This is a genomic window from Allocellulophaga tsushimaensis, assembly GCF_055383085.1.
The window spans coordinates 3402614-3460284 of the sequence record NZ_AP039451.1 but is presented as its reverse complement, the minus strand read 5'-3'; the positions used below and the strand labels follow the sequence as shown (position 1 = coordinate 3460284).

54 protein-coding genes and 1 tRNA gene (2 of these 55 running past the window's edge) are annotated in these 57671 nt (G+C 31.1%); 33 read left to right on the top strand and 22 right to left on the bottom strand.

Annotated features, from left to right (window positions below; translation table 11 throughout):
- A protein-coding gene (locus tag ACZ451_RS15015) for an HD domain-containing protein (protein WP_464213827.1) crosses the window boundary here: on the bottom strand, nt 1–833 show its 5' portion. Its footprint begins 397 nt before the window's first position; 833 of the gene's 1230 nt are visible here — the first part of the coding sequence; the start codon lies at nt 831–833; its stop codon lies off the left edge, out of view.
- Between the two features lie 147 nt (nt 834–980).
- Between ACZ451_RS15015 and porX the strand changes: the two genes are divergently transcribed.
- Complete coding sequence (gene porX, locus ACZ451_RS15010) at nt 981–2525, top strand: T9SS response regulator signal transducer PorX (protein WP_464213825.1); 1545 nt, start codon at nt 981–983, stop codon at nt 2523–2525.
- A 319-nt stretch (nt 2526–2844) separates the two neighbouring features.
- Nucleotides 2845–3234 (top strand): hypothetical protein, encoded by a 390-nt coding sequence (locus ACZ451_RS15005; protein WP_464213823.1) that lies wholly within the window; start codon nt 2845–2847, stop codon nt 3232–3234.
- Nucleotides 3235–3238: 4 nt separating this feature from the next.
- Here the strand turns inward: ACZ451_RS15005 and ACZ451_RS15000 are convergent, their stop codons facing one another.
- Complete coding sequence (locus ACZ451_RS15000; RefSeq protein WP_464213821.1) at nt 3239–4207, bottom strand: hypothetical protein; 969 nt, start codon at nt 4205–4207, stop codon at nt 3239–3241.
- 670 nt (nt 4208–4877) lie between these two features.
- On the opposite strand from ACZ451_RS15000, the gene ACZ451_RS14995 reads away from it, so the two are divergent.
- Both ACZ451_RS14995 and ACZ451_RS14990 read left to right on the top strand, forming a co-directional pair.
- Entirely contained in the window at nt 4878–6761 is a 1884-nt protein-coding gene (locus ACZ451_RS14995; RefSeq protein WP_464213819.1) for a hypothetical protein, read from the top strand.
- Nucleotides 6762–7091: 330 nt separating this feature from the next.
- On the top strand, nt 7092–7610 hold the full coding sequence (locus ACZ451_RS14990) for a DUF7935 family protein (protein WP_464213817.1): 519 nt from the start codon (nt 7092–7094) through the stop codon (nt 7608–7610).
- 19 nt (nt 7611–7629) lie between these two features.
- Here the strand turns inward: ACZ451_RS14990 and ACZ451_RS14985 are convergent, their stop codons facing one another.
- From ACZ451_RS14985 to ACZ451_RS14975, 3 genes are read right to left on the bottom strand one after another with little or no spacing between them, the layout of a single operon-like run.
- The gene (locus ACZ451_RS14985) at nt 7630–8535 is read right to left on the bottom strand and encodes a patatin-like phospholipase family protein (RefSeq protein ID WP_464213815.1); all 906 of its coding nucleotides are present in this window, start codon (nt 8533–8535) and stop codon (nt 7630–7632) included.
- 13 nt (nt 8536–8548) lie between these two features.
- Nucleotides 8549–9454, bottom strand: a complete 906-nt coding sequence (locus ACZ451_RS14980) for a patatin-like phospholipase family protein (RefSeq protein ID WP_464213813.1) — start codon at nt 9452–9454, stop codon at nt 8549–8551.
- On the bottom strand, nt 9451–11538 hold the full coding sequence (locus ACZ451_RS14975; RefSeq protein ID WP_464213811.1) for a M1 family metallopeptidase: 2088 nt from the start codon (nt 11536–11538) through the stop codon (nt 9451–9453). Before ACZ451_RS14975 ends, ACZ451_RS14980 begins: the two co-directional genes overlap by 4 nt.
- An 80-nt stretch (nt 11539–11618) precedes the next feature.
- On the opposite strand from ACZ451_RS14975, the gene recG reads away from it, so the two are divergent.
- Both recG and ACZ451_RS14965 read left to right on the top strand, forming a co-directional pair.
- The gene (gene recG, locus ACZ451_RS14970; protein ID WP_464213809.1) at nt 11619–13724 is read left to right on the top strand and encodes an ATP-dependent DNA helicase RecG; all 2106 of its coding nucleotides are present in this window, start codon (nt 11619–11621) and stop codon (nt 13722–13724) included.
- A 12-nt stretch (nt 13725–13736) separates the two neighbouring features.
- Nucleotides 13737–14180 carry a nucleoside deaminase gene (locus tag ACZ451_RS14965; protein ID WP_464213807.1) on the top strand — a complete coding sequence of 148 codons (444 nt, stop codon included), beginning with the start codon at nt 13737–13739 and terminating at the stop codon, nt 14178–14180.
- Nucleotides 14181–14290: 110 nt separating this feature from the next.
- On the opposite strand, the gene ACZ451_RS14960 is transcribed toward ACZ451_RS14965, so the two are convergent.
- Entirely contained in the window at nt 14291–14482 is a 192-nt protein-coding gene (locus tag ACZ451_RS14960) for a T9SS type A sorting domain-containing protein (protein ID WP_464216932.1), read from the bottom strand.
- Nucleotides 14483–14664: 182 nt separating this feature from the next.
- The gene (locus ACZ451_RS14955) at nt 14665–15897 is read right to left on the bottom strand and encodes a hypothetical protein (protein ID WP_464213804.1); all 1233 of its coding nucleotides are present in this window, start codon (nt 15895–15897) and stop codon (nt 14665–14667) included.
- A 56-nt stretch (nt 15898–15953) separates the two neighbouring features.
- On the opposite strand from ACZ451_RS14955, the gene tsaE reads away from it, so the two are divergent.
- From tsaE to ACZ451_RS14930, 5 genes are all read left to right on the top strand, one after another.
- On the top strand, nt 15954–16367 hold the full coding sequence (gene tsaE / locus ACZ451_RS14950) for a tRNA (adenosine(37)-N6)-threonylcarbamoyltransferase complex ATPase subunit type 1 TsaE (RefSeq protein ID WP_464213802.1): 414 nt from the start codon (nt 15954–15956) through the stop codon (nt 16365–16367).
- Nucleotides 16368–16673: 306 nt separating this feature from the next.
- On the top strand, nt 16674–16871 hold the full coding sequence (locus tag ACZ451_RS14945; protein WP_464213800.1) for a hypothetical protein: 198 nt from the start codon (nt 16674–16676) through the stop codon (nt 16869–16871).
- Between the two features lie 220 nt (nt 16872–17091).
- Nucleotides 17092–17517 (top strand): hypothetical protein, encoded by a 426-nt coding sequence (locus ACZ451_RS14940; protein ID WP_464213798.1) that lies wholly within the window; start codon nt 17092–17094, stop codon nt 17515–17517.
- A 72-nt stretch (nt 17518–17589) separates the two neighbouring features.
- Nucleotides 17590–18789 (top strand): alanine dehydrogenase, encoded by a 1200-nt coding sequence (locus ACZ451_RS14935; protein ID WP_464213796.1) that lies wholly within the window; start codon nt 17590–17592, stop codon nt 18787–18789.
- Between the two features lie 3 nt (nt 18790–18792).
- Nucleotides 18793–19173, top strand: coding sequence for a DUF4258 domain-containing protein (locus ACZ451_RS14930; protein ID WP_464213794.1), 381 nt, complete (start codon nt 18793–18795; stop codon nt 19171–19173).
- 231 nt (nt 19174–19404) lie between these two features.
- On the opposite strand, the gene ACZ451_RS14925 is transcribed toward ACZ451_RS14930, so the two are convergent.
- Nucleotides 19405–20253 (bottom strand): DUF2911 domain-containing protein, encoded by an 849-nt coding sequence (locus ACZ451_RS14925; protein WP_464213792.1) that lies wholly within the window; start codon nt 20251–20253, stop codon nt 19405–19407.
- 139 nt (nt 20254–20392) lie between these two features.
- Here ACZ451_RS14925 and ACZ451_RS14920 point away from each other — a divergent pair, with 139 nt between their 5' ends.
- The 4 genes from ACZ451_RS14920 (at nt 20393) to ACZ451_RS14905 (ending at nt 23578) form a co-directional block, all read left to right on the top strand.
- A complete protein-coding gene (locus tag ACZ451_RS14920) occupies nt 20393–20890 on the top strand; it encodes an SRPBCC family protein (protein ID WP_464213790.1) in 498 nt (165 codons plus the stop codon).
- Nucleotides 20891–21583 (top strand): SDR family NAD(P)-dependent oxidoreductase, encoded by a 693-nt coding sequence (locus ACZ451_RS14915; RefSeq protein WP_464213788.1) that lies wholly within the window; start codon nt 20891–20893, stop codon nt 21581–21583.
- 42 nt (nt 21584–21625) lie between these two features.
- Entirely contained in the window at nt 21626–22936 is a 1311-nt protein-coding gene (locus tag ACZ451_RS14910; RefSeq protein WP_464213786.1) for a cryptochrome/photolyase family protein, read from the top strand.
- Between the two features lie 189 nt (nt 22937–23125).
- Nucleotides 23126–23578, top strand: a complete 453-nt coding sequence (locus ACZ451_RS14905) for a VOC family protein (protein ID WP_464213784.1) — start codon at nt 23126–23128, stop codon at nt 23576–23578.
- 10 nt (nt 23579–23588) lie between these two features.
- Here ACZ451_RS14905 and ACZ451_RS14900 read toward each other — a convergent pair whose 3' ends face one another.
- On the bottom strand, nt 23589–24854 hold the full coding sequence (locus ACZ451_RS14900) for a POTRA domain-containing protein (protein WP_464213782.1): 1266 nt from the start codon (nt 24852–24854) through the stop codon (nt 23589–23591).
- Between the two features lie 150 nt (nt 24855–25004).
- Here ACZ451_RS14900 and ACZ451_RS14895 point away from each other — a divergent pair, with 150 nt between their 5' ends.
- Nucleotides 25005–26003, top strand: a complete 999-nt coding sequence (locus ACZ451_RS14895) for a pirin family protein (RefSeq protein ID WP_464213780.1) — start codon at nt 25005–25007, stop codon at nt 26001–26003.
- A 147-nt stretch (nt 26004–26150) separates the two neighbouring features.
- Here ACZ451_RS14895 and ACZ451_RS14890 read toward each other — a convergent pair whose 3' ends face one another.
- The 5 genes from ACZ451_RS14890 to ACZ451_RS14870 form a co-directional block, all read right to left on the bottom strand.
- Nucleotides 26151–27179 (bottom strand): transglutaminase domain-containing protein, encoded by a 1029-nt coding sequence (locus ACZ451_RS14890; protein WP_464213778.1) that lies wholly within the window; start codon nt 27177–27179, stop codon nt 26151–26153.
- Nucleotides 27180–27191: 12 nt separating this feature from the next.
- The gene (locus ACZ451_RS14885) at nt 27192–27683 is read right to left on the bottom strand and encodes a carboxypeptidase-like regulatory domain-containing protein (RefSeq protein WP_464213776.1); all 492 of its coding nucleotides are present in this window, start codon (nt 27681–27683) and stop codon (nt 27192–27194) included.
- A 215-nt stretch (nt 27684–27898) separates the two neighbouring features.
- Nucleotides 27899–29206 carry a UDP-N-acetylglucosamine 1-carboxyvinyltransferase gene (gene murA, locus ACZ451_RS14880; protein ID WP_464213774.1) on the bottom strand — a complete coding sequence of 436 codons (1308 nt, stop codon included), beginning with the start codon at nt 29204–29206 and terminating at the stop codon, nt 27899–27901.
- A 14-nt stretch (nt 29207–29220) separates the two neighbouring features.
- Entirely contained in the window at nt 29221–29901 is a 681-nt protein-coding gene (locus ACZ451_RS14875) for a DUF4290 domain-containing protein (RefSeq protein ID WP_464213772.1), read from the bottom strand.
- A gap of 79 nt (nt 29902–29980) precedes the next feature.
- Nucleotides 29981–30268, bottom strand: a complete 288-nt coding sequence (locus ACZ451_RS14870) for a DUF493 family protein (RefSeq protein ID WP_464213770.1) — start codon at nt 30266–30268, stop codon at nt 29981–29983.
- Between the two features lie 87 nt (nt 30269–30355).
- On the opposite strand from ACZ451_RS14870, the gene ACZ451_RS14865 reads away from it, so the two are divergent.
- From ACZ451_RS14865 to ACZ451_RS14845, 5 genes are all read left to right on the top strand, one after another.
- On the top strand, nt 30356–30898 hold the full coding sequence (locus ACZ451_RS14865; protein WP_464213768.1) for an AAA family ATPase: 543 nt from the start codon (nt 30356–30358) through the stop codon (nt 30896–30898).
- Nucleotides 30898–32802, top strand: coding sequence for a RecQ family ATP-dependent DNA helicase (locus ACZ451_RS14860; protein ID WP_464213766.1), 1905 nt, complete (start codon nt 30898–30900; stop codon nt 32800–32802). Before ACZ451_RS14865 ends, ACZ451_RS14860 begins: the two co-directional genes overlap by 1 nt.
- The gene (gene fmt, locus ACZ451_RS14855; RefSeq protein ID WP_464213764.1) at nt 32795–33739 is read left to right on the top strand and encodes a methionyl-tRNA formyltransferase; all 945 of its coding nucleotides are present in this window, start codon (nt 32795–32797) and stop codon (nt 33737–33739) included. Before ACZ451_RS14860 ends, fmt begins: the two co-directional genes overlap by 8 nt.
- Before the next feature lie 171 nt (nt 33740–33910).
- Nucleotides 33911–34183, top strand: a complete 273-nt coding sequence (locus ACZ451_RS14850) for an HU family DNA-binding protein (protein WP_464213762.1) — start codon at nt 33911–33913, stop codon at nt 34181–34183.
- 121 nt (nt 34184–34304) lie between these two features.
- The gene (locus ACZ451_RS14845; RefSeq protein WP_464213760.1) at nt 34305–34856 is read left to right on the top strand and encodes a YqgE/AlgH family protein; all 552 of its coding nucleotides are present in this window, start codon (nt 34305–34307) and stop codon (nt 34854–34856) included.
- Nucleotides 34857–34877: 21 nt separating this feature from the next.
- On the opposite strand, the gene ACZ451_RS14840 is transcribed toward ACZ451_RS14845, so the two are convergent.
- Together ACZ451_RS14840 and ACZ451_RS14835 are read right to left on the bottom strand one after the other, a co-directional pair.
- Nucleotides 34878–35723, bottom strand: a complete 846-nt coding sequence (locus ACZ451_RS14840) for an aminotransferase class IV (RefSeq protein ID WP_464213758.1) — start codon at nt 35721–35723, stop codon at nt 34878–34880.
- 56 nt (nt 35724–35779) lie between these two features.
- Nucleotides 35780–36166, bottom strand: a complete 387-nt coding sequence (locus tag ACZ451_RS14835) for an START-like domain-containing protein (protein WP_464213756.1) — start codon at nt 36164–36166, stop codon at nt 35780–35782.
- A gap of 139 nt (nt 36167–36305) precedes the next feature.
- Between ACZ451_RS14835 and ACZ451_RS14830 the strand changes: the two genes are divergently transcribed.
- Nucleotides 36306–36379: transfer RNA gene (locus tag ACZ451_RS14830), tRNA-Met, on the top strand.
- A 52-nt stretch (nt 36380–36431) separates the two neighbouring features.
- Here the strand turns inward: ACZ451_RS14830 and ACZ451_RS14825 are convergent.
- The 3 genes from ACZ451_RS14825 to ACZ451_RS14815 all read right to left on the bottom strand — a co-directional run bounded on the left by ACZ451_RS14825 (nt 36432) and on the right by ACZ451_RS14815 (nt 43483).
- Nucleotides 36432–37190, bottom strand: coding sequence for an XRE family transcriptional regulator (locus ACZ451_RS14825; RefSeq protein WP_464213754.1), 759 nt, complete (start codon nt 37188–37190; stop codon nt 36432–36434).
- Nucleotides 37191–37307: 117 nt separating this feature from the next.
- Complete coding sequence (locus ACZ451_RS14820; RefSeq protein WP_464213753.1) at nt 37308–38030, bottom strand: hypothetical protein; 723 nt, start codon at nt 38028–38030, stop codon at nt 37308–37310.
- On the bottom strand, nt 38027–43483 hold the full coding sequence (locus ACZ451_RS14815) for a BspA family leucine-rich repeat surface protein (protein ID WP_464213751.1): 5457 nt from the start codon (nt 43481–43483) through the stop codon (nt 38027–38029). The genes ACZ451_RS14820 and ACZ451_RS14815 overlap by 4 nt, the downstream gene beginning before the upstream one ends.
- 273 nt (nt 43484–43756) lie before the next feature.
- On the opposite strand from ACZ451_RS14815, the gene ACZ451_RS14810 reads away from it, so the two are divergent.
- From ACZ451_RS14810 to ACZ451_RS14780, 7 genes are all read left to right on the top strand, one after another.
- Nucleotides 43757–45019, top strand: coding sequence for a putative DNA modification/repair radical SAM protein (locus tag ACZ451_RS14810; RefSeq protein ID WP_464213749.1), 1263 nt, complete (start codon nt 43757–43759; stop codon nt 45017–45019).
- A 13-nt stretch (nt 45020–45032) separates the two neighbouring features.
- The gene (locus ACZ451_RS14805; RefSeq protein WP_464213747.1) at nt 45033–45809 is read left to right on the top strand and encodes a TIGR03915 family putative DNA repair protein; all 777 of its coding nucleotides are present in this window, start codon (nt 45033–45035) and stop codon (nt 45807–45809) included.
- A gap of 70 nt (nt 45810–45879) precedes the next feature.
- Complete coding sequence (locus ACZ451_RS14800) at nt 45880–46548, top strand: NAD(P)H-binding protein (protein ID WP_464213745.1); 669 nt, start codon at nt 45880–45882, stop codon at nt 46546–46548.
- 59 nt (nt 46549–46607) lie between these two features.
- Entirely contained in the window at nt 46608–47468 is an 861-nt protein-coding gene (locus tag ACZ451_RS14795; protein WP_464213743.1) for a TraB/GumN family protein, read from the top strand.
- Between the two features lie 477 nt (nt 47469–47945).
- The gene (locus ACZ451_RS14790) at nt 47946–48644 is read left to right on the top strand and encodes a response regulator transcription factor (RefSeq protein ID WP_464213741.1); all 699 of its coding nucleotides are present in this window, start codon (nt 47946–47948) and stop codon (nt 48642–48644) included.
- The gene (locus tag ACZ451_RS14785) at nt 48641–50140 is read left to right on the top strand and encodes a sensor histidine kinase (RefSeq protein ID WP_464213739.1); all 1500 of its coding nucleotides are present in this window, start codon (nt 48641–48643) and stop codon (nt 50138–50140) included. The genes ACZ451_RS14790 and ACZ451_RS14785 overlap by 4 nt, the downstream gene beginning before the upstream one ends.
- A 324-nt stretch (nt 50141–50464) precedes the next feature.
- On the top strand, nt 50465–50626 hold the full coding sequence (locus ACZ451_RS14780; protein ID WP_464213737.1) for a hypothetical protein: 162 nt from the start codon (nt 50465–50467) through the stop codon (nt 50624–50626).
- Between the two features lie 29 nt (nt 50627–50655).
- Here ACZ451_RS14780 and ACZ451_RS14775 read toward each other — a convergent pair whose 3' ends face one another.
- Nucleotides 50656–51606: a phosphoribosylaminoimidazolesuccinocarboxamide synthase gene (locus ACZ451_RS14775; RefSeq protein ID WP_464213735.1), complete on the bottom strand. Its 951-nt coding sequence runs from the start codon at nt 51604–51606 to the stop codon at nt 50656–50658.
- 92 nt (nt 51607–51698) lie between these two features.
- Complete coding sequence (locus ACZ451_RS14770; protein WP_464213733.1) at nt 51699–52652, bottom strand: PhoH family protein; 954 nt, start codon at nt 52650–52652, stop codon at nt 51699–51701.
- 126 nt (nt 52653–52778) lie between these two features.
- On the opposite strand from ACZ451_RS14770, the gene ACZ451_RS14765 reads away from it, so the two are divergent.
- Together ACZ451_RS14765 and dnaN are read left to right on the top strand one after the other, a co-directional pair.
- On the top strand, nt 52779–53609 hold the full coding sequence (locus tag ACZ451_RS14765) for an SAM hydrolase/SAM-dependent halogenase family protein (protein WP_464213731.1): 831 nt from the start codon (nt 52779–52781) through the stop codon (nt 53607–53609).
- A gap of 285 nt (nt 53610–53894) precedes the next feature.
- The gene (dnaN, locus tag ACZ451_RS14760; protein ID WP_464213729.1) at nt 53895–55016 is read left to right on the top strand and encodes a DNA polymerase III subunit beta; all 1122 of its coding nucleotides are present in this window, start codon (nt 53895–53897) and stop codon (nt 55014–55016) included.
- 112 nt (nt 55017–55128) lie between these two features.
- Here the strand turns inward: dnaN and ACZ451_RS14755 are convergent, their stop codons facing one another.
- Nucleotides 55129–55467, bottom strand: a complete 339-nt coding sequence (locus tag ACZ451_RS14755; RefSeq protein WP_464213727.1) for a DUF4870 domain-containing protein — start codon at nt 55465–55467, stop codon at nt 55129–55131.
- Between the two features lie 199 nt (nt 55468–55666).
- Here ACZ451_RS14755 and mnmE point away from each other — a divergent pair, with 199 nt between their 5' ends.
- Complete coding sequence (gene mnmE, locus ACZ451_RS14750; protein ID WP_464213725.1) at nt 55667–57064, top strand: tRNA uridine-5-carboxymethylaminomethyl(34) synthesis GTPase MnmE; 1398 nt, start codon at nt 55667–55669, stop codon at nt 57062–57064.
- Nucleotides 57065–57494: 430 nt separating this feature from the next.
- Nucleotides 57495–57671, top strand: the start of a protein-coding gene (locus ACZ451_RS14745; RefSeq protein WP_464213723.1) for a Fic family protein. Its footprint extends 933 nt past the window's final position; only the first 177 of its 1110 coding nucleotides appear in the window; the start codon lies at nt 57495–57497; the stop codon falls past the right edge of the window.

Sequence of the window (57671 nt, the reverse complement as noted above, 5' to 3'; positions counted from 1 at the left end):
TTTAAAGTATCTTCAGTAAAATTTGTAGTTGTTATTTTATGGTTTAAGAAAAATAATAATGGTACACTTGCATTAAGTTCTACTCCACACTGCAATAGCTCTTTACTTCTTTTAAAAATATTAATAAGCAATTGCTCGGCTACTAAGCCAGTTTTATGTAAATATACTTGCCAATACATAAATCTACGTGCCATTAAAAATTTCTCAACAGAATAAATTCCTTTTTCTTCAACAACCAATTCATTATCAACAACATGAAGCATTGTAATTAAGCGCTCTGCGTTAATATTGCCTTCTGCAACACCTGTATAAAAGCTATCTCTTTTTAGATAATCCAAACGATCCATATCTAGCTGACTAGAAATTAATTGATTGAGGAACTTTTTGGGATGATTTCCTTTAAAAATGGCGATAGCAGTAGTTAAACTTCCGTTAAACTTTTTATTTAATTGTTCCATAAAAAGTAATGAAATATGCTCATGATCTATATTTTCTACGATGCTATGCTCCATGGCATGTGAGAATGGTCCATGACCAATATCATGTAACAAGATAGCAGCTAAGAGCCCTTCTTCTTCTTCATTTGTTATCTCAACTTGCTTTATTCTAAGCACTTGTATGGCTTGCTGCATTAGATGCATACAACCAATGGCATGATGAAAACGAGAATGATGTGCTCCAGGATAAACCAAATATGAAAGCCCCATTTGAGAAATTCTTCTAAGACGTTGAAAACTTGGTTCTGCAATAAGCTTAAAAATTAATGTATTTGGTATATGAATAAATCCGTAAATTGGATCATTAAAAATTTCAAGTTTTTCTGTTTTTGCCAAAATTTATGTTTGCTTTTTACTTATATAATTATGTGTGACAAAGTTATACATTTTATTTTCGCAGCATAATAGTTAAAACAATACTAGAACTATATATTTCTATTTTTAGTTAAATAGAAAATTCAAACTTTTAAAGCGACATCTTAAATGAGTAATATAAATATCTTGTGGGTTGATGATGAAATAGATTTACTAAAATCTCATATCCTATTTTTAGAAAGTAAAAATTATAATGTCACTACGTGTTTAAGTGGACAGGAAGCATTAGAAGCTGTTGCTGAAACACGATTTGATATTGTTTTTTTAGATGAAAACATGCCAGGTATTTCTGGATTGGAAACCTTAACAGAACTAAAAACAGTAGATTCTAGTCTTCCTGTTGTGATGATTACTAAGAGTGAAGAAGAGTATATTATGGATGAGGCGATTGGATCTAAAATAGCAGATTACCTTATTAAACCCGTGAAACCAAATCAGATTCTTCTTTCGCTTAAGAAAAGTTTAGATAATTCTCGTTTAATTTCAGAAAAAACAACGTCAAATTATCAACAAGAGTTTCGTAAAATTGCTATGGATTTGGCCATGGTAAACTCTTACCAAGAATGGGCAGAATTATATAAAAAGCTAATTTATTGGGAACTCCAACTAGAAGAAATTGAAGATTCTAGCATGTTTGAAATACTAGAATCTCAAAAATCTGAAGCAAATAATCAGTTTGGGAAGTTTGTTGAGAAAAATTATGAGGATTGGTTTTCCAACGAAGATGTTCCTGTGCTATCGCACACATTATTTAAAAAATATATTACACCAGAAATAATAGATCAACCAACCTTATTAGTAGTTATCGATAATTTACGTTATGACCAATGGTTAGCTTTTGAAGATACGATAACGCCTTTTTATAAAAAGAAAAAAGAAACTGATTATTTTAGTATTTTACCTACAGCAACGCAATATGCTAGAAATGCAATTTTTTCTGGACTTACCCCTTTAGATATGTCTAAAAAACATCCAAATTGGTGGAAGAATGATACAGAGGATGGTGGTAAAAACCTTTTTGAAGCAGAGTTTCTTGGTGCGCAATTAAAGCGTTTAGGTTTAAATATAGAATGGGAATATCATAAAATATCTAGCTTAAAACAAGGTAAACATTTATCTCAAAATTATAAATCACAAAAGAAAAATGATTTAACTGTATTGGTCTATAATTTTGTAGATATGTTATCACATTCTAAAACAGAAATGGAAGTGATCAAAGAACTTGCTTCAAATGATAAAGCGTATAGATCTTTAACACAAAGTTGGTTTAAAAATTCGCCCCTGTTAGAAATTATACAACAAGCGCAAAATATGGGGCAAAAATTAATTATAACTACAGATCACGGAACTATAAACGTTAAACAACCATCTAAAGTAATTGGAGACAAAGACACCAGTTTAAACTTACGTTATAAAACAGGAAGAAGTTTATCTTACGAAAAGAAGGATGTTTTAGCTGCTGAACAACCTAGTAACATATTTTTACCCAGTATTAATATGACAAGTTCTTATATTTTTGCAAAAAATGATCAGTTCTTTGCTTACCCAAATAACTACAATCATTATGTGAGTTATTATAGGAATACTTATCAACATGGTGGAGTTTCATTAGAGGAGATGATAATTCCATTTATTGTTCTTGAGCCTAGGTAATTTCTAATTACTAAAGTGAGAATTTATTACTTTTTATGATGGTAAAAATGTTATATTGAATAAAATTTAAAATAAATTTAAAAAAAAAATATTTTAAATTTTTAACATTTTTATTGTAAGAAACTTCATGTTAAAATACTGTTTAGCAGGTTATTACAGGCTTTGTATAGCCCATACAAAAAAATACTTTACCAACAAAAAATCAGCTTAAGTTATTATGAGTTGTTTAACTTTTTTGCGATAAAATAAAATAAAAACTATATTTGTTGCTAATAATTTAAACATATCCCCTAATATGCAAAAAACTATAGACAGATTAATGATGTTTGTCAGACACATAGGCATAAGTGCCAGAAAGTTTGACATTTCAATTGGTGCCAGTAATGGATACACATTACGTATGGAAAAAAATAATGCGTCCATTGGTAGTGATGTAATTGAAACAGTAATAGCCACGTATCCTCAACTAGATTTAGTATGGTTAATGACTGGTGAAGGCGAGATGCTTAAATCGGACAATGAACTTTTAGATTTTAGTAAACTTCCACAAGAAAAAAAGGATGAGATAAATCACATCATTGAACGAAGAATACGTGAAAGGCAAGAAGAAGAGTTTAAATACCTTCTTAGAGAGGTTACAGGTGAAATTAATTTAATGGCCGAAAGTTCAACAAAACTTAAGAAGAAAAAGAAAAAGAAAAAGAAATAACCGTTTACTTTAATTGCTTTTCAAATTCTAATTTTAATTTTACAAGCTCATTGTAATAGTCTTTTTCTTCCATATTTTCTTGTTTACTTTTTAAATCTCGTAATTGAATAACTAATGAGTGTTTTTTTATAGATGTACTATTTAAGAAGCTAATTATTTTATTGATTTGACTTTCTATTTCTTCATTTAAAATAGTTATTTTTCCTTTGTATTTTATCAATCTTCCTAATAGATAAATAATTAAGATAATTGGTGTTAAGATTGGTAGTACATTTAAAAATTCGTTCTGGTGTATAACGGTATGCTCTGAAAACAAAGTAATTAATTGAAATAAAGAAACCGCTATATTAAACAAAATAGCATATTTTAAAATACTTTTACACGTAAAAAACCATATTAATAGTAGTGAAACAATACAAATTTTTCCAATTAGAAACCAAATAGCGTCTTTTAATTCTATTAATCCAAAAAATGATGCGTCAATTGTGAATAAACCTAAATCAAATTTATGCATACCGGTGGGAATGAATAGATACACTACTAATAGTTGTAATGGAAATAATATTGCTATAAATAGCACTATATTTTTTACACTTAAGAAGTTCTTTTTTTGTAATTTTTTAAGTAAAGAATCTTCACTTTTTAGCTGCAAATTTACTTCTAAGGATTTCACTGTATCTAATAAAATGGCATTTTTTGGAGCATTATCATCAAAATCATAACTGGCATCAAATACTTTTAGTTTTTGTAAATACAATTGTTTTGCTTTACTACCGTTCACAAAAACTTTTATAAAATCAAAAGTTAATTTAGGTAGTTCATTCAAATTATATTTGGTATACCGCATGTTATTTTGATATAAAACATAGATGTATATAAATCCTAATAAAAGTCCAATTAAATTAGTTTGTAGGTTGTTTTGTTTTTGTTCTAATAGAATAGGTACTAAATCATAAAACAGATACAAAATCATGATTAGCAATATGTAACGCCACAAATCTTTAATCGTTAAAAACCATATCGTCAAAAAACTTACAACATAAATTTTTATAAAAATTAAATAGAAATATTCATTACTGGGTGTAAAAAAGCCTATTTTTTTGGGCATAAAAAGGCATAGAAAAAGTAATGATGGAAGAAAAAAAACAACAATAGTAATTGTAAAATTATAATTTATTTTTTTTCTACTAACAAAAGGCATCTAAAACAATTTTAAATTTAAATATAATATATTTATGTAAGTAATTCCGCTTGTAAAAGAAAAAATAAACTTGAAGTTATCCAGTTTTCTAAGAATTTTATAGACTTGTATTATATTTGATTTTCCTACATTAAAATTTAGTAACTCCATTTTTTTAGGGAATATACAGAGGTTTAAAACACTCCTGCTACCCATTTTTAAATATATTTTTAATGAATATATGTGATGTGCAACTAGATAATTTTTAATAAATGCAACAACAATATATTATACTTTTATGCTAGAGATTTTATTACAAAATTCAATATTAAGATAAAAAATAGAGTTAATTTTTTAAATAAATAGATAATTTCTATACAATCATTTGGGTTAAGAATACTATTGATACATTTTTGTCGTTAATTTAATTAACCTACTTAACCAAAACAAATATACCCAAATCATGAAATCACTAAAATACTTATTTATTATGGTGCTTATTTTTAATATAAGCTCATGCGAAATCAAAGAAAATTCTACTTTAGAACCTATTATTAATGCTGTTGATGATACTATGGATGGCATAAATGGTACCACTGGCGCAAATGCCGTTGTAAATGTATTAGACAATGATACTGTAAATGACGAAGTTGCAAGCCCAGAGACTATTACACTATCTTTATTAGGACAAACCACAGATTATTTTTCATTAAATACAGATGGGACTATAGATGTAGTTGCCGGAACCCCTGCTGGAGAATATGTTTTAAATTATGAAATTTGTGATGCAACTAATGAAGATAATTGTAAATCTGCCACTGTAACGCTCTTTGTATATAACGAGGATACAACTGCGGGCATCAATGCTGTTGATGACGGTATGGACGGAATAAATGGTACTACTGGTGCTATTGCTGTTGTAAATGTATTGGATAATGATACCATTAATGGAGTTCCTATTACCGAAAATGATGTAGTGTTAACTTTATTAGGACAACCAAGTAATTATTTCATATTAAATTCGGATGGCACTATCGATGTTGCTGATGGGACACCAGCTGGTGAATACGTTTTAAATTATGAAATTTGTGATGCTACCAATGAAGATAATTGTAAATCTGCCACTGTAACGCTCTTCATATATAACGAAGATACAACTGCAGGCATCAATGCTGTTGATGATGGTATGGACGGAATAAATGGTACTACTGGTGCTATTGCTGTTGTAAATGTATTGGATAATGATACTATTAACGGAGCTCCTGCTACCGAAAATAATGTAGTATTAACTTTATTAGGACAAACAACTAATTATTTCATATTAAATTCAGATGGTACTATAGATGTTGCTGATGGAACACCAGCTGGTGAATATGTTTTAAATTATGAAATTTGTGATGCTACTAACCCAGATAATTGTAAATCTGCCACTATAACGCTTTTTGTATATAATGAGGATACAACTGCAGGCATCAATGCTGTTGATGACGGTATGGACGGTATAAACGGTACTACTGGTGCCATTGCTGTTGTAAATGTATTAGATAATGATACCATTGCCGGAGATCCTGCAAATGCAAATAACGTAACACTTTCTTTATTAGGGCAACCAAGTAATTATTTCATCTTAAATTCAGATGGTACTATAGATGTAGCAGATGGTACACCAGCTGGAGAATACATTTTAAACTATGAAATTTGTGATATTACTAATGCAGATAATTGTAAATCTGCTACTGTAAGGCTCTTTGTATTTAATGATCTTGCTAACATTATAGCAAATAATATTTCCTTAGAAGGGTCAAATGGTGCAAGTACCGGGAGTGTATTGTTTAATGATACTATAGACGGATTACCTGCAAATGCCAATAATGTAATACTGTCTTTATTTGGCCAAACAACTAATTATTTTTCCATTAATACTGATGGAACTATAAATATAGCATTAGAAACACCTGAGGGTCAATACGTTTTTGAATACCAAATTTGTGATCGTACCAATGTAGATAATTGTAAAACAGCTATTGTAACGCTTAATGTATATCTTGAAACAGCTAATATTATTGCTGTTGAAGATAGTATGGATGCAATAAATGGTGCTACTGGTGCTACTGCTGTTGTAAATGTATTGGATAATGATACCATTGATGGAGACCCTGTAAATGCAAATAATGTATCACTTGAATTATTTGGACATAATAATAATTATTTTTCCATAAACTCTGATGGTACTATAGATGTGGCTGCTGGCACTCCAGTTGGCGATTATATTTTTGAGTATCAAATTTGTGAAATTAGTAGTCCAAATAACTGTAAAACAGCTACAGTAACACTTTATGTAAGATAAAACTAATATCTATTTATTACTGGACTACGCTAAGATATTGTCTTGGAGTAGTTCAGTAATTTTATCTATATAAAAATCATAGGCCTATATTTAAGTCCATATTTCACTCATTTTATTTTTAAATTAACTGCATCAGTGTGTATGATTAACTATTATATTTCGCAGTCGTAATTCGTTTAAAAAACGACTAAAATAGTACGTTTTCAATTTTTATTACTTCATTCTTTTTAATTCTAAATAGTAGTATACTATTTTTAAAAATACATCGTTCTAAAATCATTATACTAAACCACCTATAAAAAACAAAGTAGGTTATAAACTAAACATACTATGAACGCAGATGATATCTTACAATTTTTTGCATATTTAGCACCAACCATTGTAACTGGAGCAATTGCATTTTACTTCTTTAAATTACACACAAAAAACGAAGAAGGGAGAAGACGCTTTTTACTTCAAAAAGATACACAAAAACAAACTTTACCAGTTCGTTTACAGGCTTATGAAAGAATGATTTTATTTTTAGAACGCATATCAATTCCTAGTTTGGTAGTTCGTGTAGCTCCAATTTCTAAAGATAGAAATGCTTATGAGAATCTATTAGTGAAAAATATTGAAACAGAATTTGACCATAATTTATCACAACAAATTTATATCTCTGATGATTGTTGGAATGTTATAAAAGCTGCCAAGAGTGCTACAATACGTGCTGTAAGACAGGCAGGAATGAACCAATCTGATTCTGCTGATAAACTAAGAGAAGGAATTTTAAATGAAACTATGGATAAAGAATCACCTTCTGCAACTGCAATTTCTTTTGTTAAAAAAGAAATTAGTGCATTATGGTAAACAATAGCAGGCACTCTTTTTAAGGATTATTACCAACATCTATATTTTTAAACTTAGAGGCTCCATACTCAAAACCTAGTTCCCACCATTGTTTCATCAGTTTTTTATTAAAAACCAATGAGTTTTCAGTCAATTTTGTGGGAGTGTAATATAAGTTCAAAGTGACTCCTTTGTGCTTAGCGGCTAAGATGCCTTCAGATATATTATAAAATTCTATTTGATCTATAACAAAACCATAAATGCTTAACATTAAGGAAAACGGATTTTTTCCTAATACTTTGTTTTGTTCCATTTTTTCGGACTCTAAAATAATAGCATCAACTTCTGTAGCGCCTCGTTTTATGGCCTCTCTAATGGGTACAACGGCTCCTAAACCACCATCACCATACTCAAAACCATTTTTCTTTACTAAGGACATAAAGGGTATATAATTACAAGAAATCCAAATCCATTCGCAAAAGTCTTCATACTCAAAATCGCTGAGTGCTTTATACTCAACTTTGTTTTTTGATAAATTAGATACGGTAACCACAACTTCTTTGTTACTAGCTTTTATGGTTTCAAATTCTGCTTTTGAGAAATTCTTTTTAATGGTTCTACGCAATGCTTTACTTTCTCCAAAAGTTCTTTTTCGTTTTAAAAACTGTAAAAAAGTAGTTAAATAGTTAATCGTCACATATTCTCTACCATCTTTTTTACGGACAATAAAAGGATTTAAACTAAATATAGAAAGTTGATTTACATTGGTGTAAATATCATAAAGCTTCCCAACATTTTTAAGGGCCAATTGGGGAATTAAGAGACTACCCGTTGATGTTCCTAAGAACAAATCATACTCTTTTTTCTTTATCTCCATTAAATACTGCGCAACGCCACCAGCAAATGCACCTTTACTGCCACCACCACTAATTACTAATGCTTTCAATTTTTAAATTTCTTTATTCTGATGTTAATTGACTACTTGTTGTATTCTTAAATTTTGCGTAATTAAAGCCGCTTTTCCACCAATCGGTCATTTTAGCTTTGTCAAAAATAAGTGAATTGGTAGTTAAAACAGTTGGTGTGTAATAAAAATTAATAATTGCACTGTTATGTGTAGCTACAAACTTTCCTATGCGAACATTTTGATGCTCAATTCTATCCAACATAAATTCAAACATATTGGTTAACAAAGAGAAAACATTTTTAGATGGCATTCTATTTAAACTAGTTACTTCGGTTTGTAAAATAATAGCATCTATGGTAGTTGCACCTCTTTTTATGGCTTCTTCTATAGGCACCATACTACCTAAACCACCATCGGCGTACTCGCACTTGTTTTTATTTACCAAACTCATAAATGGAGTATAATTACACGAAATCCAAATCCATTCGCAAAAATCATGATAACTAAAATCATTTATAGATTTGTATTCTATTTGATTTAAGGATAAGTTAGAAACGGTTACTACAATTTCTTTTGGGCCATTTTTTAAGACCTTAAACTCTTCTTCTGTAATAGAGTTTTTAATTAATTTTAATAGGTTGTGACTTTCTCCAAAAGTTTTACTACCCTTCCAAAAGTTTTTAAGCACATTAAAATGATTAATTCCTATGGTTTCAACCCCGTGTTTTTTTGAGGTATTAAATGGGCAGGTACTAAATATACTATCTTGACTTACTGAAGTGTAAATGCCTTTAATTTTTTCGATCTTTTTTAATGCTAAGTGAGAAATTAATAAGCTACCCGTAGAAGTGCCTAAAAATAAATCATAGTTATGCTTTTGTTCTTCAATTAAATGTTGTGCTACACCACCCGCAAATGCACCTTTACTACCACCGCCAGAAATAACTAAAGCTCTCATTTTATTGCTAATTTACTTTTTATATATTTTTGATCTTCAATGGTTAACGTTTCTACCAATTCTTTTAATCTTTCTTTATACTCCTTTTCTTTTAAAAGTGTATCGATCATAGCTCGCGCAAATTTTTTAAACCGCCAACTATGATGATGTGTTGCTTTGGCCAAATTGGCTAAACTATAATTGGTTAAACCAACTGTTTGTTCTAATAGCTTAAATGCACCTTGCCGAAGCTCTGGACTATATTCAGGAGCTGTATAAGCACTTAGTTTATCAAAATATACTTTGGTTTTTAAACTATTATAATCTTCCGTTACTATAGCTAAAGCAAGCCATAATAAACGTACATTTTTAGTAGGTAAGCCAATGACACCTTTAGTTTGTTCTAAATAAGTCGTTCTAGATTCCGGAAAATTAACCCAAAGTCTGTATAAAATATTTTCTTTAGTAATATAACTCTCATCTAATAATAAAGATTCATACGCTGCTTTTAAATTTTGGGGTATGGTGGTACCTGAAAACACTAACAACTGTCTTTGTTTAATATCTTTTGAATTAAAAATATTTTTTATCAATTCATCAGAAAATGCAAAGCTGTATTCTTTAAATATTTTGGTTTTAAGCCCTAGTGATGTTGTATTATTCCATATCTGTTGAATTAATTCTGATCCCGCTTCTTTTTCATCTAATTGTTCTATTGCTGCTTTAAAATGAATGTATTTAGAAATACTCTTACAGTTTTTTTCTAAATAACGCATTGTTTCTTGATATGGAAATGCCGTTTCTGTTAACCAAGTATTTGAAAAAGCAGTTAAGTCAGTACTACTCGCTTCCTCTACCGATTTTATAAAATCAGAAACTCTTACATTTTTAAATTGATACGTTTTTAGATAGCTTTTTACAGCATTTTTAAAGGCCTCTTCTCCTACTTTACTTTTTAGGATGGCTAAGGCCCAGGCACCTTTTTCATAAAAAGTAAGGCTACTCGCTTTTGGATTCGTTAATGCTTCTCCATTTCCATCTGTAGTCATTTTTTGCAATTGTTGAGCAGTATCATACAATTTCCAATAAAAATGATCGGCTCCAAAGATCTTTTTCTCTGTTAAATAAGCATAATAGGTGGCAAAACCTTCGTGTAACCAATGGTGTTTGGCACTTTTCTCTGTAACCAAATCGCCAAACCACTGGTGTGCCAATTCATGCGCATTTACATTTACATAATTATAATCTTTAAAAGCAGTGGAATCAATCATAAAACCATCAGAAAAAATAGTAGCTGTTGTGTTTTCCATACCTGCATATAAAAAGTCTTTAACAGGTATTTGCTTGTAATTCTGCCATGGATAAGGAACACCTATTTCATTTTCTAAAAAATCAAATATTTCTTTTGAATACCTGTACGTAGGTTCAACTTTTAAACTATCTTTTGGGTAATAGTATAATGAAATAGGAACACCACTAGCTGCTGTTATTTCTTTAGATTGATAGTTCCCTATCACAAAAGCTAATAAATAACTACTCATGGGTTGTTGCATATCAAAACGCCAGATTTTAGTGTCTCCAGAATTTAATTCTGAATCCATTAATGTACCGTTTGCAATCACCTGATAGTCTTTATGGTAGGCAATCCTTAAATCAAATTCTACTTTTTCATTCATGTCATCAAAACTTGGCAACCAATAGCTGGTGTATTTGCCTTGGCCTTGTGTCCAAATTTGATCATTAACCTCACCCCTAGCGTCAATAAAATAGACCGTTTGTTTTGGTTGTACAGTATATTGTAAATGAATTGTATATGACTTTCCTTTTTTTAACTTTTTAAATACCGTGATGGTTTTTCCATTATTATGATACTTTACTGTTTTATTATTTAAGCGAACCCTGGAAAAGGTCATTTGCTTGGCATCTAAAAATATAGAATCTACAGACTGTACCACATTAAAGTTATAAGATACACTACCAGTAATAGATTTTTTATTAAGATTAGGTCTTATAAAAATGTCACCTTTCGTAAAATCTACTTTATCCTGTTGTTGAGCAGAAATTATTAAAGAAAACAGAAAAAAAAGAATTAGAAATAAGCGCATTTTAGATTTTTAAAAATGATACCACCAAAATAAGCAATTTGCTTTTTTGATCTTGTATAAGTAACCACTATTTTAGTAGCATGAATGCAAATTATTTACAAACGCCTGTTGCCTATTTAAAAGGGGTTGGTCCAAACCGTGCGGCCACATTGCAATCAGAGCTTGGCATTCATACCTATCAAGACCTTATAAATCTATTTCCCAATCGTTATATCGATAAAACACAGTATTATAAAATTGCGCAATTACAGCGCAGTAGCGCCGATGTACAAGTAATTGGAAAAATTATTCATTTAAAAACAGTTGAACAAAAAAAAGGAAAGCGATTAGTAGCCACTTTTAAAGATGATACAGGGCAAATGGAACTAGTTTGGTTTAGAGGTCAAAAATGGATTAGAGAAAATTTAAAACTCAATACGCCCTATGTTATTTTTGGAAAGACTAATTTTTACAATGGAAATTTTTCAATGCCACACCCAGAAATGGAATTACTCTCGGAGCATGAACAAGGATTAAAAGTAGCAATGCAACCCGTTTACCCTTCTACCGAAAAGTTGAGTAATAGTGGTATTAGCAATAGAGTGATTAGCAAACTCATTCAGCAGCTATTTATCGATTTAAAAAGTAAATTTACAGAAGCTTTATCTTCTAAAATTATGAATGAATTAAAGCTCATTTCTAAAAGTGAAGCGATGTTTAATATTCATTTTCCAAAAAATCAGGAATTATTAGCAAAAGCACAATTCAGGTTAAAATTCGAAGAACTTTTTTACATCCAACTACAACTCATCGCTAAAAATTTGTTGCATAAAAAACGTATTAAAGGTTTTACGTTTGATAAAGTGGGAACGCTTTTTAATCAATTTTATGCCGAAAACCTACCCTTTGAATTGACCAATGCACAGAAAAGAGTTATCAAAGAAATTAGAGCAGATTTAGGCAGTAATGCACAAATGAACCGTTTATTACAAGGAGATGTGGGTTCTGGAAAAACTATTGTAGCCTTAATGACCATGCTTTTAGCCATAGATAATGGTTTCCAAGCTTGTTTAATGGCACCTACAGAAATTTTGGCGAATCAGCATTTTGTAGGCATACAAGAATTACTGGGTACTATAGGAATTAATATTGCACTTTTAACAGGTTCAGTAAAAAAGTCTGCGCGTAAAATTATTCATGAGCAATTAGAAAATGGCGAATTACATATTTTAATTGGTACGCATGCATTGTTAGAAGATAAAGTACAGTATAAAAATCTGGGACTTGCTATTATTGATGAACAGCATCGTTTTGGTGTAGCACAACGCTCTAAACTATGGCATAAAAATGAGCTTCCTCCACACGTTTTAGTAATGACGGCTACGCCCATTCCCAGAACGCTCGCCATGAGTTTATATGGCGATTTAGATATTTCTATCATAGATGAGCTTCCTCCTGGGAGAAAAGCAATTAAAACGGTACATCGGTATGATGCTAACCGACTTAAAGTATTTCAGTTTATAAAAGATGAAGTGCAAAAAGGAAGGCAAGTTTATGTGGTATATCCATTAATTCACGAATCTGAAGCTTTAGATTATAAAGATTTAATGGATGGCTATGAGAGTATTGCAAGAGCGTTTCCCCTACCCGACTATCAGATTTCTATTGTTCATGGAAAAATGAAACCTGCGGATAAAGAGTATGAAATGCAACGTTTTGTAAAGGGCGAAACTCATATTATGGTAGCTACTACGGTCATAGAAGTTGGTGTTAATGTACCCAATGCTTCTGTAATGATTATTGAAAGTGCCGAGCGTTTTGGACTCTCACAATTACACCAATTGCGCGGTAGAGTGGGCCGTGGCGCAGACCAAAGTTTTTGTATTCTCATGACCAGTTATAAATTATCAGCCGATTCTAAAACAAGATTAGAAACGATGGTGCGCACTAATGATGGTTTTGAAATTGCCGAAGTAGACCTAAAACTACGTGGTCCAGGTGATTTAATGGGCACGCAACAAAGTGGTATGCTGAATTTAAAAATTGCAGATATCGTAAAAGATAACGACATTCTAAAAACGGCCCGTTATTATGCCATGCAACTCTTAAAAGAGGACCCTACTTTAGCTAAAGATGAAAATATAATGATTAATTATACCTATGCGCAATTAATAAAGCATAAGAATATTTGGAAGTATATAAGTTAGCATAATTTTAAAATGAATCATCAAAAATATATTAGGCATTGTATAGAATTGGCTAAGATTGCCTTAGAAAATGGTGACCCACCTGTAGGGGCCGTTATTATTCATAAAAATGAGATCATTGGGCAAGGCATAGAAGCAGGTAAATCTACCGGAGATATTACAAATCATGCAGAAATTTTGGCTATAAGAAATGCCATTTCTAATGGAAAAAAGGCTTTGCTTGCAGAAGCTATACTTTATAGTACACATGAAGCTTGTGCAATGTGTTCTTATCTGATAAGGCATCATAAAATTCCAGTATTGGTTTTTGGAACTTCGGTTAAAGATTTAGGGGGTTATTCATCAGAATTTAAAATTTTAAAAACTAAAAACATTGCAAAATGGCAGCATACTCCAGAAGTTATTATTGGAATTTTAGAAGAAGAGTGCTTAGCATTAAGCAACAATTTTAGATAAAAAAACCCTGCGAAATATAACGTAGGGCATTAAAATATAGATTTTTAAAGTTCTTTTTTAAATTTAATGTACCATAACTTTCAATATACTACTTTCGCCTCCAGCATTATCTATCCTAATGATATATATTCCATTTGAATAAATATGCCATCTCTTTGCAAACTTAATGCTGTGCTTTTCGTTGCTGTTTGATATACCAATCTTACTATCATATCAAAAATTGAAATTTGTTTTTCCTTGTTGGCACTTTTTAAAACAATATTAAATTGATTATTTACGCCTATAGGATTAGGATATACTATGGTTTCAATTTTGGATTCCTGAATTGCAATAGAGACACCTAAAACAATTGCAGTATAGATTCTAGGTTGTTATATACTACAATAATAATGTTAAATCATTGTAAAATAAATAAAATATAAATTCTTTAAGAATATGGTATCATTTATATCATTAGGCTAAGAGAAAAATAAGGTTATTTTTTTTATGAAGAATGTAGTTGTTGCTCTATATCTGACTTTAATTTCTGAAGCGCTGTATAATACGATTTTTTATCCATTGTATGCTGTTTGGTTTTTAAATCTCTTAATTGTGTGATTAATACATGTTCTTTTAATTTTTTCTGATTCAGAGTTTCAATAATGTGATTAATCTGACTTTCTATCTCTTCATTTAATGAAGTTATTTTGTCTTTGTATTTAATTATCCTTCCTAAGAATAGAATAACTAAAAGGACGGGAATCATAATTGGTAATGCTATAATTAATTCATTTTCATCAACTCGGTCATTAGAAGAAAACATGCTTATTAATTGAAATATTGCAACAGCTATATTTACCAATATTCCATATTTTAAAATACTTTTACATGTAAAAAACCAAATTAACAATAGTGATATATTGTAAATTTTCATTATTAAGAACCAAAGAAAAAACTTCAAACTACTAAAACCAAAGTAAGGATCTCTTATTGTAAATAAGCCTAGATTAAATTCTTTAATATCATTTGGAATAAAACTATATGAAATAGATAATAGAAATGGAATTAAAATTAAAATTGGTATTAATAAATCCCTATTTGATATTTTTTTTAATTTATATTTTTTAAAAAAAGAAACTTCGCTTTTGAGCTGTAAATTAAGTTCTAAAATTTTAATATTATGTAATAATGATTCGCTTTTAAAATTATCTTGATTAAAATTATCTATCGCATCAAACTCTTTTTGTTTTCTTAAATAAATTTCTTTTGTACGAATACTAGAAACAAAAATTTTTATAATATCGAATGTTATTTGATGATTTTCGTTAATGTTATATTTTGAATATTGTTTACTAATTTGATTAAGAAGTAATATAAACATTAACTCAAAAACAACTACTTTGATAGCAATTTCAAAAAAATGAACTGGTGTATCTGATATTATATGAAATAACTTATAAACTGCGTACAGATGTAGAATTAATAGAATGTAACGCCACCAATCTGTTACCGTTACAAACCAAATTGATAAAAATAATACTACATATATTTCAACAAAAATGGAAAAATAAAATGATTGAACATTAGTGTAATGATTTGCATCTAAAGTAAAAAAAAAGAGTTGAGTAGTCTTAGTTTCTGGAAATATTAAATGAAAATACATGACTACTGGAAGCAAAAAAAGAACAAGCGTAAGTAAAAAATGATAATTTATTTTTTTTCTATTTAAAAAGTCCATTTCATAGTATTTTTGCGTTAAATATATTAAAATTATAACTAGTTCCATTTTGTGAAATGAAAAAGGCCTATACTCAAAATCAGCTTCAAGAAATTGCTAAAGAAATTATAAGTGCTGTTGTTTCTAAAAAATTATGTTTTTATGGCGAAATGGGTGCTGGAAAAACAACGCTTATTAAAGCTTTAGTAAAAGAATTAGGATATGCTGGGGAAGTAAGCAGCCCTACTTTTGGGATTGTAAACGAATACCAATTGGAAAATGGAGCCGTTTTAGGCTATCATTTTGATTTTTACCGGTTAAATAGTGAGGAAGAAGCCTTAGATTTTGGTATTGAGGAATATTTAGATGCAGACAAATGGCTCTTTATGGAGTGGCCCGATAAAATAAATACATTACTTCCAACAGATTGCTCAAAAATTAATCTTGAAATTATAGATGCTACTACAAGAATGCTACACATTACAAACTAAATTTTTAAGAATTAAATCTTTATAACAGATTTCTATTATTTGAAGTTTATTTTTCTACTATTTTTTCAAGGGCTTATACCATATTTTCATTTTTAAAATATTTCCAATATTTTGTTTTTTGTAGATGTATCGTTTTTAATCTTCTTTTATTATGCAATTTTTAAAAACCTTACAAATTTTCGATGAAATGCATACTTTTTAAGTTTAAATACACTTTTTTTGGGTTATATAACATTTTGTTAAAGTTTTTTTTCCTACATTTGAGATGAAAATGAATTACTATTAATTAAAAAAAACCCCTTTAAAATGAACACTAAAAAAACAATTTTCGGAATTTTTACAGCATTATGTTTAACTCTAACTACAACTTCTTGTACTTCTGATGCATCAACTGATGATGCTTTTTATGAAGAAGGTGTTGAAAAGAAAGATATTGTACTTCCTGGTAGAAAAGATAAACAAGGTGTTGAAAAGAAAAATATTATACTTCGTGGCAGGAATTAATAAAAGGATATTTATTACAAACATTTTGAAAGAGCAATTTTTAATTGCTCTTTTTTTATACTAAATTGTAAAATAAATCGTTAGAAGGAAATATATCTACTAAAACAAGCAACAACATTTATTTATGAATAAGGATTTTAAAAAAAATAAAATAAAAAAGAAATTCATAATTGAATCAATTTCAGTTTTTTTTATTGCAATTACACCTTTTTTATATAAAATGTATGATTACATTCCTTATGATATTAAAACATATTCAATATTAGGAATCACAATAGAAAGTAATGGGTTTAATGATGTATCAACATATGTTTGGTTTATTATGAGTAAAATAATACCTCTTTATCTATTTGTCATATGGTTTTTTTCATGTAAAGAATGGTGGTATCATATTATATTAATTCCCATTGCAATGTATTCTTTTCAATTATTTGAAGTAATGTTTGATTCTGATGATAGAATTGATGTTGAAAATATATTTTGGTTATTACCCATATGTATGGTGGTTATCCCATTTGTGTATTTTATCAGGGTAAAATTATATGACAAACATGTACATGGCATTGATCTAGATGCCATGGATGCGGAATTAAAACAATTAAAAGAAGAAGAGCGCCTCAGAAAAGAAAAAGAAGCCAAATCATAAAAAGTTGTAAATTTGTTTTAGTGATTATTTTAATTACTAATGCCAAACAAAAGTAGCATAACAATACAACTTATGAATCAACCCACATCTCCTTTTAGCAAACAACAGCTTCTCCCACAAGAGGAAATGCTAGAAGTCTTAAAACAAAAAGGAGAGCTATTTATAGGACTACCCAAAGAAAATCAATTACAAGAAAAACGGATTTGCCTTACTCCAGATGCGGTTAATGCCATTACAGCTAATGGACATCGCGTGCTTATAGAAACTGGAGCTGGTGAAGGCGCAAATTTCTCAGATATAGATTATACCAATGCTGGAGGTGAGATTTGTAGGGATACAAAAAAAGTATTTGCTTGTGATTTAATCTTAAAGGTAGAACCGCCTACCCTAGCAGAAATAGGATTAATGAATCCGCAAAGCACCGTTATTTCTGCTTTACAACTAAAAACACAGTCCAAACCCTATTTTGAAGCCTTAGCCCAAAAACGAATTACCGCCATTGCTTTTGAATATATTATGGATGATGCTGGGAAATATCCTGCTGTTCGTTCTTTAAGTGAAATTGCAGGAATTTCGTCCGTACTCATCGCCTCAGAACTCATGGCAGAAGCAAATAGTGGAAATGGTTTAATGTTTGGGAATATCAGCGGTGTACCCCCTGTAGAAGTGGTTATTATTGGAGCAGGAACTGTTGGTGAGTTCGCTGCAAGATCTGCTATTGGCCTTGGGGCTAATGTAAAAATATTTGATAATTCCTTAACCAAATTAAGAAATATACAAACCAATCTTAGGCAAACGGTATACACTTCTACCATACAGCCTAAAAACCTTTTAAAAGCTTTAAAAAGATGCGATGTAGCTATTGGTGCTACTCGCGGTAAAGACAGGTCGCCCGTAATTGTTTCTAAAACGATGGTAGAAAATATGAAAAACGGGGCTGTTATTATAGATGTTAGCATTGATATGGGAGGTTGCTTTGAAACCAGTGAGGTAACTACACACCAAAAACCCACCAAAAAGAAATATGGGGTTATCCATTATGCAGTACCTAACATCCCTTCAAGATACCCAAAAACAGCAACACTATCCATCAGTAATATTTTTACACCTTACTTACTTAAAATTGGTGAAGAAGGTGGTGTAGAAAATGCGTTGCGTTTTGATAAAGGACTCCGAAACGGATTGTACTTTTATAGAGGTATCCTGACTAATAAATCAGTTGGAGAATGGTTTGACCTTTCGTACAGCGATATTAATTTTCTTATTTTTTAATGTATGTCATTTTTAAAACGTCTAGGGTTTTTCATATTTGGTTTATCTATAGGAATTGTATTTTTAGTTTTCTTTTTTAAGAATAAAGCAAAAGAAACGGGTACGGAATTTTGTTATTTGCCCAATTGTAGGGTACTTAAAGATTTACGATCAAAATCTTATTCCTATTCTGATACCGTGCAAGAAATGATCCGTACTGGAAAAATAGACTCCACAGAAATTAAATCTTTTTTTACCCATGGGGATGTAGATTTTGCTAAAAGTGATGCACAAGCTGAACCATGTCGCATTTATTTTATAGAAAAAGAGATAAGAGCAACTGCCCTTACTTTAAAAGTCGAAAATTGCGAAAAAAGTATCCTAATTGAAAGCATATCAGAATAATATATTTTTCGATAATCGAAATTTGAAATACTCCTACACTTGCTTGAGTCGTAATCAATGTAAATTTTCCCTTTCAATATGTTATTTTTATTAAATATTTGATTTTTAAATAGTTAAAAAAATTATATCAATATACACTTTACACAGAAATTAATCTTTATAAAATACAAATACTCCTAAAAAGAAAGCCCCAACTAGTCGTTGAGGCTTTGTAATTTTTATAAAAATGGTTTACATTTTAGCGCCCCATTCTTTTAAAGAATCTTTGTTTAATTTCACATAATCTGCATTACCCGCTTTTTCTGCTCCTGCCATAGATTTTTTTGCGATAGCAATTGCTCCTTTTTTATCACCAGCTTTTGCATAGATTAAAGATTGTTGACGTAATTGCCAAAATCTTGGAGCATCTGACATAGCCATTGCTTTATCCATCCATTCTTTTGCCTTTTTAATGTCTTTACCAGAGTTTAAATAATACACTGCTGCCGTATATAAGTCTCTAGCACCTGGACCAGCCATCACTCTATCAATAGCACTACTTACCGTAGCATCAGTTGGTACTTCAAAAGGGATAGCAACTTTAGTATTTTCCCAAGAAATGACCAAGTGAGCCCCATTATCAGAAATATGGTCTATTGCGATTTTAAATGATTCAACTGTTTCAGCTGTTTTTGCTGTTTTAGCTGTAACTGCAGCGGCAACCTTAGCATCATCCCACTCTCTTGGTGTACCCCAATTGGTAGCATCGTTATAGAATTTTACTTCCCATGAAGTGGCAGTAGGTACAGAGTATAAGGCATAAGTACCCGCTTTTAACGCTTTTCCTGCAACGGTTACATCATTACTAAAAGAAATTTTTGTGTTGGCATTGGCACCCGTTCTCCACAATTTATTGTAAGGTACTAAATCTCCAAAAATTGTTCTCCCACGCATTCCAGGTCTAGAATATTCTAGGGTAACATCAGTTAAACCTACAACTTGTTCTACTGTTGTAAACGGACTTGGTTGCGGTGTTTCTATTTGTGCTTGTACAGCAATACTTAAAAAAATTGTTAAAAATAAAATACTTACTTTCTTCATTACGATATAGTTGTTTAATTTTTCACAAAACTAATTATAATGCAAGAGCCGTTTTGTTAACAAATCCTTAAAATAAAACTGTTTAACTTTTTAATAAAAAAATAAAACAAAAAGCAAGTATATTTGTTAAAAAATTAGAATGAAACTCTATCAATTGCATACCAAACAATATCTACCCATCATTAAAGATACTGCTTGGAAATTTATATCAGATCCACATAATTTAAAAAAGATTACACCTAAAAAAATGGATTTCACCCTTATTTCTGGGACACAAAAGCCTATGTATGCGGGGCAAATAATTCATTATAAAGTAAGTCCATTCCCAGGATTTAAAACCAAATGGGTTTCAGAAATTACGCAATTAGTAGCAGGAAGTTATTTTATAGATGTGCAAATGTATGGTCCATACGCTTTATGGCATCATAAACATTTTATTAATTCTGTTAATGGAGGCATAGAAGTAGAAGATATTGTAGATTATAAAATTCCATTTGGAATTTTAGGGCAATTGGCGCACAAACTATTTATAAGAAAAAAAATATTAAGCATTTTTAATTATAGAGAGGAAAAATTAAAAGAATTATTCGGTACAATGGATCATATGCCTACCGAAGTACATATAAAATCATTATAAATGAAAAAAAATATATTATTGATTGGAGGTTCGCATGGTATTGGACTTTCTATAGCACAAGAATTGCACAAAGAACATCATCTGTACATTGCCTCAAGAACACAAGAAGAATTAGCAGGCTTAAGTGTAAACCACATTCCTTTTGATGCTACAACAGATACTTTAGATACTACATTACTTCCCGATGAAATAGATGGATTTGTATATTGTCCAGGTAGCATTAATTTAAAACCTTTTAAAATGCTAAGCCTGGAAACTTTTCAAGAAGATATGCAGCTTAATTTTTTTAGCATGGTTAACATTGTGAAAAACATTATTGCAAAAATGTCTGATGGTGCAAGCATGGTTTTTTTTAGTACTGTTGCGGTTGGTACTGGGATGCCCTTCCACACTAGTGTAGCAGCATCTAAAGGCGCTATTGAAGGTTTTGCAAAATCTATGGCTGCAGAGTATGCCCCTAAAATAAGAGTTAATGTTGTTGCACCTTCTTTAGTAGATACTCCACTTGCAAAACGTTTATTAAGCAATGATCGTAAAAAAGAAATGATGTCTCAACGGCATCCACTAAAAAGATATGGTGCTGCTGAAGACATTGCAAATGTCACGACTTTTTTATTAAGTGAAAAGAGCAGTTGGATGACAGGACAAATTATAGGTGTTGATGGTGGTATTTCAACATTAAATGTAAATTGAAGCAATTCAATACTTTTTTATAAATCATAATACCTTATTCATATGAAACAAAAAGTAGTTGTTTTTTGGTTTAGAAGAGATCTTAGATTAAACGATAATAAAGGTTTTTCTGAAGCATTACAAAACGGTTATCCTGTTTTGCCCATCTTTATTTTTGATACACAAATACTGCACAAGCTACCAGAAAATGATGCAAGAATTAGTTTTATTTATGATACGTTGCAAAACATGCGGAAAGAACTTCAAGAAAAGCACAATAGTTCTTTAGCCCTTTTGCACGGTAAGCCCATTGAAGTGTATCAACAAATAATGAAGCAATACCAAATACAAGCTATTTATACAAATAAGGATTATGAACCCTACGCAAACACACGAGATCTAGCGATTAAAAAGAGTGCGTCAGAACAAAATATTCCTTTCCATCAATATAAGGATCAGGTTATTTTTGAAAAAAATGAGATCATTAAAGACGATCAAAAACCTTATGTGGTCTATACACCCTATAAAAACAGATGGAAAGCCACTTTTAAACCATCTGAACACCTAATTGCACACCAAACAGAACCTTATTTTAATAATTTGATAAAAGAGTCTGCTTTGCCCACTATTAGTTTAGCTGAAATGGGATTTAAAAGAGCAGCAATTAAAGTACCCGATTATTTGGTTTCTACTAACTTAATAGCCAATTACGAGGAAACACGTAATTATCCTGCAATTACGCATGGAACATCTCGTTTAGGACCACACTTAAGATTCGGTACGATATCTATTCGGGAAATGGCACAGAAAGCTATAGCAGAAGATAATGAGATATTTTGGAACGAACTGATTTGGAGGGAGTTTTTTATGCAAATTTTATGGCATTTTCCAGAGACAACTAACAAATCTTTTAGACCAAAATATGACCGGATTGAATGGCGGAATAATGAAGCGGAATTTGAGAAATGGAAAAATGGTGAAACGGGTTATGCCTTTGTAGATGCTGGCATGCGAGAATTAAACCAAACGGGGTTTATGCATAACCGTGTACGGATGCTCGTAGCTAGTTTTTTATGTAAACATTTGCTTATCGATTGGCGCTGGGGCGAAGCTTATTTTGCAGAAAAACTTTTAGATTATGACCAAAGTGCTAATGTAGGAAATTGGCAATGGGCTGCTGGTAGCGGTGTAGATGCTGCTCCATATTTTAGAATCTTTAATCCTATGACGCAAATAGACAAGTTTGACAAGCAAAAAGAATATATTAATAAATGGGTGCCCGATTTACAAGAACTCACCTACCCTCCCAAAATGGTAGATCATAAAATGGCTAGAGAACGTTGTTTGGAAACCTATAAAAAAGCATTGAATTAAATTTATTACTGTTTTATATGGTTTCAATGCAAAACGAGATTTAACTGTTAAACCTTTATCTACTAATAAAAGTTTATTCAGATAGCATTTACTAATATTTTCAGATGTTTTAAACTCTTAAAAAACATTAAAAACTGATACTTAGGTTTGTAGTGATGAAAAAAGTTCTTTAGTTTCACCAAAAAAAACATGAAATTACTTTATACATTTTTTCTACTGATTGCATTTACAATCTCTTCAACAGCATTTGCGCAATCCTTTGATTTTAAATTTGATCACCAAGCTATTATTGTTAAAGACATAAAAGTTAGTGGAGATTTTTATGTTAATATTCTACATTTAAAAGAAATATTTCATCCAGAAAAAAAACCTGGGTTTAGATGGTTTACCGTAAATGGAAACACACAGATACACCTTATCGAAAAAGATGGTGCTGATTTTAAGAAAAATAAATCGGTACATTTATGTTTAGCCACCAAAAACCTAGATGCCATAATAAAACACTTGGAAAGGAATAAAGTAAGCTATTACGATTGGCCTGGAAAAGAAAATACAGTTACTTTACGTGCTGATGGTGTACACCAAATTTATTTGCAAGATGTAGACGGTTATTGGATAGAAATAAATGATGCGCCACATTAATATGTTCTACTTAAAAGTATTGGCCTATCCCAAAAACTATACCTCTAGAAGCATCATTACCTATACCATAACCATAATCTAGTCTAAAAACAGCATTAAAAATTTTCTTATGAATAAAACGAACGCCTAAGCCTGGATATAAACGGCCAGAATTTGTAGAAAAAACTTCAGAAATTCCATTCCCAGGAGTTCTCCATGTTCCTGCGTCTATAAATGCATTCCCTTGAAAAACAAACCAGTTTTTTTCATATAAGGTATGGCGGTATTCCGTATTTAGAACAATTGCTGCTGTACCCCTATCAACAGTATTACCAACTCCTCTAATATTTAGTTGATTATCTAATTCAAACGGGGCAAATGGGGAATCTAAATTCCCTATAGATGCTGCTAAACGTAAACGTGTAGCCCAATTCCCTTTCTTTTTTAATTTTTTATAATAGATAAAATCGTTTCGTACAGATACAAAATCATCTAAAAATACATCAGCCTGATCGCTTCCATTTCTAAAACTGTTATACTGTGCCGTAAACTCGTTTGTTACTCCATGAAAATATTGATAGTTAATATCAATATCTACATATCTATAAACACCCCTATACCCGAATTTATTAGCTTCTAAAAATTCTGGTGCATTTAAAACAGGTTCTTCAATAAAATTATAAGATTCTTTCATAAGGCTAACGCCAAATTCTGCTTCGTTATGAAAATCAAAAGAAAATAATACAGAAGCTTCAAACCTTCTATTGTTAAAACGGTAATTTTTTGTTCCATTATCAAAAAAAACAGGTTCTTGCGTAGTTTGGTCTTGATAACTAAAACCTAGCCCTACTTTATCACTAAATAGAAAAGGGTGTTCATAGAAAAAACCATAAGAATCAAAAACATCTTTTTCATAAAAACCACCAACAAGCTGATTGTTTCCTAGAAAATTAAATTCAAAAACCGATAATCTATAGGCAAAATCTCCATTGCTAGAAGTAGAAGTTCTAGCCCCCGGAATGATGGTGAAATTTTCTTCTAAGGTATAGGTAAGTGTATTTCCTTCTAACGTTACACTACCATTTGCTATTCCTGGCAGCCTTTTTAAACGTTCTATATCTGTAGTAGCTTTTACAGAATCATAGATAGAATTTTCTTTTACTTTGATAAGTCTTCTTAAAAAACTTTCTTTTGTTTTTTTAAGGCCTACAAAATTAATTTTTTCAACTTTAATATTTTCTTGTGAAAATGATACGCTTGTAATAAAAAAGCATAAGATAATTAAAAGTACTCTCATTATTAATTTGTTTGTTACTTAGTAAGACGTTCTTTATAAGAATAACATACACTTTTTTTTAGCTAATACTATTTTATATTTTATAGATATCAAATGGTATTATAGCATTAATCCGTAATTAATTATAACTTTGCAAGAAAATTTAATTGTATGAAATCTAGCATCCGACAAGTGTTCCCTTTAGGGTTTCCATGGCAAACACAAGATCCTTTTTTATTCTGCGTATATCATTTAGATCATTATCCAAAAGGAAATGGTTCATTAGGACCAGATGCCTCTTTAGTTGGTAGAAATTTAGGTAATGACTTTACAATTAAAGATGGTTGGCGTATGTATCACGGACAGACTATTCCTGGATTTCCGTCGCATCCGCATAGAGGTTTTGAAACGGTAACTATAGTGAATAAAGGATTTTGTGATCATTCTGATTCTTTGGGTGCAGCCGGTAGGTTTGGCGATGGTGATGTACAATGGATGACCGCTGGAAGTGGTGTGCAGCATTCTGAAATGTTTCCGCTCTTAAAAACAGAGGAAGAAAATCCGTTAGAACTCTTTCAAATCTGGTTAAATTTACCAAAAGCTAGTAAATTTGTACCTCCACATTTTGCAATGCTATGGCATGAAGATATTCCTATAGTTAAAACAGAAAATAGCACGGTTAAAGTAATTGCAGGTGATTATCAAGAAATAAAAGCCCCTGCTCCTGCTCCAGACTCTTGGGCTGCAAGTAAAGAAAATGAAGTAGCCATATGGAATATTCATATTGATGCCAATAGTACATATACTTTACCAAAAGCAAAAACAAGTGTCAATAGAATTTTATATTTCTATGAAGGAACTGAAATCGAAATAGATGGGCAAACAATAACTATAAACCATGGCATTTTTTTAGATGAAACTATGGCCACAGAAATTAAAGTAGGATCGGAACAGGGACACTTTCTACTCCTACAAGGAAACCCAATTGACGAGCCCGTTGCCAAGTATGGCCCGTTTGTGATGAATACAGATGAAGAAATACAGGATGCCATGCAAGAATATAGAACCACACAATTTGGCGGTTGGCCCTGGAGACATCCAGATAATGTTCACGAAGCTGACAAAGGAAGGTTTGCTAAATATCCTGATGGAACTTTGGTTGAAAAGTAGTTAGTTGTTAGTTGTTAGTTGTTAGTTGTTAGTTGTTAGTTGTTAGTTGAAATTTATTTTTTCTAAACTACTAAGCAAAATAAACGATTCAACAATATTTATAAACTCTTAAACTTAATAAACTAGCGGAGCGAATAAACTCTTAACCTATTTTGTATTCTTCTTTTTGACTTTCACTGTGTAGGTTGCTATAATACTTTCATCAATTTTTAGATGTACATCATAATGTCCAGCTTTTTTAAAAGAGTGGCTCAACTTTAGAGCTCTATTAGTGTTTTGTAAAATTGTAGGACTTATATTTTTAGTACTCATGCTACCTACTATTTGTAATACAATATCTTCCTGCTTTATTTTTTGAGTAGTATTAAATAAAAATGTAACTGTTTCATTTTTATTTACTTCAGAGTGCATCTTAATGGGACTCACAGGAATAACCTGTTTTTTAAAAGCATTTTTATATACTAATGGTGCATTTAAAAATACTTCCAATGTTATATTTTCGTCCAATAAGGACCATTTTTCCTCCAATGGATAGTGATTCTGGATAAACAGTTCTGGTGATGCTAAAAAATAACCATCATTATAATCACTTATAAAAGTTTCTACTCCATCTATAAAATCAATTCTTCCACTAGACCAAGTGGCATCAGACAAATACCATTTATGACCTAATTTCACTACATTCCAAGAATGATTTGGGACTCCTTTTTTTCTAATATTGGTAGTTGCTGTGCGGCCATATCCATGAACTATTTTACAATCTAGACCAGCTAAAATTGTTAACTCTCTTATTAAATAGGCATAACCTGTACAAATGGTTTTATTATTTTTTAATAGTTTTTGAAATACTTTACGTTTAAAAGATGAATTCCAATATGATAATGCAATACTATCTCCTTGCAATTTTGTACGCTTGTTCATATTCTTATGGTAGTATCCATAATCATTTTCAATATTGGTACACACCCACGTATAAATAGCTCTAAACTTCTCTACATCAGATGGTAAAGAAGTTGTGAGCTTGTATGCTAATATGGGTAAATTATGTAATTTTTCTCCTTTATAAAGTGCTGCAATACTATCAGCTTTCTGGAAATTATAATTTTTAAAATCAGAACCTTGTGCAAAGGTGTTTATATAGATTACTAAAAAGAATAGGATTGCATATCGAACCATTTAAAAAATGTCTTATTGCTTTTTTGAAGAATAAATTTCATCAGTACTCACTGCACCTAATAAATTAAAATTATCGATTTCTAAGTTGATAGATATCTCAATATTTTTTTCAGCACCTTTTTTTATTAAAAACTCCTGTTTCTCATAACCAATATGGCTAAACAATAAAACATCACCTGTTTGTAAAGGTTTAGGAAATTTAAACTTACCATCTATATCGGTGAGTACTCCATTTTTTGTTCCTTTCTGTACCACGCTTACTCCTGGTAAAGGGGCTCTGTTTTCGTCATATACAATGCCTTTTATTATATGTTCTGCTTCGTAAATACTAAGGCTTGTTACTCCGTTTTCTATAGTTGCATCATTAACCGCTATCAATTCATTTGATTTTTCTACCTCTTGCGCTTGGCTTATTGATATAGCAAACAAAGCAGCTAATATAAAAGTTACTGAATGAATGCTGTTCTTTTTTCCTGTTATAGGAGCTGTAATGTAATTTTTCATAATATTAAGTTTTAGAATTATACCTCTAAACTATGTTATGTTAAAACTTTTTAAAAACTACAATGAGTCTACTGGTCTTTTTAATGAGTAAAATCTATTTTAAATACATTTTTTAACTTAATAAACTAATCACAACAAATTACAAATAAAAAATTCCAAATCCCAATATAGAATTAAATGGAGATTTGGAATTGAAATATTGAACTTTTAAAATCTTAGACACGTTCTATCTTAGCACCTATGGCTCTTAAACGCTCGTCTATATTTTCATAGCCTCTATCTATTTGTTCTATATTATGGATTACAGAGGTTCCCTTTGCAGATAGAGCGGCTATTAACAAAGAAATCCCTGCTCTAATATCTGGAGAAACCATTGTAGTTGCTTTTAAGGTAGATTTAAAGTCATGCCCCATAATAGCTGCCCTATGTGGATCACACAAAATAATCTTAGCACCCATATCTATTAGTTTATCTACAAAAAATAAACGGCTTTCGAACATTTTTTGATGAATAACAACTTCTCCTCTTGCTTGGGTGGACATCACCAAAATAATACTCAATAAATCTGGTGTTAATCCTGGCCATGGTGCATCTGCAACAGTTAAAATAGAACCATCTATATAATTCTGAATTTCATAACCATTAGTATGCGCAGGAATATAAATATCATCTCCTTTTTGCTCAAGCGTAAGGCCAAGTTTTCTAAAAACTGCCGGTATTTGCCCTAAATCTTTCCAGCTTACATTTTTTATGGTAAGTTCACTTTTTGTCATAGCTGCAAGACCAATCCAACTCCCAATTTCTATCATATCTGGCAACATAGTATGCTCAGTACCTCCTAAGGTATCAACACCTTCTATAGTCAAAAGATTAGAACCAACACCAGCTATTTTAGCCCCCATTCTATTCAACATTTTACAAAGTTGTTGCAAATAGGGTTCACAAGCCGCATTATAAATAGTAGTGGTGCCTTCTGCTAAAACAGCAGCCATTACAATATTGGCTGTACCAGTAACAGAAGCTTCATCTAAAAGCATATAAGTACCCTTAAGCTTTTTTGCTTCTACACCATAAAAATGCTCTTCTTTATTATACCTAAACTTTGCACCTAGATTTATAAAGCCTTCGAAATGCGTATCTAACCTTCTTCTACCAATTTTATCGCCTCCTGGTTTAGGGATATATCCTTTTCCAAAACGTGCTAATAAGGGGCCTACCAGCATTATAGAGCCTCTTAGTCCTCTCCCATCTTTTTTAAACTGATCTGATTGTAGATAATCTAAGTTGATATCGTCAGAAACGAAGCTATAAGAACCTTTGCCTTTTTTTTGGATTTTTACGCCTAAATCTTCTAATAATGCGATGAGTTTATTGACATCAACAATATCTGGAATATTGTGTATTGTAACTTGTTCTGGAGTTAACAGTACCGCACATAAAATCTGTAGTGCTTCATTTTTAGCTCCTTGAGGTGTTATTTCACCAGAAAGTTGGTGTCCACCTTCTATTCTAAATGTTCCCATTTAAAGTCAAAAAATTAGTATCGCTTTTTATTGCGGTTGTTATTATTTCTTTGGTTCTTTTTACCGCCTTGATTATTAGATCGGTGCGAATTAGATTTTGCAGGTCTATTCTTTAAAAACTGACCGCTATCTGTTAAGGTAATATCTTGACTTGCAAGGTCTATTTTACCATCACTTAGTTCATATAAATGATTAAAAATGGCTTTATCCTCTACCGTATCTTTATTCCAGTTTAAATAGCATTTCTTCATATGATTTGCTATGGCATACTCTAAACCGTCACGCATATCGCCTTTTTCCCAACCAATAGCAACATCTATCATTCTTTTAATATTGTTTCCGTAAAAACGATACTTTGGAAAATTCTGAGGGTATGTTAAAGGTTCTGGTCTCTCTCTCAACATTTCTTTTGTGGTAATAGGATACGGAGAATCTGCCTTCAATTTAAAATCAGACATAATAAATAATTGATCCCATAACTTGTGTTGAAAATCTGGCACATCTCTTAAATGCGGTTGTAGGTTTCCCATAACTGCAATTATAGATTTTGCTATTTTATTGCGTTCCTCATCATCTTCTATAGAAACGGCATAGTCTACCATTTTTTGAAAATGACGACCGTATTCCGGTATAATAAGTTGTGAACGTTCTGTGTTGTATTCTAAATTGAATACTTCGTTGTTTGCTGAATTCAAATTGAAATTTTTTTTATTATCAGGGAAAGTAAGTACTTAAAGAGTGCAAATTAGCAAAAATCTATTAGAAATACTAAGTTTATAAAGATATAACATCTTTTATGAGACTTACTTTTTTATATTTTGCAATGACAGCATCTGGATTCTCCATTTCAACCGTTATAGAAACACTAGTATATTTACCGTTTTTAGATTTTCTAGAAGTGATAACCGCTCCTTCATTATTATAGATATTTTGAATTTCTTCTAAACCATTTCCCTGTGTTGGAACAATAAATTTATATAAATAGGTAGATGGCCAAGTCGTATTCTCTTCTAATTGCGTCTTTAGCCTCTCGTAAAACTCTTTTTGTTTATTCGTATCCATTCAATATTTTTCACAAATATAAAGTATCAGCTTCATTTTTTAGTCTTAGTGGTTTCATTACTTTTGTTATTTAAACAATACTTTTTTTTGAAAACACATAAAGTTGTTATTATAGGCGGACCCAGTACTGGAAAAACTTCTGTTATAAAAAAAATAGAGGAAAGAGGTTTTCAGTGCTTGCACGAAATCTCTAGAGAAGTCACCTTAAAAGCAAGAGAAGAAGGTATTGAGCAGCTTTTTTTATCAAACCCTTTACTTTTTAGTAAACGAATTTTAGAAGGGCGAATAGTACAATATAAAAAAGCAAATAAACTAAATAGTTCTCATGTTTTTTTAGATAGAGGTATTCCAGATGTATTTGCCTATTTAGATTGCTTTGAAAATAGATATGATGAAGATTTGCTAACAAGTTCAATGCCTTATACATACGATACTGTTTTTCTTCTGCCACCATGGAAAGCAATACATACTTCGGATAATGAGCGTTTTGAAAGTTTTGAAGAAGCTATTAAAATTCATCATTTCTTAGAAAAAACCTATAAAGAGTTTGGCTATCATATTATAGAAGTTCCTAAATTATCTGTAGTAGAACGTGTAGATTTTATTTTAAAAAAACTAAAACTAATCTAGTGCTTCAAGACCCTAAAAACGTTTTACAACAGTATTGGGGGTTTTCTGAGTTTCGGAAATCACAAGAAAATTGTATTAATGCCGTCTTAAATAACCAAGATGTGCTAGCACTATTGCCTACTGGTGGTGGAAAATCTTTGTGTTTTCAGATCCCAGGATTAGTAAAAGATGGTATTTGTATTGTAGTATCTCCATTAGTAGCACTTATAAAAAACCAAGTAGATACTCTTAAAAACAGAGGTATTAGAGCTACGGCACTTGTTGGTGGAATATCTTTAGACGATGTTATTGCAATTTTAGACAATTGTAAGTTTGGGAATTACAAATTCTTATATCTATCTCCTGAGCGATTACAGCAAGATATTGTACGTGCTAGAATACAAGAAATGAATGTGAGTCTTATTGCTATTGATGAGGCGCATTGCATCTCACATTGGGGAAATGACTTTAGACCTGCGTATTTAAATTGTGGAATTTTAAGAACTCTTTTTCCTAAAACACCAATAATAGCACTTACAGCTACTGCTACCCCTACAGTAGCAAAAGATATTATGGAGAACCTGAAAATGGAAACTCCACTAATTGAAAAAACATCATTTTCTAGAACTAATATTAGTTTTCAAGTTATTTTTAATGAAGATAAAAATCACCAGCTTAAAGAATTATTAGCAGATACAAAGCATAGTGCAATTGTATATGTTAGAAGTAGAAATCATTCAAAAAGTATTTCGGACTTTTTAAACCAAAATGCTATTTCTAGTACGTTTTATCATGGAGGAATCACTAAAAAAGAAAAAACAGATAGACTAACCTTATGGTTAGAAAATAAAATAAGCGTAATTGTAGCTACAAATGCCTTTGGAATGGGAATAGATAAACCAGATGTTAGTATGGTTATCCATTACCAAATACCTGATAACATAGAAAACTACTTTCAAGAAGCAGGGAGAGCAGGAAGAAATGGTAAACCAGCTAAAGCAATTATGATTACAAATAAAAGTGACGAATTACAAGTGAAACAGCAATTTTTATCTGGTTTACCCGATATTCCATTTTTAAAGCTATTGTATAACAAATTAAATAATTACTTTCAGATTTCTTATGGTGAAGGAAATAATGAAATTCATCAGTTAAACTTTAATAAGTTTTGCGTTATTTATAAATTAAACTCCTTTTTGGCATACAACGCATTAAAAATACTAGACCAGAATTCTGTTATTTCATTATCAGAATCATTTTCAAAAAAAACTGTAATACAATTTGTAGTTGGGAAACATCAAATTTTCAATTACATCGAAAAACAACAAAAAAATGCACTCATTATACAAACTATATTAAGAATGTATGGTGGCATTTTTGATTTTGAAACTAAAATAAATACCTTTTCTATTGCTAAAAAAGCAAATACTACAGAACAACATGTAATTAAGGTATTAGAGCAACTTCATAAAGATGCTATAATTAATTATAAGGCGAACCATAATGATATTGAACTCATTTTCTTAGTTCCTAGAGAAGATCACAGAACAATTAATAGCTTTTCTAAAAAAGTTGAAGCAATACAGCTTACAAAAATAAAAAATATTGATAAGATCTTGTCATATATTACCAATACAAATGTTTGTAGAAGTAAGCAGTTATTATCGTATTTTGGTGAGAAAGCATCTAATTGTGGAAAGTGTGATTATTGCTTAAAAGCTGCTCCAATTGATAAAGATATTATGGCATTGGTGGCATCAGCTATTTTAGCTGCTTTAAAAACAAAAGGACAAAGTTCTAAAAACCTTATCAAGGCATTACCATATAAAGAGGCACACATATTAAAGATGATACAATTCCTATTAGAAGAAGAAAAAATAGAAATAAATACTAAAAACGAATATCAAATATTATCAAATGAATAATTTAAGAATTGTATTTATGGGTACTCCAGATTTTGCTGTGGGTATTTTAGATACTTTAATACAACATAAATGCAAGATTGTTGGCGTTATTACTGCTCCTGATAAACCAGCAGGCAGAGGGCGCAAATTAAATGAATCTGCTGTAAAAAAATATGCAATTGAAAATGGCTTATCCATATTACAGCCAACAAATTTAAAAGAGGAGCACTTTATTAATGAATTAAAAAGTCTAAACGCCAATCTACAAATTATTGTTGCTTTTAGAATGCTTCCAAAAATAGTTTGGGAAATTCCTGAATATGGTACTTTTAATTTGCACGCATCACTTTTACCCGATTATAGAGGTGCTGCACCGATTAACTGGGCCATTATAAATGGAGAAAAAGAAACTGGAGTAACTACATTCTTTATAGATGATAAAATAGATACGGGTGAAATTATTCTTCAATCTAAAACAACAATAGGCATACACGACACTGCTGGCGAATTGCATGATAAATTAATGCTATTAGGTGCTGATTTAGTATTAGATACTGTAAAATTGATTAGCAATCAAAAAATCACTACTATTCCACAAGAAAATACCAGTAAGAAATTAGCCTACAAAATTCATAAAGACACTTGTAAGATTGATTGGGAAAAACCAATTGCAACAATTTATAACCACATTAGAGGTTTAAGCCCCTACCCAGCTGCATGGACTACATTATATAATGGCACTGAAACATTGTTTTTAAAAATATATAAAGCAAAAATGATAGTAGAAAAGCATACTGAAAAACCAAAATCAGTATTATTTGACAAAAAATCTATGAAAGTAGCGGTACATGATGGTATGATTGAACTTTTAGAAATACAACTCCCTGGTAAACGAAAAATGAAAACCAATGAGGTCTTAAATGGTTTAAAATTGATAGAAAATTGCAAAGTTGGCTAAAGCCTTGCCACCACTAGCCTCCGATGAATGGTAAAAACAGCCAACTTTATTAACAAACTTTTTAAGTTATTAACAAAAACAGCTATTTCCCTACGTTTTACTTGTGTTAACCACAAATCCGTATAATTTTGTTAGTGTATAGAAATAATTTTAACAAAAAATTTATTAAACATGAACAAAACAGAATTAATTGATGCAATGGCGGCTGACGCTGGTATCACAAAAGCAGCAGCAAAAAAAGCTTTAGAGTCTTTTTTAGGAAATGTTGAAGGTTCTTTAAAAAAAGGTGGTAGAGTTTCTTTAGTTGGTTTCGGATCTTGGTCTGTATCTAGAAGAGAAGCTAGAGATGGTAGAAATCCACAAACTGGTAAAACGATCAAAATTGCTGCTAAAAATGTTGTGAAGTTTAAAGCTGGTGCTGAATTAGCAAAATCAGTAAACTAACTTATATTTTTATAATAGTATTAAAAAAGCATTTCTAACCGAAATGCTTTTTTTTATCAAAAAGGTTTTGGAATGTTAAAATTTATTATAAATTTAATAAATCATTAATTTCTTAGTGATAATGGAACTTACAAAAGGTAAATTATTAATTGCAGAACCATCCTTAACAGGAGACATTTCCTTTAGTAGGTCTGTAGTACTTCTTGCAGAGCATAATCAAGATGGTTCAGTTGGTTTCATTCTAAATAAACCTTTAGAATATGATATTTCTGATCTGGTAACAGAAATAACAGTTCCTTTTCAAGTCTATAATGGAGGTCCTGTTGAACAGGATAATTTATACTTTATTCACAAGGTACCTAATCTTATAGAAGATAGCATAGAAATATCTGATGGTATTTATTGGGGAGGTGATTTTGAACGTATTATAGAACTCATTAATACCAATGTTATTACAACTGATGATATACGGTTTTTTCTTGGCTATACAGGTTGGAGTTCCTCTCAATTAGATGATGAGCTTGTGTCTAAATCATGGATTATAGCTCCAAATAGATATGAAAGCAACATTATTCAAAAATCTGTAAGTGCTTTTTGGAAAGAAAAAATGTTAGAACTTGGTGGAGACTACTTATTATGGTCTAATACTCCTGAAAATCCGAGTTTAAATTAAATGAGTACATGTAAAAGTATGTTAGCTTAGTCTTGCATTGGCATTTAGCTTTCCAAGTAAATCTTTAGCAACTTCATTATTATAGTTCTTTTTCCTGTATTTTGTAATTGGTTGTATCCCTACAATTGCATTTGTAATAAATAGCTCATCTGCTTTTTGAAGATCAAAAGGAGAAATAGAAGCTTCTTCTATAGTATAATCTTTTAATTTTGATATAATTTCGATTAGTTTTTTTCGCAGTATACCATTTAAACAACCATCCGCTTTGGGTGGTGTTTTGATAACTGAACCATTGACCATAAAAATGTTTCCATTTAATACTTCTACAACACTTTTAGCATTGTTTAATAAAATACAATTCTGGTATCCATTTTCTTTTGCATAAATACTCCCTACTACATTAATAATTTTATTGTTAGTTTTTAATGTAGATAACATATCTGGATTTACATAAAAATCTTTAAACAATTCTACTTCATATGTATTATCTGATAGTGTAAAAAAAGAGGAGTCTAATTTTTTAGCTTCTATACAAAAGGAAATAGTATTGGTTTCGGGGAGGTATAGGCCTCCATTATTTCTAAAAATAGTTAATCTAACTCTTGAGGTACCATTTTCTAATCCATTTGTTTTTACGGTTTCTAATATCTCTTGTTCTAGATATTCCATTGTAAAAGACATTGGTATTTGCATTCGTAAAATTCGCATAGAAGCCATAAGTCTTAAATAATGATCTTCCCAGAAATAAATTTTAGAATTTCCAATTCTAATTGTTTCAAATAAAGCATCTCCATAACGCAATCCTCTATTTTCTTGATTTAGAAAAAAACTATCTTTTGAAACGATATTCCCATTAAAATTAAGCATAAAAAAACCTTGAATAAATTCAAGGTCAAATATATGATTTCTATATAAAAATTATCTTAGGAAGACCCTAAAACTTGTTTTAAACTAGAGACCTGATTTGTCCACAACATTTTAGATTCTTCTACCTCGTCATCGTCTTCAGCAAAATCGGTTATAAATAAAGAAACATCAGATGTAATTTCATCAACAATAATTTTCATTTCAAAATAACTATCATCATCTTCTTCTGTCCATGTAAATTTTACAAATTCATCGCTTTTCTTTTTTAAAAGTTTTGCTTCCTCTTCAGATTCGTCCCAAATAAAGTAGAACATCTCTCCTCTAGAGTTTACATTATCAGCAAACCATTCTGATAAACCTGATGGTGTAGATAAGTATGTATATAGTAATTGTGGTGATGATTGGATCACAAACTCTACTGTAAATTTTATTTTTTCACTCATGCTAATAGCTAATGTTATTTAATGTGACCAATATATATATTTATCGATGATAAAAAAACAAAACTCTTATAATATTTTACCAATCTTATTTTGATAAGGTAGAAATTTAACTTTATATTTGCAGCCGTTTAACATAAACGGCGAGGTAGCTCAGCTGGTTAGAGCGTCGGATTCATAACCCGGAGGCCGCGGGTTCAAGTCCCGCTCTCGCTACAAAATAAACAAAAACTCAAGACTTATATCTTGAGTTTTTGTTTATAAGCAACTAATCAACTTGTTTTAATTGTCGCTTTAAATCGTTCATAGAATCTTGTAGCTGTCTTAAAAGGCCAGTTTCTGTAGTAGCATCAACTCCAAAAGTAATTTTACTACTCACCTCCCACATTTCCTGAATTTGAAAAGGTTTTATTTCGTAAGGAGGGTAATTTTCGTTTAATGATATTAAAGTGACATTATTAGAATTTGGCTTTTTTTCTACTTTTTTAACTAACACCGCATCTTGTAAAACCACAACATATATTTTATTAGGACTTACATGATCTATATGTTCTGTAGCTTTTGCTAAAACCCATTCGCCTGGTTTTAAATTTGGCAACATACTATCACCTTCAACTTGGAAACCTCTATAGGTTGCATTTCTAAATTCTGGAATAGGTAAATCAAAAGCTGGCAATTTTTTGTACCAACTAGTATCTGCAATATTTTGAGGATAACCCGCAGCTGCCTTTGCGTTTACTAAAACCATATTCTCATTATCTTCGGTATCTACAGTAACTACTTTAGGAATTACGCTAGTATGTGAAGTTTCTATATATTGACTATCACTTTCACCAAACAACCAAAGTGGGTTTATTTTAAACTGCTTTAGAAGCTCAGTAACTACTTTTCCAGAAAGTTTAGTTCTTCCACGTTCAATATCTGCCGTAGTAGTAGAAATACCTAACAGTTTTGCAAATTCAGCTTGTGTATAGCCTAAATCTCTCCTAACTGCTATAAAGCGTTTTAATGTGATTTCGTTTTCCATTTCAAGTGTATTTTTTAGTAAAATAACCTCATACATAAAAATCAAATATACAAAAAATGGATATATTCCAATATAATTTATGGAATATATCCAAAAAAAAAAGAAATATTAAAGCTTTTATTCAGGCGCTATTGCTGTTACTTTAGATATTGAAAAACTGCCTGAAGAATCTTTTGAAATGATTTCAATAGTATATTGCTCGTTGCTTATATAGCTTACAGGAGCAATTGCTTCTAAAGTAAAATCAACTTCTTCAAAAATAACAATATCATTTTCAATAATAGTAATATCATAAGTAAGTGTATCACCATCTTCATCATTACCCATCCAAGAAATGTTGATTTCTGCTAGATCAGAATTAAATTCTACTGTTATTGCAGCAGCATATGGCGCAAAATTGCCTACAGGTATACCAGGAGTTGTAAAAGAATAAGTATCACCCAAAGTTTCCCCATCTATATTTATTGAACTTACAGACCAAGTATAGGTTCTTCCTCTATCTAATATTATATCTGTTTCTAGTGCAGAAGTTGTTAGTGTATTAACTTGTGTTTGATTTTCAAGAACACTAAGTTCATAATTATCAGCAAATTCTGCCTCATTCCAGCGAAATTTTACTTGTACTTTTGTTGGATCTCCAGAAACTTCTTCATAATCTGAACAGGGTTCTCCATTTTCTGGTAAAGTTCCTATAACTTTTACTGGTAATTGTAATTGTTCAGTAGGATCTGGCATTGGATTTTCAGCAGTTGGTGAATCTCCTCCTCCACACGAACCTAATAAGATTGAAAAAGTAAAAATTACTAGTATTGCGTAAAACTTTTCTGTTATTATTCTCATTGTTTGATTAGCTTAAATGTTTGTTTATTTCCTTTTGATATTATTTGTACTGGGTACATTCCGGTAGGTTGTCCTTCTAGGTTAATATAATTATCTTCTCCTTTTGTAATTTTTTTATTCAAAATTAGCCTACCTGTAAGATCATAAACCATTACAACTAGATCATCAAAACTACCTGCAACATATACTTTACCATATGTTATGGTGGGAAATAATACTATTTCATTAGAAAAACTAAAACTATCTGAAATTTTACCTTGACAAGCACTTATTCCAGAAATTGTTATCGCATTTGTATTGCTTAGTCCTGTTAAGTAAATTTTATGGTGATCAGTAGAATTAAATGTAAAACTTATGAGTTTTCCATTTAGATTTACCTCATATTCTTTACTTCCAAAAACGTCGTAAATAGCAGATTTAGTATCAAAATCTAATGACTCTCTTTTCCCTGCTATCGCATTGATTTCGTTTATATATACGCCATATGTTTGTTCATAAAAAATATCGGGCATTGTAACTTCAACAGTATAACTACCAACACTCAAATCGCTTACATTAAGTCCTTCATCAAGAGAGATCGCTGTATATGAGTCCATAAAATTTTCTCCTGTAATTTCTACATTAAAAAGATAACCTGCTAAGGTTGTAGAAATGAGCATACTACCATTAGATTCACCTACACAAGAAGGTGTTTCTGTGTAAACAGAAATTGCATTTGGAGCAATTATTTCACAGCCTTTCTCATCTACAGTTACACCTTCTCTTGTATTTAAACAACTGTCTAAATGATCAAAGATTCCATCTAAATCAGTATCTTCATTACATAATGGTACTTTACCTGCATCATTTATAGTCCAATCATAAGTGTCTATAATACTTTGGCGAGCATCAGCTGCATCGCAGTATTGGTTTTGTGGAGCATCTAATCTTACATTATTTTGTAAATTGGGTAACTGGCTCCAACCGATTAAGGTTTTATTGTAATTATCATTAGAAAGGTTTGAATTATTAAACATGCTTTCCATTTGAGTAACATTAGTAATATTCCATTCACTTAAATCTTGATTAAAAGAAGAAGCTCCTTGAAACATAGCTGACATATCAGTAACATTACTTACATTCCAATTGCTAATATCTTGATTGAAGGAACTACTTTGATCAAACATAAAACTCATTGAAGTAACATTAGAAACATCCCAACTTGATATATCTTGGTTAAAAGAGGTTGTGCCTCCAAACATTCCATTCATAGTTTCCACATTTGATACGTTCCACAGACCAATATTTTGGTTAAAAGAAGAAGCACCCGCAAAAAATTGCGTCATATTAGTTACATTGCTAACATTCCAACTACCAATAGGTTGATTAAAAGAAGAAGCTCCTTGAAACATAGCTTGCAAGCTCTCTACTTTGCTAACATCCCAATTACTAATATCTTGGTTAAAAGAAGTAGCACCTATAAACATACTTCCCATATTAACCACATTACTAACATCCCAATTACTAATATCTTGATTAAAAGAAGTAGCTTGATTAAATACTTCTGTCATAAAAGTTAGCTGAGATACATCCCATTCATTAAAAGAAGCATTACCTATTAGTGATGTGCATAATCTAAACATTCCACTAATACTAGTTACTTGCGATAAATCTGGAGTGTCAACAGCCAATACATCCATATTTATAGCTCCTCTAAAAGCTTGCATTAAACTTTTCCATTCAATATCTCCCCATTGATTTACAGCTGTTATTTTTTCAGCATCACCAATTCCTTCAAAAGCAATACTTGGAAAAACTCCAGAAATTGAGACTTCATAGATTCCTGGAACAACATAAGTATGTGTAATATCACCTATAACATTTGTGTCTGTATTTCCATCACCCCAATCTATAGTATAATTATAAATTTCATCTGGATGGGTAGGAATTGTAATCTGGTTATCAGCTGAAACCCCTGGATTATCTGTTTTCCAGGTGGTAATAAAAGCTTCTCCCATAAACGGAGTTTCCGTAATAGTTAATTCAAAACTTTTTTCATCTGAGCAAGTGCCAGCACCATCATAAATATTAAGCGTTATAGGATACGTAGAAAAATCATTAAAATTAATAACATCTCCCGCATCATAACGAGTTCCCATACCATTTTGAGCAGTGTAGTATGCCTCTGCACCTGTAAGATTAATTCCTTCAATTATAGGTAAAGTATATGAGTCTACTGCGTTTTGATTTGCTAAACCATTAACTATGGGTGATGCAGGGCCTCCATCTGTTATGATCCAATTATCTCCCGTAGCATTAATCATGTTAGTTCTTGCCGCTTCTCCAAGACAATATTGACTATTACCACCATGAAAGCTTAAATTTGGCTGTAAATTTTGAGCATTCCATCCTATTAACAAGGCATCATAATTTGCAGTAGATAGTTTAGCTCCATCAAACATATTTCCAGCATCATTTAATTGTTCAACATTCCAATTTCCTAAATTCTGATCAAATGAAACAGCATTCGAAAACATATTAGACATATCGGTAACATTGCTAACATCCCAAATACTAACATCTTGGTTAAAGCTTACTGCATTAGTAAACATATTAGACATATCAGTAATATTGCTAACATTCCAACCACTTAAATATTGATTAAAGTTCGTTGCATTAGAAAACATGCTAGACATATCTCTAACATTGCTGACATCCCAACTGCCTATATCTTGGTTAAAACTTGTTGCGTTAGAAAACATATTAGACATATCGGTAACATTGCTAACAGTCCACCTACCTATATCTTGATTAAAATTTGTAGCATTAAAAAACATATTTGTCATAGTAAATACAGAAGAAGTATTCCAGTTACTTATATTTTGGTTAAAAGCTATTGCTCCAGAAAACATATTAGACATATCCGAAATATTTCTAACATCCCAACCGTTTATATCATGATTAAAAACTATTGCACCAGAGAACATGCTAGATATATCGTTTACAAAACTTAAGTCTGGATTATCAATAAATGGATTGGTTATATTTAGATTAGAACACCCTTTAAAAGCACTTCTCATATTCACCCATTGTGTATTACCCCACTGTTCAATGGTTAGTATTTTATCTTTATCACCATCATTATCAAAACTTATAGCCTCTAGAGGGCCTGTAATACGTACAGTGTAAGTACCAGGAGTAGTATATGTATGTGTAGCTACTCCACTTTCTAGTGTGGGAGGAGAACTATCTCCCCAATCTACAGTATAATTAGTTCCTGTAGCTGGTATAGTAATTTGGTTAAGACTAGACATTCCAGGGTTATCTGTTTTCCAAGTCGTGATAAACGGCCTTTGGGGTTCTGGGCAGTTTGCACCAATACCAGCATCATTAATTATCCAACCATAAGTGTCAATAATATTTTGACGGGCAGTAGCAGCTTCACAATATTGGTTGTTAGGTGCTTCAAATAGAATTCTTGTTTGTAAGGAAGGAAGTTGACTCCAACCTATTAAAATTTTATCATAATTTTCATTAGAAAGACCAGAATTATTGAAAAAAGAACTCATATCAGATACATTAGATATATTCCAACGACTAATATCTTGGTTAAACAACCGCGCATAACTAAACATAGAACTTAAATCTTGTGCCATACTGAGATCCCAATCCCCTATATTTTGATTGAATACATTTGCTGCACTAAACATCCCAGAGAAAGATTCTCCATTTGAAACATTCCAGTTCGAAATATTGCCATTAAATAAAAACGCACTACTAAACATGCTTTTGAAATTTTTAATGTTGCTTACATCCCAATTGTTCATAGTTTCATTACCAACTAATTCTAGACACTCACTAAACATTCTTTCAACTGAACTTACTCTAGAAAGATTTGGTATATCATTAGCCTTAACATCCAAGTTTACACACGATCTAAATGCATTTTTCATAGACAACCACTCTATTTCTCCCCAACTATCTATAGAAATTATTTTACTATTATCTGGCGATGATGATAGATGTATCCTTGGAAAGTCACCCGAAATAGAAATGGTGTAAGTCCCCGGGGTTGAGTATAAGTGCGTAATATTACCAGTTACATTGGTATTTTCTAATCCGTCTCCCCAATTCACAGTATAATTATAACCTCCGCTTATAGTTGGAATGGTAACACTAGAATCAGATGCATCAAATATATCTGTTTTCCAAGTGGTAACAAAAGGTAGTTGATTTTCATTAGGAGCATTACAACGTTCTCCTCTATCATCTATATTCCAATTAAAAGAGGTTGTAAGAAGTTGCCTTGCATCTGCACCAATACAATATAAACTGTTTCCTGCGCTAAACTCAACATCCTGCTGAAGAGTTGCCAGACTACCCCATCCATTTAAAATAGCATCATAATTTGCTATAGATAGTGTAACTCCATCAAACATATTTCCAGCATCAGTTAATTGTGCAACATTCCAACTTCCTAAATTCTGATCAAATGAAACAGCATTAGAAAACATATTAGACATATTGGTTACATTGCTAACATCCCAAATACTAACATCTTGGTTAAAGCTTACTGCATTAGTAAACATATTAGACATATCAGTAATATTGCTAACATTCCAGCCACTTAAATATTGATTAAAGTTCGTTGCATTAGAAAACATGCTAGACATATCTCTAACATTGCTGACATCCCAACTGCCTATATCTTGATTAAAACTTCTAGCATAAGAAAACATATTAGACATATCGGTAACATTACTAACATCCCAATTGCTTATATCTTGGTTAAATGGGGACCCTGAAAACATATTCTTCATATTAGTTACATTAGCAGTATTCCAAGTATTGATATTTTGATTAAAACTTGAGGATAAAAACATTGATTCCATATTAGTAACATTTCTAACATCCCATCCGCTAATATCTGGGTTAAATCCAAAGGTTAATGCAAACATTGCTTTCATATTAATTATAGATGCTGTGTTCCATTGCTCTATAGCACTATTACCCCTAATACTTGAACAACGAATAAACATACCTTCTAATGAAGTAACTTGTGACAAATCTGGGATATCAGATGCAACAACATCTAATGAATTACACCCAAAAAAAGAATTCTCCATAGATTTCCATTGTATCCCCCCCCACTGATCAACACTTAAAATTTTGGATAAGTCTCCTTTATTATTAAAATATATTCTTGGGAAATCACCTGATATTGAAACTTGGTAAGTACCTATTGTGGCATAAGTGTGCGTAATATCTCCTGTAACATTAGTATCTGAGGAGCCATCTCCCCAGTCTACAGTATAATTATAAAATTCATCTGGATGTGTAGGAATTATAATTTGATTGTTGTCTGAAACAGAAATTCCAAAATTATCAGTTTTCCAAGTGGTAATGAATTCTGTTTGTGCAGATAAAAAGAAATAGGCAAAACAAAGTACTACAGCTATGTAATTCTTTTTCATAAAAAGTTAGTTTAGTTTAGTTTCTCTACGCTAATCTAAAGGTAAATATTTTCAAATAGAAATTATCTTTTAAGTTTAACATTTATTTTCTATATATCGTTACATAAATAAGGTCAAATACCTCTTTATTATCTTAAAAATCGAATATTTTCAAAAAATAGTACTTTCTAAAAAGTATCTAATTATAATATTGGAAATATTCCAAGATTATTCATGGAATATTTCCAATATTAGGAATAATTCCATATTTTTGGATTGTTTTTAATTAAAATTATGAATTTTACTCGCATCAAAGAAAAATTAAATATCCTAGCAGATGCTGCTAAGTATGATGTGTCTTGTTCTAGCAGTGGTAGTAAACGTATAAATTCAACCAAAGGTTTAGGAGATAGTAGTGGAATGGGAATATGCCATACCTATACAGAAGATGGTAGGTGTGTATCACTTTTAAAGATTTTATTAACGAATCATTGCATTTTTGATTGCGCATATTGTGTTACCCGTAAAAGCAATGATATTAAACGTGCCGCCTTTAAGATTCAGGAAGTAGTAGACTTGACTATAAATTTTTACCGAAGAAATTATATAGAGGGACTATTTTTAAGTTCTGGTATTTTTAAGAATGCGGATTATACTATGGAACGCCTTGTTGCTGTAGCAAAAAAATTACGTAGAGAAGAAAATTTTAATGGCTACATTCATTTAAAATCTATTCCTGGGGCTAGCGATGAATTAATGCGTGAAGCTGGGCTCTATGCAGATCGCTTATCTGTTAATATTGAAATTCCTACCATTTCTGGACTAAAATTGTTAGCGCCAGATAAAAAGCATGAAGATTTTACAAAACCGATGCTTAAGGTTAAAAATGAAATCATCCAATATAAAGCAGAGAAAAAAATTATTAAAAGTACTCCAGTATATGCCCCTGCGGGGCAAAGTACACAAATGATTATAGGGGCAACTGGAGAATCTGATAAAGACATTATGTACTCAGCAACACACTATTATAAAAACTATCATATGAAGCGTGTGTATTACTCTGGTTATGTACCCGTTGCAGAAGATAAACGATTACCTTCTTTAGGCTCTAAAGTACCGATGTTACGTGAAAATAGATTATATCAAACCGATTGGCTATTGCGGTTTTATGGATTTAATGTACAAGAAATTTTAAATACTAATCACCCAAATTTAGATTTAGATATTGATCCTAAGTTAAGTTGGGCATTACGAAATTTAAACTTGTTCCCTATAGATGTTAATAAGGCGGATAAACACCTTTTGGCAAGGATTCCTGGTTTAGGAATAAAATCTATTGCTAAGATTATAGCTGCTAGGCGCTTCCGAAAACTAAATTGGGAACATTTAAAGAAAATTGGAGTCGCCTCAAATAGAGCAAAATATTTTATTATTTGCGATTCTAACCAATGGGAACGCAAAGATTTAGAGGGTGATAAAATAAAAGGAATGATTTTACAAAATTCTGTTGGAAAATTTAGAAAAAATTATAGTTCACAATTGAGTTTGTTTAACTAAAAATATACAGATTATGGAAAAAGCAACGATTTTAAGTTATGATGGTAGTTTCAATGGCTTTTTAACAGCTGTTTTTATTGCTTTCGATGAAAAAATCACTGTTTCTGATATCCAAAAAGATACTGTGCAGCAAAATGGGTTATTCTCAGAAAGAGAAATGATATATACCGATGTTAGTAAAGCAAAACGTGTTTGGAATGGTATTCAACAAAAGAGTTATTTAGCTATAAAAAATATTTACTTTGCATTTTTGAGTGAAAAAAATGGAATTGAACTCCTACTCTATCGCTATATTAGAAAATTATTTGCAAATACTACAGCTATTCAGTCTGACTATTCAGATAGTACCGTTTTAAAAATTAGCCAATTGACAAAATCAGTTGGAAGAGAAAAACATCGTATGGAGGCTTTTGTCCGCTTTCAATTAACACAAGATGGTATTTACTTTGCCAATATAGAACCAGATTTTGATGTTTTACCACTCATTTCTAAACATTTTAAGAACCGTTATGCGGACCAACAATGGCTTATTTACGATATAAAGCGAAAGTATGGCATCTATTACAATTTAGAATCTGTAGAAATTGTTTCTTTAGACATAAAAGAAGTTTTTACCAATAGCATCCTAAAAAACGATACTTTTTCTGGGGAAGAATATCATTTTCAGGACTTGTGGAACAATTATTTTAAAAGTACAAACATAAAATCCAGAATCAATCCTAAACTGCATACACAGCATGTGCCCAAGCGATATTGGAAGTATTTAAGTGAAAAAAGTACCGTCATATAACTGAAATTATAGATGCTCTTATGAGCAAAATATTTCTTTTTAAATTTAGGCCATATTTGTATTCATTATTATGCAAGAACATTCAATTATATTTCTTGGTGCAACAGGTGCTGTAGGGAATGAAACCTTAAAAACCTTATTAAAGCTTCAAGAAGTTACTACAATTACTCTTTTAGGTCGTAGACCTGTTCAAAATTTTGTCGATTCTCGTATTGTACAACACACTATATCTATTTTTAATCCAGATTCGTATCAAAAATTTACATCAGGCCATAATATTGCTATTTGTACTTTAGGCGTTGGAGAACCTTCAAAAGTGAGCAAGGAAGATTTTATTAAAATAGATAAAATTGCAGTTTTAGATTTTGCTAAAAATTGTAAAGCTAATGGAATTAAACATTTTCAACTATTAGCTTCAGTAGGGATACATCCAAAATCTAAATCCTTTTATTTACGCATTAAGGGAGAATTAGTTGCAGAATTAGAAGCCTTAAAATTTGAAAGATTAAGTATTTTTAAACCGTCAATGATTTTAACACCAACCAATAGATATGGATTATCTCAGGCAATAACATTAGCACTTTGGCCAATTATAAGTGTGTTTTTTATCGGCACTTTAAAAAAGTTTAAGGGTATAAAAGTTGACACATTAGGAGCAGCAATAGCTCTGAATATTATAAAAGAAAATACTGGTCTAGAAAAATTAACTTGGAAAGATTTTAAAGAAATAACAAATTAAATTATCTAACTCTGTAACATATCTAATTAGAGTGCTACTAATCAATAAAATTATAAAACATGAAAAAAACATTTTTGAGTATTACCCTCATTTTAATAAGTATCTTAAGTTTACAAGCGCAGAAATTAGAAAATGCTTTGCTTTGGGAAATTTCCGGAAATGGTTTAGAACAATCTTCTTATCTATACGGTACAATCCATATGACTTGTGATGCAACTTTAGATACAAAAATTAAAACAGCTTTAGACAACACTTCTTTATTAGTTTTAGAATTAGATATGGATGATCCAAATATGCAGGGAAATATGATGAAGGGGATCGCTATGAAAAATGGTAAAAACATTAAAGATTTTACCACAAATGAGGAATACAAAACTTTAGATACTTTCATGCAAACAGAAATGGGAGCCCCTCTTAGCACTTTTGCTACCTTTAAGCCTTTCTTTTTAAGTTCAATGTTATACACAAAATTATTAGATTGCCCAATACAGTCTTTTGAAGGAGAATTAATGAAAGTTGCCCAAGAACAAAATGAAGAAGTTTTAGGCTTAGAAACAGTTGCCGAGCAATTAAAAGTTTTCGATGATATTCCATATAAAGATCAAGTAACTGATTTACTAAAAGCTGTAAAAGGTAATTTAAAAGATGAAAAAATAGAATTTCAAAAAATGCTTGCTTTACATCATAACAACAATTTAGTAGAAATAGAAAAGATGATTGATAATGATGATAGTTTAACAATGACAGCCCATAAAGATTTAATGCTAACAAATCGTAATAAAAACTGGATTCCTAAAATAGAAATGCATTCTAAAAAACAAGCAACTTTTTATGGTGTAGGAGCTGCACATTTAATTGGTGAAGCGGGAGTAATTAATTTACTTAGAAAAAAAGGGTATATCGTTACAGCAGTTAAATAAATTTTAAAACGAATTATTATAATATGTAACTAAATCTTTAATGAATTTAATTTTTTGTAGTCAGATAAGTTTTCAAATCATATATAAAAAATAAAGCACCAACTCTTAATTAAACATAGCTCGTGTTGATTATGACAAACCTCCTTATTACTATAATAAATAGTTTTAGTAAAAATATTCAATTATGATCTCTATAAAAATCATAATTAATTTTAACTAAGAATTTTGAGTACATTCTACAAACTACTCAAAGTTGTTTTTCACGACTAAATAATCAATTTATTCCCATACTATTTACAAAAAAATGAAATCTAAGAACGGTTTTGTAAGGATTCTATAAAGATTGCGGCTATTGTACCAATAATTAATGACATCTCACATCTAAAACACTAGTTTTAAGTTATTTATACTTGTTTTGTGAGTTTAAATTAGGTTGTGATCTTTGTGTGACACTTTTTAACTTCATTTGTATATAATATGAAAGATATATTGATTATAGAGGATGATCCAGGTATTGTAAAATTACTAGAAATTCACCTTACAGATTTAAATTATACCAGTTCCAAAGCTATGGATGGTGCGTTAGGCTTAAATATGGCATTGGAAAATAACTATGATCTTATTCTTTTAGACATTTCTTTACCTTCCATGGACGGTATTGAGATTTGCAAAAACTTAAGGACAAAAAAAAATACACCAGTGATTATGCTAACAGCTAAATCCGAAGAAATAGATAGAGTATTAGGCTTAGAAATTGGAGCAGATGATTACATCACTAAACCATTTAGCATTAGAGAATTACTAGCTCGGATTAAGGCTGTGATGAGAAGAGCAGAGACAACTAAGGTTACAGATACGAATACTACTACTATTACAGGAGAAGGTATTTTTATTGATATTGAAAAACGCAAAGTAGTATTAGACAATTCTAAAATTGAATTATCACCCAAAGAGTTTGAGTTGTTGGTTTTAATGGCTTCAAACCCAGGGAGAAGCTATAGTAGAACAGAGCTATTAAACCTTATTTGGGGCTATAATTTTGATGGATATGAACATACGGTTAACTCACATATCAATAGATTAAGAGCAAAAATAGAGTCAGATATGGCAAACCCAACCTATATTTTAACAAGTTGGGGCGTAGGTTATAAATTTAATGAAGATATTATAGCGTGAAAAACTCTGAAAAAACATTAACACCAATTCTTGTAAAGAAACTATGGTTAGCATTTGTTTTTCTAGTGCTTTTAATGGGAGGATCTTATATCCTTATTACTGCCTATTTTGCTAATAAGCATAATGAAGAAACAACACAGCGTATTAATGCAGATGTTGCTAACCATGTTATTGCCGAAAAATTTAAAGATGCTTCTCCTTTTATGGAAGACGGAAGTGTAAATAAAGAACTGTTTGGTAGTTTAATGCACGATATGATGGCGGTAAACCAGAGCATAGAAGTGTATTTGCTAAGCAAAACGGGAGAGGTTTTATATTCCGTTGTACTTGATCATGATGAAAAAGATGCTCAAAAAGTAGTTTCTCTGCCACCTATAAAGTCTTTCATAAAAAATAAAGGACAAGACTATATTCTAGGAGATGACCCCAGAAACCCTGGGAAACAAAAAATATTCTCAGCTGCACCCTTTAATGTAGATGGACATGAAGGTTTTGTATATATAATTTTAGCTGGGCAAGAATTTCAGTTAGTCAGTAATGATCTTATGGGACAATATTTTGCCAAATTAGGGGTAGGTGCTACTATACTTACCATGATTTTTGCTGCCATTATTGGTCTTATAAGCATATGGTTTTTAACAAAAAACTTGCGTTTAATAACAGGTACCGTAAGACGTTTTCAAGAAGGTGATCTAGAAGCGCGTATTGAAAACTCAAATGCATCTGATATTGCAATTTTCGCGAATTCTTTTAATGAGATGGCAGATACTATTGTAGATAATATGGATAAAATGAAATCTGTAGATTTGCTCCGTAGAGAATTAATTGCTAATGTTTCTCATGATCTAAGAACACCTTTAGCTGTACTAAAAGGATATATAGAAACTCTACAAATAAAAAGAAATTCACTTTCTGAAGAAGAAAAAGACGAATACCTACAAATAACACATGATAATGTTGATAAGCTTTCTTTACTTATTAACCAATTATTTGAATATTCTAAATTAGAAGCAGAACAGGTTGTGCCAATTAAAGAGCCCTTTAGCATCACAGAACTTTCTCACGATTTAATTGCAAAATTTAGAGTAATAGCTCAACAAAAGAATATCATATTAGAATTAGACAATCCTGAAGAAAATTGTATGGTGCATGCAGATGTTAGCCTTGTAGAACGCGCCTTGCAAAACCTTATTGAAAATGCAATTAAGTATACAGGGTCTCATGGTAAAGTGAGTTTAGCACTGTCTAAAAAAGGAAAAAGTGTAGAAATAAATATTAAAGATACAGGAAGGGGAATACCTCTTAATGAACAGCCTTTTATTTTTGACCGTTACAAACAAGTTGAAAAAACCGTAAACGTAAAAAGACAAGGCTATGGGCTAGGTCTTGCAATAGTTAAAAAAATTATGGATTTACACGATACAACCATAACAGTATTAAGTAAACCAAAAGAAGGAAGTTCTTTCGTATTTAGCTTGCCTGCTTATCAGGTATAGAGGGAAAATGATTGCTGTGAAAGCAAAGAGCCTTCCATTATCGGAAGGCTTTTTGTATTTTATATTCACACCAAAACAATATAAAAGATTTACTCTTAGGGTATACAAGATATTCAACAATGACTACTAAAAAAACGGGGGTAAATTCTGGTTTATTATTTTAAGGTATGTTGTACAAATTTCTAAAAGTTGAGGTGTATGAATAAAATTTCAAATGTATTCAAAACATCAAATCATCGATAAAATGCATAAAATAACGTTAAAATGCGCTTTTTATCGATTTTATTAGTATATTTATAATGTCAAACAAACAATTACCTCAGTATGAGTATTACGCAAAAAATAAAAAGTCTTTTGTATTTAATTGCTTTTGTAGTTTCAGCAATTATCTATTATAATGTAATAGGAAATCATACAGAACAAACAGCTGAAATAGCAAATAGCGCTGCTAAAGCTACATCAGACAATACAACTTATATATACTAAACTTAAACTTGTGGTAGTTAGAGAATGTTTTAGCTTTCTAAATAGGCTAAAACATTTTTTTTTATGCGTTCTTGAATATTATTAATAGCTGCCTTTACAAAAGTTTCTCCTGTAATATTCTCATACAATTCTATATAGCGTTCAGATACGCTATTAATATAGTCATCCGTCATATCAGGCACAGTTTGCCCTTCTAAACCTTGAAAATTATTAGAAATTAACCATTGACGCACAAATTCTTTAGATAATTGTTTTTGAGCTTCTCCCCTTTTTTGTCTTTCTTCGTAACCATCTGCATAAAAATAACGGGAGGAATCTGGAGTATGTATTTCGTCAATTAAAACAATCTTACCAGTTTTGGTTTTACCAAATTCATACTTGGTATCCACTAAAATAAGCCCTCTTTTAGCAGCTATTTCTGTTCCCCTTTTAAATAAAGCTCTCGTATAATTTTCTAGAATTATATAATCTTCTTCAGAAACAATTCCTTTTCTAAGAATATCCGCTCTGGAAATATCTTCATCATGATCGCCCATTTCTGCTTTTGTAGCTGGAGTGATAATAGGTTCCGGAAATTTATCATTCTCTTTCATTCCCTCTGGCATAGCAACACCGCACAAAGTTCGCTTACCAGCTTTATACTCTCTTGCAGCATGTCCAGACATATAGCCTCTAATCACCATTTCTACCATAAACGGTTCACAGGCATGCCCAACAGCAACATTGGCATCTGGCGTTGCAAGCAACCAATTGGGAACAATATCTTCAGTTTCCGCCATCATTTTAGTAGCAATCTGGTTTAAAATTTGCCCTTTATATGGTATTCCTTTAGGCATCACCACATCAAAAGCAGAAAGCCTATCCGTTGCTACCATCACCAAGATATCTTCATCTAAACGATATACTTCTCTAACCTTACCTTTATAAACACTTTTTTGTGTTGGGAAATTAAAATTAGTATCTATTATTGTGTTACTCATGCTATGTATATTCTGTACTATTTTATATGATAATCGAAATTTATATATTCTAAAGTTTAGCTAAAAGCTAAAATGATTTAAAAAAGCAATTTTTAATTTTGATGTTCTATACTTTTATATGCAGCAATTACTTTCTTTACTAATTTATGACGGATAACATCTTTATCATCCAAATACACTACAGAAATCCCTTCTACATTTTTTAAAACCAACAAAGCTTCTTTTAAACCAGAGGTAGTTCTTCTTGGCAAATCTATTTGTCCAGGATCTCCCGTAATTAAAAACTGTGCATTTTTTCCCATCCGTGTTAGAAACATTTTCATCTGTGCATGCGTAGTATTCTGTGCTTCATCTAAAATAACAAAGGCATTGTCTAAGGTTCTACCTCGCATAAATGCCATAGGCGCTATTTGTATGGTCCCATTTTCGATAAGCATTGTTAGTTTTTCTGGTGAAATCATATCGCGTAATGCATCGTAAAGCGGTTGCATATACGGATCTAATTTTTCTTTAAGATCGCCAGGTAAAAAACCTAAATTTTCTCCTGCCTCTACTGCAGGTCTGGTTAAAATAATTTTTCGAACTCTTTTTTCTTTTAAAGCCTGTACTGCTAATGCTACGCCTGTATACGTTTTTCCAGTACCAGCAGGGCCAATAGCAAAAACCATATCATTTTTCTTAGCGGCATCTACCAATTTACGTTGGTTTACAGTCTGTGCTTTTATCAATCTCCCACTAACTCCATGCACCAATACCTCACCACTACTCTCAGAAGATGTAAAATCGTCTTTACTAGTGCTCATCAACAAGCGTTCTATACTATTTTCATCTAGCTTATTGTATTTAGAAAAATGATTGGTAAGCATTGTAAAACGCCTATCAAATTCTTCCAAAAGAGTATCATCGCCATACACTTTTATTTTACTGCCTCTGGCAACTATTTTAAGTTTCGGAAAATGTTTCTTTATAAAATCTATGTTTTCATTCTGATGTCCAAAAAAATCTCTTGGACTTATTTCTGTAAGTTCTATTATCAGTTCTTTCAAAGAATTGTGGGTTTTAAAGATGTCTTTGCAATATAAATTTTTCTTGCTTATTTTTTTATGTAATTTTGTTTAACAAACTTAAGTAAAATAGCTTTCTTTAAATAAAAAACATATTAACAGTCCTACATGGCAATCATTACATTAACTACTGATTTTGGACATAAAGACCATTTTGTAGGCGCAATAAAAGGGGCTATTTACAAAGAAACTGCAGAAGTTAAAATTGTTGATATTTCTAATGAAATAAGTCCGTTTAATATTCCTGAATGTGCTTACATCTTAAAAAATGCTTATAAAAGTTTTCCAAAAGGCACTATTCATATCATAGGAGTAGATGCAGAACCTACTCCAGAAAATCAGCATATAGCTGCTTTAATAGATGGGCATTATTTTGTTTCTGCAAATAATGGGGTTATTTCATTTATCACCTCTGAAGTAAAACCCGAAAAAGTAGTTGAAATTACTATTCCAAATCCAGAAAATGGCTCTTTTCCTGTTTTAGATGTATTTGTAAAAGTAGCATGTCATATAGCCCGTGGAGGTACTTTAGAAGTAGTAGGTAAAACTTTTGAAGCATTAAAAGATATTCGAGAATTTTCCCCTAGAATAATGGACAATGGAGATGGTATAGTAGGCAGTGTAATTTATATTGATAATTTTGGGAATGTAATTACAAACATTCATAAAAAACAATTTGAAGCCTACCGCAACGGAAGACCTTTTGAACTAAGTGCTAGAAATAAAAAAATTACGCAAATACACCATAAATACAGTGATATTATTAATTTTAATTTAGAGAAAGAAAAACGAAAAGGAGCTGGAGATCTTTTAGCCTTATTTAACTCCTCCGAATACATAGAATTGTCTATCTATAAAAGTGATCTAAATACTGTAGGTGGTGCTTCTACCTTATTAGGTCTTGATTATAGAGATACGATTACAATTCATTTTTTATAATAACAATATTAGCACACTACATTAAGGAATGCGACAGAGAACTTATAAACATTATTTTACTACTGTAATTTTAATGTAGATTTAAAAAATAGAACAAGTAATTGTTTTACTGCAAGTTGTATTAAAATTAAACAGAAAATAATGCACTTTTTATTGGCTTATTGTTTAGTTTAGCTGTTGATAAGTTTGTTTCTAAAAAAAAGACTTTTAAAATACCTTTGTTATTCTTGTAATAACAAGATTTTTATTAAAATATTACGATAACGATAACAAAACATATAACGAATGAAATTTATAGTTTCTAGCTCATATTTACTAAAGCAATTGCAGATTTTAGGAGGTGTGATCAGTAATAGTAATACATTACCTATTTTAGATAATTTTCTTTTTGATCTTAAACAAAACCAACTTACCGTTTCTGCATCAGATTTAGAAACTACAATGAGTTCAGTTTTAAATGTAGATTCTGAGAGTGAAGGTGTTATTGCCGTACCAGCAAAAATTCTTTTAGAAACTTTAAAAACATTTCCGGAGCAACCCTTAACTTTTGTGGTAGAAGACAATCATACGGTAGAAATTAGCTCTAATCATGGTAAATATGCCTTAGCTTATGCTGATGGAGCAGAATTCCCAAAAGCTGTAGAACTATCTAATCCTAGCGCTACTACAATTATTGGCGATATATTGGCAACTGCTATTAACAAAACCATATTTGCTGCTGGTAATGACGATTTAAGACCCGTAATGAGTGGAATATTTTTCCAATTCTCTCCAGAAAACTTAACATTTGTTGCTACAGATGCACATAAATTAGTAAAATACCAACGTACAGATATTACAGCATCGCAAGTAGCAGAATTTATTATGCCCAAAAAGCCTTTAAATCTTTTAAAAGGTATTTTAGCAGGGAGCGAATCTGATGTTACAATTGAATATAATGAGAGTAATGCAAAGTTTATTTTTGAGAATACGGAGCTTATTTGTAGGCTTATAGATGGTAAGTATCCTAATTACGAAGCAGTAATTCCAAAAGAAAACCCCAATGTGCTTTCTATTTCTAGAAATCAATTACTAAGTTCTGTGCGTAGAGTTTCTATTTTCTCTAATAAAACAACACATCAGATTAGACTTAAAATTGCTGGAGCAGAATTAAATATTTCTGCCGAAGATGTAGATTATAGCAATAAAGCCGAAGAACGATTAACATGTTCTTATCAAGGCGATGATATGCAAATTGGTTTTAATTCTCGTTTCTTATTAGAAATGTTGAATAACTTAAATTCAGATGATATTTCTTTAGAAATGAGTTTACCCAACCGCGCAGGAATCTTAACCCCAATTGATGGTTTAGATGAAGGAGAAAACGTTACTATGCTTGTAATGCCCGTAATGTTAAACAACAATTAATACGTATATAATCAACCACATAGAGAAAAATCCCAATTCAAAATTATTTTGAATTGGGATTTTAATTTTATACCATTATTAAAGAGTATATCATAATTTAAGCTATAGTAATTTATAAAAATTTAATACTCAAGGGGTAATAAGGACGCTCATCATTATTTACACGCAATGCATTAATAATAGGATATATAAACATTAAAACTCCTATAACTAGAAAACCCAGTAAACCCAGACCAAATAATAATATTAAAGGAATACTTATTATAAAATAGATAAACATGCTTATTCTAAAATTAAGAATAGCCTTTCCATTTTCATCCATGTTTATTATAGTATCTTTTTGACTTAACCATAGAATTAGTGGTACTATAAAACCTCCAAAACCAGTTATAATATCTAATAATTGACTTAAATGGGTAAGTACTAAAAGTTGTTTGTTTTCTCTTTGCATGATGATTGATTTTTATTGATTGATGATTTTACCAAAACAGGTTTGATATTTAATAATATGACGTAAGAGCTAGTAAAATGTTACAAAGATTCTTTGTCAAAGTTTAATTTGAGAAATTAGTATTTATATTTTCGGTAATAATACTTTCTTAAAAGTACTCCAAACAAATCACTATTTTTGCACAAAATACGAATGTATCATGATTCCTAACGATCTTATTATTGCTTTAGCAACCCCATCTGGTGCTGGTGCAATTGGTGTTATACGCATCTCAGGAGCAAATGCAATTGCTTCAGTTGCTCCATTTTTTAGATCGATTAGAGAAAAAGATTTAAAAAAACAGAAAAGCCATACCATACATTTAGGTCATATTATAGATAACGAAAAAGTCCTAGACGAAGTTTTAGTTTCTGTTTTTAAAGGCCCTAACTCCTATACAGGAGAGGATGTGGTAGAAATTTCTTGTCATGGGTCTTCCTATATCCAACAGCAAGTGATACAGTTATTTCTAAGAAATGGCTTCCGTACTGCTAATGCAGGGGAGTTTACACTACGTGCTTTTTTAAATGGAAAAATAGATTTAAGTCAGGCAGAAGCTGTTGCTGATCTCATTGCAAGTGATAATGAAGCAAGCCACCAAATAGCCATTCAACAAATGCGTGGTGGTTTTAGTGGTGAAATTAAAAAACTAAGAGAAGAATTATTAAACTTTGCTTCCCTAATTGAACTGGAATTAGATTTTGCAGAAGAAGATGTAGAATTTGCCAATAGAAATCAGTTTACAGACTTATTACAACGCATCCAATTGGTATTAAAACGCCTAATTGATTCTTTTGCGGTGGGTAATGTGATAAAAAACGGAATTCCTGTCGCCATTGTTGGTGAGCCTAATGTAGGGAAATCTACTTTACTCAATGCCCTATTAAATGAAGAGCGCGCCATAGTATCAGATATTGCAGGTACTACAAGAGATACGATAGAAGATGAAATTTCTATAGGCGGTATTGGGTTCCGGTTTATAGATACCGCGGGAATACGCGAAACCAAAGATGTTATAGAAGGCTTGGGCATACAACGTACTTTTGAGAAAATAGACAAAGCCGAGGTAGTTCTCTATCTGGTAGATGGTGCATCACTATTTACTGATGAAAATGGTATTGAAAAATTAAAAGTTGAAATACAAAAAGTAAAAAATAAATATCCTTTAAAACAACTTTTGGTTATTATTAATAAAAAAGATACCCTAAGAGAAGAAAACTTAACAAGCATTAAAGAAACACTCCCTACTGCCCTACTCGTATCTGCCAAGCATACAGAAGGGATAACCGAACTACAAAACAAGCTTTTAGCATTTGTAAATACAGGTGCCCTACTGAATAATGAAACTATCGTCACCAATACCAGACATTACAATTCACTATTAAAAGCATTAGAAGAGATCGAAAAAGTACAAATAGGCATGGAAGATGAACTTTCTAGTGATTTAATGGCTATCGATATCCGCGAAGCGCTATACCATTTAGGAGAAATTACAGGGCAAGTCACCAATGATGAGCTTTTAGGGAATATTTTTGCGAATTTTTGTATTGGAAAATAACCTGTTCTAAAACCTTCTAAGTAATAAGCCCACTACCTCATGCATTAAAAAGTATATGAGCTAAAAATGGTAGGTACGAGCTGGTAGAGAAACAAAAGAAGAGCTACGAGAGTGGAAAATTAAGACCAAGAAAGAAAGAGTCGTTAAAGAGGATAGAATAGCGATTGGTAAAAAACTCAAAGAATTGGGTCATGATAATGATGCTATAAAGCTAATTACTGGCTTACGCATGTCTGATATTAAGAAGCTATAAAACCTTTAGGATAAAATTACCTTTGATCGAATCAAATAATACTATCCTAGAAATAAAACCATTTTACCAAATCGCATCAATATTTTAGAAATCTATTTTAAAACCTAAGCCGATTAAAACTAACAATCAACTCATATTTTACTTATATTTGAGCCGAATAAACGCTTTAATTGGCTCATGAAATACAATTGGCAACAAAAAGATTGGACAAAATTTACGTATAACGAGGGTGAGTTAGAGGATAAACTGTATGCTTTTGAAAAAAAAGTAGGTAGAGTTCAAGGAATTACTAAAGGACTTTCTAAAGCATCTCATATCCAGACAACAATAGATATTTTAGTATCTGAAGCCATA

Coding starts and splice junctions, on each gene's coding strand:
- porX (WP_464213825.1), top strand. CDS start 981: ATGAGTAATATAAATATCTTGTGGGTTGATGATGAAATAGATTTACTA.
- ACZ451_RS15005 (WP_464213823.1), top strand. CDS start 2,845: ATGATGTTTGTCAGACACATAGGCATAAGTGCCAGAAAGTTTGACATT.
- ACZ451_RS15000 (WP_464213821.1), bottom strand. CDS start 4,207: ATGATTTTGTATCTGTTTTATGATTTAGTACCTATTCTATTAGAACAA.
- ACZ451_RS14995 (WP_464213819.1), top strand. CDS start 4,878: ATGAAATCACTAAAATACTTATTTATTATGGTGCTTATTTTTAATATA.
- ACZ451_RS14990 (WP_464213817.1), top strand. CDS start 7,092: ATGAACGCAGATGATATCTTACAATTTTTTGCATATTTAGCACCAACC.
- ACZ451_RS14980 (WP_464213813.1), bottom strand. CDS start 9,454: ATGAGAGCTTTAGTTATTTCTGGCGGTGGTAGTAAAGGTGCATTTGCG.
- ACZ451_RS14975 (WP_464213811.1), bottom strand. CDS start 11,538: ATGCGCTTATTTCTAATTCTTTTTTTTCTGTTTTCTTTAATAATTTCT.
- recG (WP_464213809.1), top strand. CDS start 11,619: ATGAATGCAAATTATTTACAAACGCCTGTTGCCTATTTAAAAGGGGTT.
- ACZ451_RS14965 (WP_464213807.1), top strand. CDS start 13,737: ATGAATCATCAAAAATATATTAGGCATTGTATAGAATTGGCTAAGATT.
- ACZ451_RS14955 (WP_464213804.1), bottom strand. CDS start 15,897: ATGGACTTTTTAAATAGAAAAAAAATAAATTATCATTTTTTACTTACG.
- tsaE (WP_464213802.1), top strand. CDS start 15,954: ATGAAAAAGGCCTATACTCAAAATCAGCTTCAAGAAATTGCTAAAGAA.
- ACZ451_RS14945 (WP_464213800.1), top strand. CDS start 16,674: ATGAACACTAAAAAAACAATTTTCGGAATTTTTACAGCATTATGTTTA.
- ACZ451_RS14940 (WP_464213798.1), top strand. CDS start 17,092: ATGTATGATTACATTCCTTATGATATTAAAACATATTCAATATTAGGA.
- ACZ451_RS14935 (WP_464213796.1), top strand. CDS start 17,590: ATGAATCAACCCACATCTCCTTTTAGCAAACAACAGCTTCTCCCACAA.
- ACZ451_RS14930 (WP_464213794.1), top strand. CDS start 18,793: ATGTCATTTTTAAAACGTCTAGGGTTTTTCATATTTGGTTTATCTATA.
- ACZ451_RS14925 (WP_464213792.1), bottom strand. CDS start 20,253: ATGAAGAAAGTAAGTATTTTATTTTTAACAATTTTTTTAAGTATTGCT.
- ACZ451_RS14920 (WP_464213790.1), top strand. CDS start 20,393: ATGAAACTCTATCAATTGCATACCAAACAATATCTACCCATCATTAAA.
- ACZ451_RS14915 (WP_464213788.1), top strand. CDS start 20,891: ATGAAAAAAAATATATTATTGATTGGAGGTTCGCATGGTATTGGACTT.
- ACZ451_RS14910 (WP_464213786.1), top strand. CDS start 21,626: ATGAAACAAAAAGTAGTTGTTTTTTGGTTTAGAAGAGATCTTAGATTA.
- ACZ451_RS14905 (WP_464213784.1), top strand. CDS start 23,126: ATGAAATTACTTTATACATTTTTTCTACTGATTGCATTTACAATCTCT.
- ACZ451_RS14900 (WP_464213782.1), bottom strand. CDS start 24,854: ATGAGAGTACTTTTAATTATCTTATGCTTTTTTATTACAAGCGTATCA.
- ACZ451_RS14895 (WP_464213780.1), top strand. CDS start 25,005: ATGAAATCTAGCATCCGACAAGTGTTCCCTTTAGGGTTTCCATGGCAA.
- ACZ451_RS14890 (WP_464213778.1), bottom strand. CDS start 27,179: ATGGTTCGATATGCAATCCTATTCTTTTTAGTAATCTATATAAACACC.
- ACZ451_RS14885 (WP_464213776.1), bottom strand. CDS start 27,683: ATGAAAAATTACATTACAGCTCCTATAACAGGAAAAAAGAACAGCATT.
- murA (WP_464213774.1), bottom strand. CDS start 29,206: ATGGGAACATTTAGAATAGAAGGTGGACACCAACTTTCTGGTGAAATA.
- ACZ451_RS14870 (WP_464213770.1), bottom strand. CDS start 30,268: ATGGATACGAATAAACAAAAAGAGTTTTACGAGAGGCTAAAGACGCAA.
- fmt (WP_464213764.1), top strand. CDS start 32,795: ATGAATAATTTAAGAATTGTATTTATGGGTACTCCAGATTTTGCTGTG.
- ACZ451_RS14850 (WP_464213762.1), top strand. CDS start 33,911: ATGAACAAAACAGAATTAATTGATGCAATGGCGGCTGACGCTGGTATC.
- ACZ451_RS14845 (WP_464213760.1), top strand. CDS start 34,305: ATGGAACTTACAAAAGGTAAATTATTAATTGCAGAACCATCCTTAACA.
- ACZ451_RS14840 (WP_464213758.1), bottom strand. CDS start 35,723: ATGCTTAATTTTAATGGGAATATCGTTTCAAAAGATAGTTTTTTTCTA.
- ACZ451_RS14835 (WP_464213756.1), bottom strand. CDS start 36,166: ATGAGTGAAAAAATAAAATTTACAGTAGAGTTTGTGATCCAATCATCA.
- ACZ451_RS14825 (WP_464213754.1), bottom strand. CDS start 37,190: ATGGAAAACGAAATCACATTAAAACGCTTTATAGCAGTTAGGAGAGAT.
- ACZ451_RS14820 (WP_464213753.1), bottom strand. CDS start 38,030: ATGAGAATAATAACAGAAAAGTTTTACGCAATACTAGTAATTTTTACT.
- ACZ451_RS14815 (WP_464213751.1), bottom strand. CDS start 43,483: ATGAAAAAGAATTACATAGCTGTAGTACTTTGTTTTGCCTATTTCTTT.
- ACZ451_RS14810 (WP_464213749.1), top strand. CDS start 43,757: ATGAATTTTACTCGCATCAAAGAAAAATTAAATATCCTAGCAGATGCT.
- ACZ451_RS14805 (WP_464213747.1), top strand. CDS start 45,033: ATGGAAAAAGCAACGATTTTAAGTTATGATGGTAGTTTCAATGGCTTT.
- ACZ451_RS14800 (WP_464213745.1), top strand. CDS start 45,880: ATGCAAGAACATTCAATTATATTTCTTGGTGCAACAGGTGCTGTAGGG.
- ACZ451_RS14795 (WP_464213743.1), top strand. CDS start 46,608: ATGAAAAAAACATTTTTGAGTATTACCCTCATTTTAATAAGTATCTTA.
- ACZ451_RS14790 (WP_464213741.1), top strand. CDS start 47,946: ATGAAAGATATATTGATTATAGAGGATGATCCAGGTATTGTAAAATTA.
- ACZ451_RS14780 (WP_464213737.1), top strand. CDS start 50,465: ATGAGTATTACGCAAAAAATAAAAAGTCTTTTGTATTTAATTGCTTTT.
- ACZ451_RS14775 (WP_464213735.1), bottom strand. CDS start 51,606: ATGAGTAACACAATAATAGATACTAATTTTAATTTCCCAACACAAAAA.
- ACZ451_RS14765 (WP_464213731.1), top strand. CDS start 52,779: ATGGCAATCATTACATTAACTACTGATTTTGGACATAAAGACCATTTT.
- dnaN (WP_464213729.1), top strand. CDS start 53,895: ATGAAATTTATAGTTTCTAGCTCATATTTACTAAAGCAATTGCAGATT.
- ACZ451_RS14755 (WP_464213727.1), bottom strand. CDS start 55,467: ATGCAAAGAGAAAACAAACAACTTTTAGTACTTACCCATTTAAGTCAA.
- mnmE (WP_464213725.1), top strand. CDS start 55,667: ATGATTCCTAACGATCTTATTATTGCTTTAGCAACCCCATCTGGTGCT.